At 69.7% G+C, this 47591-nt stretch carries 48 protein-coding genes; 26 read left to right on the top strand and 22 right to left on the bottom strand.

What is annotated here, in order from left to right; all coding sequences use genetic code 11:
* Positions 1-1008, bottom strand: a 1008-nt coding sequence (locus VMR86_02725; protein ID HTO05945.1) for a PQQ-binding-like beta-propeller repeat protein, incomplete at its 3' end; no start/stop codon positions are given.
* 102 nt (positions 1009-1110) lie between these two features.
* Between VMR86_02725 and VMR86_02720 the strand changes: the two genes are divergently transcribed.
* Together VMR86_02720 and VMR86_02715 are read left to right on the top strand one after the other, a co-directional pair.
* Positions 1111-1824: a DUF72 domain-containing protein gene (locus tag VMR86_02720; protein ID HTO05944.1), complete on the top strand. Its 714-nt coding sequence runs from the start codon at positions 1111-1113 to the stop codon at positions 1822-1824.
* Between the two features lie 81 nt (positions 1825-1905).
* Positions 1906-2604 (top strand): hypothetical protein, encoded by a 699-nt coding sequence (locus VMR86_02715; protein ID HTO05943.1) that lies wholly within the window; start codon positions 1906-1908, stop codon positions 2602-2604.
* Here VMR86_02715 and VMR86_02710 read toward each other — a convergent pair.
* Entirely contained in the window at positions 2507-3217 is a 711-nt protein-coding gene (locus tag VMR86_02710) for an alpha/beta family hydrolase (protein ID HTO05942.1), read from the bottom strand. The genes VMR86_02715 and VMR86_02710 overlap by 98 nt on opposite strands.
* Positions 3218-3266: 49 nt before the next feature.
* Here VMR86_02710 and VMR86_02705 point away from each other — a divergent pair, with 49 nt between their 5' ends.
* Together VMR86_02705 and VMR86_02700 are read left to right on the top strand one after the other, a co-directional pair.
* Positions 3267-3611, top strand: coding sequence for a P-II family nitrogen regulator (locus VMR86_02705; GenBank protein ID HTO05941.1), 345 nt, complete (start codon positions 3267-3269; stop codon positions 3609-3611).
* Positions 3612-3677: 66 nt separating this feature from the next.
* Positions 3678-4268, top strand: coding sequence for a hypothetical protein (locus tag VMR86_02700; protein ID HTO05940.1), 591 nt, complete (start codon positions 3678-3680; stop codon positions 4266-4268).
* On the opposite strand, the gene VMR86_02695 is transcribed toward VMR86_02700, so the two are convergent.
* Positions 4240-5235, bottom strand: coding sequence for a class I SAM-dependent methyltransferase (locus tag VMR86_02695; GenBank protein HTO05939.1), 996 nt, complete (start codon positions 5233-5235; stop codon positions 4240-4242). The two genes, VMR86_02700 and VMR86_02695, sit on opposite strands and share 29 nt — an antisense overlap.
* 62 nt (positions 5236-5297) lie before the next feature.
* Between VMR86_02695 and VMR86_02690 the strand changes: the two genes are divergently transcribed.
* The 5 genes from VMR86_02690 (at position 5298) to VMR86_02670 (ending at position 9901) form a co-directional block, all read left to right on the top strand.
* A complete protein-coding gene (locus VMR86_02690; protein ID HTO05938.1) occupies positions 5298-6068 on the top strand; it encodes a fumarylacetoacetate hydrolase family protein in 771 nt (256 codons plus the stop codon).
* Positions 6065-7060 (top strand): D-2-hydroxyacid dehydrogenase, encoded by a 996-nt coding sequence (locus tag VMR86_02685; GenBank protein HTO05937.1) that lies wholly within the window; start codon positions 6065-6067, stop codon positions 7058-7060. The genes VMR86_02690 and VMR86_02685 overlap by 4 nt, the downstream gene beginning before the upstream one ends.
* Positions 7061-7072: 12 nt before the next feature.
* On the top strand, positions 7073-8206 hold the full coding sequence (locus tag VMR86_02680; protein HTO05936.1) for an amidohydrolase family protein: 1134 nt from the start codon (positions 7073-7075) through the stop codon (positions 8204-8206).
* Between the two features lie 281 nt (positions 8207-8487).
* The gene (locus tag VMR86_02675; GenBank protein HTO05935.1) at positions 8488-8922 is read left to right on the top strand and encodes a hypothetical protein; all 435 of its coding nucleotides are present in this window, start codon (positions 8488-8490) and stop codon (positions 8920-8922) included.
* A 37-nt stretch (positions 8923-8959) separates the two neighbouring features.
* Entirely contained in the window at positions 8960-9901 is a 942-nt protein-coding gene (locus VMR86_02670; protein HTO05934.1) for a creatininase family protein, read from the top strand.
* Here VMR86_02670 and VMR86_02665 read toward each other — a convergent pair.
* The 4 genes from VMR86_02665 to VMR86_02650 all read right to left on the bottom strand — a co-directional run bounded on the left by VMR86_02665 (position 9898) and on the right by VMR86_02650 (position 16907).
* The gene (locus tag VMR86_02665; GenBank protein ID HTO05933.1) at positions 9898-11532 is read right to left on the bottom strand and encodes a SulP family inorganic anion transporter; all 1635 of its coding nucleotides are present in this window, start codon (positions 11530-11532) and stop codon (positions 9898-9900) included. The genes VMR86_02670 and VMR86_02665 overlap by 4 nt on opposite strands.
* Positions 11533-11557: 25 nt before the next feature.
* Entirely contained in the window at positions 11558-15103 is a 3546-nt protein-coding gene (locus VMR86_02660) for an FG-GAP-like repeat-containing protein (GenBank protein HTO05932.1), read from the bottom strand.
* A 100-nt stretch (positions 15104-15203) separates the two neighbouring features.
* Positions 15204-16391 carry a vWA domain-containing protein gene (locus VMR86_02655; GenBank protein HTO05931.1) on the bottom strand — a complete coding sequence of 396 codons (1188 nt, stop codon included), beginning with the start codon at positions 16389-16391 and terminating at the stop codon, positions 15204-15206.
* Positions 16392-16430: 39 nt separating this feature from the next.
* Positions 16431-16907 carry a hypothetical protein gene (locus VMR86_02650; protein ID HTO05930.1) on the bottom strand — a complete coding sequence of 159 codons (477 nt, stop codon included), beginning with the start codon at positions 16905-16907 and terminating at the stop codon, positions 16431-16433.
* A gap of 46 nt (positions 16908-16953) precedes the next feature.
* Between VMR86_02650 and VMR86_02645 the strand changes: the two genes are divergently transcribed.
* Positions 16954-18243 (top strand): carbohydrate porin, encoded by a 1290-nt coding sequence (locus VMR86_02645; protein HTO05929.1) that lies wholly within the window; start codon positions 16954-16956, stop codon positions 18241-18243.
* Between the two features lie 94 nt (positions 18244-18337).
* Here the strand turns inward: VMR86_02645 and VMR86_02640 are convergent, their stop codons facing one another.
* The gene (locus VMR86_02640; protein ID HTO05928.1) at positions 18338-19192 is read right to left on the bottom strand and encodes a class I SAM-dependent methyltransferase; all 855 of its coding nucleotides are present in this window, start codon (positions 19190-19192) and stop codon (positions 18338-18340) included.
* Between the two features lie 80 nt (positions 19193-19272).
* On the opposite strand from VMR86_02640, the gene VMR86_02635 reads away from it, so the two are divergent.
* On the top strand, positions 19273-21192 hold the full coding sequence (locus tag VMR86_02635; protein HTO05927.1) for a transcriptional regulator: 1920 nt from the start codon (positions 19273-19275) through the stop codon (positions 21190-21192).
* Position 21193: 1 nt separating this feature from the next.
* Here the strand turns inward: VMR86_02635 and VMR86_02630 are convergent, their stop codons facing one another.
* A complete protein-coding gene (locus VMR86_02630; GenBank protein HTO05926.1) occupies positions 21194-21688 on the bottom strand; it encodes a hypothetical protein in 495 nt (164 codons plus the stop codon).
* 70 nt (positions 21689-21758) lie between these two features.
* On the opposite strand from VMR86_02630, the gene VMR86_02625 reads away from it, so the two are divergent.
* Positions 21759-22079, top strand: a complete 321-nt coding sequence (locus VMR86_02625) for a hypothetical protein (protein HTO05925.1) — start codon at positions 21759-21761, stop codon at positions 22077-22079.
* Here the strand turns inward: VMR86_02625 and VMR86_02620 are convergent, their stop codons facing one another.
* Genes VMR86_02620 through VMR86_02605 form a run of 4 tightly spaced genes read right to left on the bottom strand, consistent with a single transcriptional unit; the run spans position 22080 to position 25204 of the window.
* On the bottom strand, positions 22080-22856 hold the full coding sequence (locus VMR86_02620) for an SDR family oxidoreductase (GenBank protein HTO05924.1): 777 nt from the start codon (positions 22854-22856) through the stop codon (positions 22080-22082).
* Positions 22853-23242, bottom strand: coding sequence for a DUF4345 family protein (locus VMR86_02615; GenBank protein ID HTO05923.1), 390 nt, complete (start codon positions 23240-23242; stop codon positions 22853-22855). Before VMR86_02615 ends, VMR86_02620 begins: the two co-directional genes overlap by 4 nt.
* 25 nt (positions 23243-23267) lie before the next feature.
* Positions 23268-23597 (bottom strand): DUF4180 domain-containing protein, encoded by a 330-nt coding sequence (locus tag VMR86_02610; GenBank protein HTO05922.1) that lies wholly within the window; start codon positions 23595-23597, stop codon positions 23268-23270.
* 2 nt (positions 23598-23599) lie between these two features.
* Positions 23600-25204, bottom strand: a complete 1605-nt coding sequence (locus tag VMR86_02605; GenBank protein HTO05921.1) for an MDR family MFS transporter — start codon at positions 25202-25204, stop codon at positions 23600-23602.
* A gap of 40 nt (positions 25205-25244) precedes the next feature.
* Here VMR86_02605 and VMR86_02600 point away from each other — a divergent pair, with 40 nt between their 5' ends.
* Together VMR86_02600 and VMR86_02595 are read left to right on the top strand one after the other, a co-directional pair.
* On the top strand, positions 25245-25874 hold the full coding sequence (locus VMR86_02600) for a TetR/AcrR family transcriptional regulator (GenBank protein HTO05920.1): 630 nt from the start codon (positions 25245-25247) through the stop codon (positions 25872-25874).
* A 47-nt stretch (positions 25875-25921) separates the two neighbouring features.
* A complete protein-coding gene (locus VMR86_02595) occupies positions 25922-26983 on the top strand; it encodes an HlyD family secretion protein (protein ID HTO05919.1) in 1062 nt (353 codons plus the stop codon).
* Between the two features lie 13 nt (positions 26984-26996).
* On the opposite strand, the gene VMR86_02590 is transcribed toward VMR86_02595, so the two are convergent.
* Both VMR86_02590 and VMR86_02585 read right to left on the bottom strand, forming a co-directional pair.
* A complete protein-coding gene (locus VMR86_02590) occupies positions 26997-28406 on the bottom strand; it encodes a M48 family metalloprotease (protein ID HTO05918.1) in 1410 nt (469 codons plus the stop codon).
* 38 nt (positions 28407-28444) lie between these two features.
* Positions 28445-28864 carry a hypothetical protein gene (locus VMR86_02585; protein HTO05917.1) on the bottom strand — a complete coding sequence of 140 codons (420 nt, stop codon included), beginning with the start codon at positions 28862-28864 and terminating at the stop codon, positions 28445-28447.
* A gap of 135 nt (positions 28865-28999) precedes the next feature.
* Between VMR86_02585 and VMR86_02580 the strand changes: the two genes are divergently transcribed.
* Complete coding sequence (locus VMR86_02580; protein HTO05916.1) at positions 29000-30163, top strand: hypothetical protein; 1164 nt, start codon at positions 29000-29002, stop codon at positions 30161-30163.
* Here VMR86_02580 and VMR86_02575 read toward each other — a convergent pair.
* Positions 30145-31710: a DHA2 family efflux MFS transporter permease subunit gene (locus tag VMR86_02575; protein HTO05915.1), complete on the bottom strand. Its 1566-nt coding sequence runs from the start codon at positions 31708-31710 to the stop codon at positions 30145-30147. The two genes, VMR86_02580 and VMR86_02575, sit on opposite strands and share 19 nt — an antisense overlap.
* The gene (locus VMR86_02570) at positions 31707-33074 is read right to left on the bottom strand and encodes an HlyD family secretion protein (GenBank protein HTO05914.1); all 1368 of its coding nucleotides are present in this window, start codon (positions 33072-33074) and stop codon (positions 31707-31709) included. Before VMR86_02570 ends, VMR86_02575 begins: the two co-directional genes overlap by 4 nt.
* Positions 33075-33228: 154 nt before the next feature.
* Between VMR86_02570 and VMR86_02565 the strand changes: the two genes are divergently transcribed.
* From VMR86_02565 to VMR86_02555, 3 genes are all read left to right on the top strand, one after another.
* Positions 33229-34608, top strand: coding sequence for an FAD-binding oxidoreductase (locus VMR86_02565; protein ID HTO05913.1), 1380 nt, complete (start codon positions 33229-33231; stop codon positions 34606-34608).
* A gap of 17 nt (positions 34609-34625) precedes the next feature.
* Positions 34626-35069 carry a DUF2721 domain-containing protein gene (locus tag VMR86_02560; protein ID HTO05912.1) on the top strand — a complete coding sequence of 148 codons (444 nt, stop codon included), beginning with the start codon at positions 34626-34628 and terminating at the stop codon, positions 35067-35069.
* A 96-nt stretch (positions 35070-35165) separates the two neighbouring features.
* A complete protein-coding gene (locus VMR86_02555; protein ID HTO05911.1) occupies positions 35166-36461 on the top strand; it encodes an acyl-CoA dehydrogenase family protein in 1296 nt (431 codons plus the stop codon).
* A gap of 2 nt (positions 36462-36463) precedes the next feature.
* On the opposite strand, the gene VMR86_02550 is transcribed toward VMR86_02555, so the two are convergent.
* From VMR86_02550 to VMR86_02540, 3 genes are read right to left on the bottom strand one after another with little or no spacing between them, the layout of a single operon-like run.
* A complete protein-coding gene (locus tag VMR86_02550; GenBank protein ID HTO05910.1) occupies positions 36464-37225 on the bottom strand; it encodes a hypothetical protein in 762 nt (253 codons plus the stop codon).
* A 40-nt stretch (positions 37226-37265) separates the two neighbouring features.
* Positions 37266-38009, bottom strand: coding sequence for a phytanoyl-CoA dioxygenase family protein (locus tag VMR86_02545; GenBank protein HTO05909.1), 744 nt, complete (start codon positions 38007-38009; stop codon positions 37266-37268).
* Positions 38006-39337 carry a DUF1329 domain-containing protein gene (locus tag VMR86_02540; GenBank protein ID HTO05908.1) on the bottom strand — a complete coding sequence of 444 codons (1332 nt, stop codon included), beginning with the start codon at positions 39335-39337 and terminating at the stop codon, positions 38006-38008. The genes VMR86_02545 and VMR86_02540 overlap by 4 nt, the downstream gene beginning before the upstream one ends.
* 80 nt (positions 39338-39417) lie before the next feature.
* Between VMR86_02540 and VMR86_02535 the strand changes: the two genes are divergently transcribed.
* Complete coding sequence (locus tag VMR86_02535) at positions 39418-40407, top strand: catalase family peroxidase (GenBank protein HTO05907.1); 990 nt, start codon at positions 39418-39420, stop codon at positions 40405-40407.
* A 25-nt stretch (positions 40408-40432) separates the two neighbouring features.
* Here the strand turns inward: VMR86_02535 and VMR86_02530 are convergent, their stop codons facing one another.
* Positions 40433-40570 (bottom strand): hypothetical protein, encoded by a 138-nt coding sequence (locus VMR86_02530; GenBank protein ID HTO05906.1) that lies wholly within the window; start codon positions 40568-40570, stop codon positions 40433-40435.
* Positions 40571-40779: 209 nt separating this feature from the next.
* Between VMR86_02530 and VMR86_02525 the strand changes: the two genes are divergently transcribed.
* Genes VMR86_02525 through VMR86_02500 form a run of 6 tightly spaced genes read left to right on the top strand, consistent with a single transcriptional unit; the run spans position 40780 to position 45644 of the window.
* On the top strand, positions 40780-41403 hold the full coding sequence (locus VMR86_02525; GenBank protein HTO05905.1) for a hypothetical protein: 624 nt from the start codon (positions 40780-40782) through the stop codon (positions 41401-41403).
* A complete protein-coding gene (locus tag VMR86_02520) occupies positions 41400-41627 on the top strand; it encodes a hypothetical protein (protein HTO05904.1) in 228 nt (75 codons plus the stop codon). Before VMR86_02525 ends, VMR86_02520 begins: the two co-directional genes overlap by 4 nt.
* 22 nt (positions 41628-41649) lie before the next feature.
* A complete protein-coding gene (locus tag VMR86_02515; GenBank protein HTO05903.1) occupies positions 41650-42717 on the top strand; it encodes a pYEATS domain-containing protein in 1068 nt (355 codons plus the stop codon).
* Entirely contained in the window at positions 42710-43651 is a 942-nt protein-coding gene (locus VMR86_02510) for a hypothetical protein (GenBank protein HTO05902.1), read from the top strand. Before VMR86_02515 ends, VMR86_02510 begins: the two co-directional genes overlap by 8 nt.
* Positions 43648-44271 (top strand): hypothetical protein, encoded by a 624-nt coding sequence (locus tag VMR86_02505; protein ID HTO05901.1) that lies wholly within the window; start codon positions 43648-43650, stop codon positions 44269-44271. Before VMR86_02510 ends, VMR86_02505 begins: the two co-directional genes overlap by 4 nt.
* 5 nt (positions 44272-44276) lie before the next feature.
* On the top strand, positions 44277-45644 hold the full coding sequence (locus tag VMR86_02500) for an alkaline phosphatase family protein (GenBank protein ID HTO05900.1): 1368 nt from the start codon (positions 44277-44279) through the stop codon (positions 45642-45644).
* Here VMR86_02500 and VMR86_02495 read toward each other — a convergent pair.
* Positions 45641-47101: an alpha-L-fucosidase gene (locus VMR86_02495; protein HTO05899.1), complete on the bottom strand. Its 1461-nt coding sequence runs from the start codon at positions 47099-47101 to the stop codon at positions 45641-45643. The genes VMR86_02500 and VMR86_02495 overlap by 4 nt on opposite strands.
* Before the next feature lie 68 nt (positions 47102-47169).
* Here VMR86_02495 and VMR86_02490 point away from each other — a divergent pair.
* Positions 47170-47591, top strand: a 422-nt coding sequence (locus tag VMR86_02490) for a 2,4'-dihydroxyacetophenone dioxygenase family protein (protein HTO05898.1), incomplete at its 3' end; no start/stop codon positions are given.

The raw sequence follows: 47591 nt of genomic DNA, 5'->3' as shown, positions 1-47591 counted from the left end.
CTGGGTGTTTCCGTCGTAGTCCCACACGTCGTGCGGGGTGAACTGGAAGTACCACTTCGTGTTGCCCGTCTTCGGGTCGAGCGCCAGCACGGAGTCGGAGTACAGGTTGTCGCCCTTGCGGCCGTCGCCGTCCCAGTCGGGCGCGGGATTGCCGGTGGTCCAGTAGAGTGTGTCGCTCTCGGGATCGTAGGCGCCGTAAGTCCAGGCCGGCGCGCCGCCGCGCTCGTACGAGTCACCCGCCCAGCTGTCTGCGCCGGGCTCACCCTTGCCGGGCACCGTGTACTTGCGCCACACGGCCTTGCCCGTCTTCGCGTCGTAGGCGTCGAAGAAGCCGCGCACGCCGTACTCACCGCCCGCCACGCCGATGATCGCGAGGTCGTGCACGATCAACGGCGCCGACGTCAGGCTGAAGCCGGCCTTGTAGTCGGCGACCGTGATGTCCCAGGCGATCTCGCCGGTCTTGCGGTTGAACGCGATCAGGTGCGCGTCGAGCGTGCCCATGATCACCAGGTCGCCCGCGATGCCCACGCCGCGGTTCGGCGGGCCGCAGCACAGGCGCAGGTTCTCGCCGTTCTTGTGGTCGTAGCGCCAGAGCAGCTCGCCGGTCTTCGCGTCGAGCGCAAACAGCCGGTTGTAAGAGGAAGTCACGTACATGACTCCGCCGTACACCACGGGCGACGCCTCGAACTGACCCGTGGTGCCCGTGGGGAAGGCCCAGGCGACCGAGAGCTTCTTGGCGCTCTCGGGCGTCAGCGCCTTGATCGGCGAGTGGCGGAAGTTGCGGTAGTTCCCGCCGTACTGGATCCAGCGATCCGGCGGAGTCACCGCCACGTTCAGCATGTCCTGAGTCACCGGGCCGGCCGCGCCGCCCACCGGCTTCTCGGCCTTCCAGTGAGTCGGCACCGGCGGCAGCTGGATCTCCGCCGGCTGCTCCCCTTCCGCCGCCGCCGCGACCTGGCCGCAGGCGAACACGAGCGCGAGCCCCCAAATCCATGAGCGCTTGGTCACGACCGAACCCCCTCCCCTTGCATGGGCGAAACACGCCCGCGGGCGCATCGTACAACGCTGCGGCGCGCGCCGCTCCCGTGTGGTGTAGCCTGGACCGAGCGGATGAAGAGGCTGTTCACCGGCACCAGCGGCTTCGCCTACAAGGAATGGAAAGGGTCCTTCTACCCCGAGGACCTGCCCGACGCGAAGATGCTGCACTTCTACGGCGAGCACTTCGGGTCGGTGGAGATCAACAACACCTTCTACCGCATGCCCAGCGAGAAGGTGCTGCGCGACTGGGCCGCGCAGGTGCCCGGTGACTTCCGCTTCGTGCTCAAGGCCTCGCGCCAGATCACGCACATGACCCGGCTGAAGGAGCCACAGCCCGTCGAGTATCTGCAGAAGCAGTCCGAGTCCCTGGGCGAGCGGCGCGGGCCGATCCTGTTCCAGCTGCCGCCGAACATGAAGAAGGACGTAGAGCGGCTGAAGACCTTCCTGGCCCGCGTGCGCCCCGACGTGCGACCCGCGCTCGAGTTCCGCCACGCGAGCTGGTTCGACGAAGACGTGTTCGGGGCGCTGCGCGAGCGCAACGCGGCGCTGTGCATCGCGCACACCGAGGAAGAGGAAGGGGCGGTGCAGACACCCTTCGTGGCGACCGCCGACTGGAGCTACCTGCGCCTGCGCAAGGTGAGCTACGGGCCGGGTGAGCTCGAAAAGTGGGCCGCGCGCATCGCCGAGCCGGCGTGGGGCGACGTGTTCGTGTTCTTCAAGCACGAGGACGAGGGCACGGGTCCGAAGCTCGCGAAGAAATTCGAGTCTCTGTTTCCGACTTTGTAGATCCGTCCAGGCACGCCGCCGCGCGCGGGGCGCTGCGGCGCCCGCAGTGCCCGGGCACACGCCGTGCAATGCGCCCGAGTCATGAGAGAGCTCTTCGTCTCGGGTCTGTTCGTGTGTGCCGTGGTCTGGGCTTCGGGCGCGGCTCACGCCGCCGCGGTGACCGGCGGCGACACCACCTTCACCCTCACGGTCGACAGCAGCGCGCTGGGCGTCGACGTCTCGCCCGTCGGTGACACCACCCCGCTCGGCGGCGGCGCGTTCGTCGTGCCGATCACGGGCGGGGCAGTCACCCAGGACCTCGCGACCGGCTCGATCGAGCACCAGGGCTCGGGCTTCGACTTCGACTTCGGCGGAGTCACCCTGCGCATGACCAACCTGCGCTTCGATCTCTCCGAGATGCAGGTCGACGCCGACCTGTCCGCAGGACCGTTCGCGCTCTCGTTCCAGGTGTTCAACCTGAAGAACTGCGTCGCTGCGGCCGGCGCCGAAGTCCCCTGTACGGGTGCCAGCGGCGCCAGCAACGAGTTCGGGCTGTTCCTGCGCCCCCAGGCCGCGGACCTGCTCGAGAACGACGTGTTCGGCGACCGCGTGTTCGACGACGACGACCAGATCTTCCTGGCTGCCGTCCGCCCGGCCGTGGCGCCCGAGCCCGCCGGAGCGCTGGTCGCGTGCGCGACCGCGGTCAGCCTGGCGCTCCTGATCGTTCGCGCAGCCACCCGGCCACGACGACCGCGAGTGACTTGCGGACCGCCTCGCTCGTCTTCCCGCTCGCCTTCGTGACCTCGAAGGAATGATTCGCGCCCTCGAACTCCCGCAGCGTGACGCGCGGCCCGAGCTTCACGCACAGCGCGCGCACCAGCCCGATCTGGGCCAAGTCGTCACGCGTGCCCTGCAGGAACAGCATGGGCGCGGTCACCGACGCCAGGTGATCGCCGCGCGCGCTCGCGGGCTGCTTCGGCGGGTGCAGGGGGAAGCCCAGAAACACCAGCCCGCGCACGCCCTCGAGGGGCTCTTTCGCGAACGCGTTCGAGGTCATGCGCCCGCCCATGGACTTCCCGCCCGCGAACAGCGGCAGCCCGGGCGCGAGCGCGCGGGCCTCGGCGCACACCGAGCGCACGTAGGCCTCGAGCACGGGCTGCGGGTCGGGCGCCCGCCTACGCAGTTCTGTGTAGGGAAAGTTGAAGCGCAGGGTCGCCACGCCCTGCCCCGCCAGGTCGTCGGCCACGGCGGCGAGGAAGCGGTGGCGCATGTCGGCGCCCGCCCCGTGCGCCAGCACGAGCAGCGCGAACGAGTCGTCGGACCAGTGCAGGATGCCACTCACCGGGCCCTTGCTCCGGTCGCTGGCCAGCCGTATTTCGGGCATCTTCACCGGCTCCCACACCGCTTCGGTCAAGTATTTTGCCGGCTGCCGATGAGATGAAAAGCAAGGTCAGGAGGGCCGCATGCAGAAGATCGTGGCCATGGTGCCGCTGGACGAGCTGGATGAGGTGATGCGGGCGGTGCTCGCACTGCGCGTGCGCTGCCAGATGAGCGCTACCGGCGTGCGCTACGCCGACGGTACAGTCACACACCGGCAGGAGTACCGGGGGGTGTCCTACGAGACTCCCTGGGAGACACGGGCGCGGCTCGAGATCGTGGTCTCGAGCAAGGAGACCGAGAGCGTGCTGGGCACGCTCGCTGGGCTGCTCGACCGCGACCGGAAGAAGGACGAGGCCATCCTGGTGAGCGAGGTCGACGACGCGCTGCGTGTCCGAACGGCGCGCCGCGGCGAGATCGCGTTCTACTAGCCGCCCGCTCAATCCCCGGGGATCGCCCACCGATACGGCCGGGCAACCGTTGTCCGGAGTGTCCTCTTGCGTACCATCCCGTCGGTAAAGGCTGCGTTCTTCCAGCTCGCGGCAGACGAGGTGGCGCGGCTGCTCGAGTCGGGCCGCCTCGCGCGCGCCGCGCTCGACGAGTACCTGCAGCCGCAGGACTGGCAGTACCTCGGCAAGCGTCATGCGCTCACGAGCTGGATCCCGGTTGCGACCCAGGCGCGGCTGATCGAGGTCCTGGTGGCGCTCGAGGGCGGCGGCAATCCGCAGGAGTACCTGCGCTGCCTGGGCGCCTGCGCGGCCGTGGACCTGCGCAAGGCGGGCGTCTACCAGCAGTTCGAGGCCAAGTCCGCGAAGTGGGGCTCGGGCGTCGGGCGCATCTTCGCGACCTTCGGCGCCGTGGCGTACAACTTCTCGCGCTGGTCTTACGAAGAGGGCTCGGCGGAAGCGCACGGCCGGATCCTGGTCGACGAGGCGCGCGACTTCCCCGAGTGCCTGCGCTTCACCAGCGAAGGCTTCATCACCTACCTGTGGCAGAACGCGCTCGACCGCAAGGGCGTGGCGATCCGCAGCGAGCGAGTCACCCGCGACCGGATCGTATTCACGCTGCTCGAGCTCGACGCCGGCTGACGAGCTCCACGTCGAGCCACGGTGCCGCGCCGGGGTCGTGCGCGAAGCGCGCGCGCAGGGCGGCCTTCACGGCCCGTTCCTCGACGCGCGCCCAGGGCGCGTAGAGCCGGTCGGCCACGCCGCCCAGCACGTCGCCGGCGAGGGCGGTGCGGGTCAGCCCGAACTCGCGGGCCAGTGAGTCGAGCGACGCGAGGCCGAAGCCGTGCAGGTACGGGAAGCCGAGCAGGTTGTTCCAGGCCAGGGCGCGCACCGGCAGCGGGCGCCGGCGCAGCCAGCGCGCGAAGCACGCGCCGTGCGGGAAGCGCAGCAAGAGCCGCCCGCCGGGACGCAGCACGCGCAGCGCCGCCGCCAGAGACTCGCGCGGGCGCGGCAGCTGGTCGAAGGTGTTCCAGATCGCGACCGCGTCGAAGTCGGCGAGCGCCGGCTCGTTCTCGAGCGTGCCGCGCACGAGCGGGAGCCCGAGTCGCCGGCAGATCTCGACCGCCTGCTCACCCGGATCGATGCCGATCGCCTCGAGCCCGGCAGCGCGCGCCTCGGCCAGGAAGCCGCCCACGAAGGAGCCGACCTCGAGCACGCGCGCCCCGCGGCCCAGCTGGGCCGCGAGTGCGCGCGCCTTGGGCCGGAAGAGCGCGCGCTGCGAGGCGATCATCTGCGGCAGGCGCTCCGCCGGGTAGCGGTCGGACTCGTAGGCGCGCAGCACCGCGCCGGCGGCCGGCCGGGGCGAGCGGTACAGGAGCCCGCACGCGCGGCACGCCAGGAGCCGGGTCGGGTAGTCCTGGGTGAAGCTCGCGCGCTCCTCCAGCGCGGCGCGGGAGCGACGAGTGAGCCGCGCGCGGTGGAAGCGCCGGGCGAGCTCGGCCTGCGCAGCGAGCGTCTCGGGGCTCGCGACCTCGTCGGCGGCGAGCTCTCCACAAACCGCGCACGCGACGTCGACCTCGGGCGTGAGCGCAACGGCGGAATCGGCCATTCGCTCCCGGTTCGAGCACGCGCCGTGCCAGTCGCTCGTCCGCCCGCAGTACACTCTGCGCCGTGGCTTCGCCGGACCGCACCGCCCTCGCCGACCGGCTCTTCGAGTCGCGCGCGCGCGGCGACGTCTCCCCCGCCTGGCTCGCCGGGCTCTCGCTCGACGAGGCGCTCGACGTGCAGCTCGCGCTGCTCGAGCGCAAGCTCGCGGCCGGCGAGAAGCTCGCGGGCTGGAAGGTCGGCCTGACCTCGAACCGCGCGCGCACGGCGTTGGGCGTCGACGCGCGGCCGTTCGGGCACGTGCTGGCGAGTCACCTGTTCGCGAGCGGCGCGCGCGTGCCCGCGGCGTCGATCGCCAAGCCGTCGATCGAGCCCGAGCTGTGCTTCGAGATCGGCCGGCGTCTCGCGGGTCCAGGCCTGTCGCGCGACCAGGTGCGGGCGGGGCTTGCGCGCGTGTGCGCGGGCTTCGAGCTGAACGAGCGGCGCGCGGGCTCGACCCGGCCCGACTTCGGCGCCTTCGTCACCGACGGCCTGACCCAGTGGGGCGTGGTGCGCGGCAGCGGGGTGACTCTGGCCGAGGCCGGTGACTTGAACGCCGTGCACTGCGCGCTGCTGCGCGACGGCGAGAAGGTCTACGAAGGCGTGAGCCGCGACGAGCTCGACGACCACCTCGAGTCACTCTCGCGCCTGGCCGCGGTATTGGGCGCGCACGGGCGCGCGCTCGAGCCCGGGCAGGTCGTGATCACGGGCGCCTTCGCGCGCTTCGACGCGGCGGCCGGCCAGCGCTGGCGCGCCGAGTATGGCGGCGTGGGCGAGGTGGAGGTGGGCTTCACGTGACCGAGCTCGCGCTGCGCGGACCGATCGACGTGCTGGTGGTGCTGGGACTCACCCTGCCCGAGATCGCCGAGGGCGAGCTCGACGCGATCCGCGCCGCGGCCCCGCCCGGCTCCACGGTGCGCGTGGCGCCGCGCATGCGCGAGGCGCTCGAGCTGGCCGCGGCGACCGAGGTCATCCTGGGCTTCATCCCCGAGCCGCTGTTCCAGGCGGCGCCCAGGCTGCGTTGGGTGCACGCCATCGCCTCGGGCATGGACGCTTTCCTCTACCCGGCCATGCGTGACTCGGCCGTGGTGCTGACCGGCGAGAAGGGCCTCGTGGGCGGGCACCTGGCCGACACGGGCTTCGGGCTGCTTCTGGCACTCACTCGCCAGATCGCGACCGCGATCCGCATGGGCCCCGAAGGCTGGAACCACCGCGAGAAGATGCGCCGCTCCGAGCTCGAGCTCGAAGGACTCACCATGGGGATCGTGGGCTTCGGCGGCACCGGCCGCGCGTTCGCCCGCCGCGCCGTGGCCTTCGGCATGCGCGTGCTCGCGGTCGACGCCTGGCCCGTGCCCGCCTCCGACGGCGCGAGCGAGGTCTGGGGCCTCGACCGGCTGGACGAGCTCCTGGCCGCGTCGGACGTGGTCGCGATCGGCGCGCCGCTCACGGCCGAGACGCGCGGGCTGTTCGGCGAGAAGGCGTTCGCGAAGCTGAAGCGCGGCGCCTATCTCGTGAACGTGACCCGCGGCGAGATCGTCGATGGCGACGCGCTCGTGGCCGCGCTGCGCGACGGGCGGCTCGGCGGCGCGGCGCTCGACGTGGCGCCGAAGGAGCCGCTGCCCGCCGACCACCCGCTCTGGACGCTGCCCAACGTGGTCATGACGCCGCACACGGCCGGCGCGAGTCAGCTGCGCGCTCCGCGCAATGTGGCCCGCTTCTGCGAGAACCTGCGCCGCGCGCAGCGCGGCGAGCCGCTGGTGGGCGTGGTCGACAAACGCCTGGGCTACTAGGAAGGAGACACGGTGCGCTACTACTCGTGCGACTCTCACCTGGTCGAGGCGCGCGAGGTCTTCACGGGCCTCGAGCCGCGCTTCGGCACGCGCGCCCCCCAAGTGATTCGAGACTGGAAGGGGAACCGCGGCGACTGGCTGCTGCTTCCCGGGGTGCCGCCGATTCCGATCGGGCGGCTGGGCATCGCGGGTCACCGGCTCGACGACCCCGCCACCGACGAGCTGATCGCGCGCGGCTACGACGGCCTGAACCCGGGCGTGCGCGACCCCGCCAAGCGTCTCGACGAGCAGGCGCGCGACGGCATCTGCGGCGAGGTCATGTACCCCAGCCTCAACATGTTCACCTACGCGTCGCCCGAGCAGGACGTGGCGCGCGCCGTGTTCGAGCGCCACAACGACTGGGTGACCGACTACTGCGCGGTGGCGCCCGAACGGCTGATCGGGATCGGGTGTCTCCCGATCCCCGACGTCGACGCGTCGCTCGCGGAGATGGAGCGCGCGGCGCGCCGGGGCGTGCGCGGCTTCATGATCCCCGCCCACGTGTCTCCCGACCGGCCCTACTGTCACCCCGACTACGACCGCTTCTGGGCCGCCGCACAGGCCATGGACCTGCCGCTCACCATGCACATCTTCGTGGGCACCTCGTGGGACGGTGGCATGCCGGCGCACTGGGGCACGCCGGCGGGCACGATCAAGGGCTACACGCTCGCCTTCACCACCGCGGTGAACACCATGATCGACCTGATCTGCGGCGGCGTGGTCGAGCGCTTCCCGCGGCTCAAGCTCGTGATCTCCGAGTTCGAGACCGGCTGGGTCGCGCACGTGGTCCACCGACTCGACCACGCGACCTACCGCACGCCGCGCTTCGCCGTGGACTATCTCACCATGAAGCCGAGTGAGTACTTCCACCGCAACTTCCACGTGACCTTCGAAGACGACGAGATCGGCGTGCGCACGCGCCACGAGATCGGCCTGCGCAACCTGGTCTGGGGCAACGACTACCCGCATCACGACGCGATCTGGCCCAACTCCATGCACGTGCTCGAGCGCGTGATGGCCGGCGTGCCGAAAGCCGAGATCGAGCAGATGTGCTTCAAGACCGCGACCGAGCTGTACCGGGTCGATCTGTCGAAGCTGCCGGCGTGAGGCGCGCGATCTCGGGCTCAGTCACTCGCGCCCGCGCGAGTCACTCGAGGCCTGGGAGAGATTCGCCTCGGCGAAGCGCGTGGCCGGGCCCTGCCCCTACCGTCGGGTCAGTCGCGGCCGAGCCGGGGGGACCCGCCCCTGCCCGGGTCGGATCTCCAGCAGTCACCCCTGGTTGGGCCGCGACTTGCCGGTCGAGGCGACTACACCCGCAATCCAATCCGTCCACCCGGTCGTACAGATTGTGATTGGCATCACGCGTGAGAATGGGTATGTTTCGCCCGATGAAGCGAGCTCGAATTCTTAGATACGGCGCCGTCTTCGCCGTGACCTCCTGCCTGCTGGCCGGCGGCGTGCATGCCGGATCGATCTCGCCCGGTCAGGGCGTCGACCTGAAGATCACCCAGGACCTGCAGGGTTCGGACTCGTTGCGGCTCGTCCTGCAGGCACAGCTCAGCTCTGCGCTCGGCGGAAACCCCCAGACGAATGGGACGATCCAGGGGATTCTCGACCAGCTGAAGTCGAGCCGCCCCGTGCACCTCCCCGCCAATCCCGGTGGCTTCTTCGCCGGCCTGATCGGCGGCGGCAAGCCCGGCCCCATCACGATCGGCCTTCCGGGCGTGAACCCGATTCCGGAGCCCCGCACCTGGGTGCTCTACGCGCTGGCGGCCGTGCTCGGCGCCTGGGTGGTTCGCAAGGAGCTGCGCACCACGCGCTAGCTCCCCTCGCCCCTCGGCGTCGCGCTAGGCTCTGCGCATGAGCCCGAGCCCGCGCAGCGTCCGCTGGGAGACCCTCACCAAGAGGCAGTTCGACGCGATCGACCGCGCGCAGGCCGTGGTGGTCGTGACCTGCTCGCCGATGGAGGTGCACGGTCCGCACCTGCCGCTCGGCGCCGACTGTCTCGAAGGCGCGGGCCTGGCCGAGCGCGCGCTCGCCTTCCTGCCCGAGCGCCACCGCGGGCGCAGCTTCCTGCGCCTGCCGTTCGTGTGGGCCGCGTGCGACGCCGTGCCGCAGCCGGGCACGGTGTCGTTCCGGCCCTCGACCACGATCGCGTTCCTGCGCGACATGGGCGAGTCACTCGCGCGCCAGGGCTTCCAGAACGTGCTGGTCTCGAACTTCCACGGCAGCCCGCGCCACTTCCTGGCCATCGAAACGGCGTGCCACCGGGTGTCGCGCGCGCGCGGGATCCGCATGGTGTCGATCTTCTCGCTCATGCTGACCCGGCTGGGCGTGCGCGGCTCGGAGCTCGGCGACGTGCTCGGACACCTGGAGGGCGTGGTGAAGGCGGACCTGGCCGGAGACACCCACGCCGGCTTCGTCGAGACTTCGCAGCTCCTGGCGCTCCATCCCGAGTGGGTCGACCCCGAGTACAAGTCGCTTCCGCGGCGCACGGCGGAGATCTGGCTGGGCGAGCGCGGGCGAGCGCCGGCCGGTGGCGTGCTGGGCGGGCTGCGCACCGGGATCGAGTATTTCCGCGAGGAGACTTACTCGGGCGCGCCCGCCGGGGCATCGGCCGAGGTCGGCGAGCGCATCCTCGACACCTTGGCCGGCCGCGCGGCCGAGGCCGTCGCCGAGCTCCTCGACGGCACGCTGCCGGCCGAGAAATGGCATTCGCCGTTCTGGCGCCTGCGCCACCTGTTCGTGAACCGCGCCGCCGTGCGCCTGGCCGACTGGGCGCTGGGCGTGTCGCGCGCCTAGTGAGTCGGCCGGAGCGTCTTCTCGAACTGCGAGACCGCCAGCTCCAGGTTGAACACCAGGCCGTGCCGGCCGAGTGAGTCCCCGAGCGGCGAGCGCTTCACCACCGCCAGCACCTCGGGGTTCAGCGCGGCCAGCCACAGCTCGACTCCCGCCTTGCGCGCCTTGGGCTCGGCCTCGACCAGCATCTTCATCGCCGTGTACTCGATGTCGACGAGCGCGCTGCAATCGAGCACCACCACCGACGGATGCTGCGCCTCGATCAGCGCCAGGATCTTGTCGGCCACGCGCTGCGCGTTGGCGAAGAACAGCCGTCCCTCGAGCCGCAGCAGGAGCAGCCCCGGGAACGTTTCGTCGTCGGGATGCTCGGAAGTGAGTGGCCGGAACACGTCGGTGCCGCGCTTGCGGCCGACCACGTACACGGGCGGGTCCCAGGTCTGGTGCGCGAGCGAGAGCAGCGAGGCGATCACCGCCACCACGATCCCCTGCAGAGTGCCCAAGAGCGCCACACCGGCGAACGCGATCAGCGCCCACCAGAACTCGGTTCTGCGCACGCGCGCGATCGCGCGGAACTCGGCCGGCTTGATCAGAGTCACCGAGTACACCACGACCACCGCCGCCAGCACCGCATTGGGCATCTGCGCGATCACCGGCGCCAGCAAGAGCAGCGCGCCCAGGGCGGTCGCGGCAGTCACCAGCTCGGCGACCTGCGTGCGCGCGCCGGCCAGGCGATTCACCGCGGTCTGGGTCGTGCCGCCGCCCGCGGGCATGCCGCCGAACAGACCGCCCGCCGCGTTCGCCAGCCCCAGCGCGAGCAGCTCGCGATTGGGCTGCGGCCGCGGCTCGTCGGGATGCGCGAAGGCGCGCGCGGCGGCGATGCTCTCGGTGAAGCTCATGAGCGCAATGCCGATCGCGCCCGGCCACATGCGCAGCGCGAGCTCGGGGTGCGGCAGCGTCAGCACGGGCAGGTCGCGCGGAACGTCACCCACGGTCGAGACACTCAAGCCCAGCCAATGCGAGGCCGCGATCCCGACCGCGATCGCGATCAGCGGCACCGGCGAGCGCGGCGCGAAGCGCTCGAGCGCGAACATCAGCGCGAGCACCGCCAGCGAGAGCCCCAGCGTGGGCGTCGAGATCTGAGACAGCTGCTGCGCGACCGACCACAGGTCGCGCAGGAACGCCGTCTTCTCGATGTGGATCCCGAGCAGCTTGGGCAGCTGATCGGCCACGATCACGAGCCCGACACCCGACTTGAAGCCCGCGAGCACGGGATCGGAGATGAAGTTCGCCACGAACCCCAGCCGCAAGAGCCCCGCGCCGAAGAGCATCGCGCCCACCAGGACCGCGAGCGTGGTCGTGGCCTGCGCGAGCTGCGCCGCGTCGCCGCCCGGCACCACGGCGCGCAGGCCGGCGAACACCAGGATCGCGATCGTGGTCGTGGTCGACACGCTGAGCGGGCGCGAAGTGCCGAGCGCCGCGTAGACCAGCGGCGGCAGGAGCACCGTGTAGAGCCCGACCGCGACCGGCAGACCGGCGATGGTGGCGAAGGCCATCGCCTTGGGAATCACGACGGCGGCGGCGACCACGCCCGCGGTGAGGTCCGCCGCGAGCCATTCCCTGCGGTAACCGGGCATGTCGCCAGCATACGCCGACCGTGACCTACTGGAACGGACACATCCCCTGCGCCCCCGCCTCGCATGGGAGCGGGCAGCTCGCGCACTTGGGGCCAGCGGGCCGGCCGGCCAAGAGCTTGAAGCGGGCGGTATCCGCGGCGTTGATGTTGTTCACGCCGTCCGTGTTCTGGCCGAGGTTCAGGTCGAAGACGGCGCAGGGCACCGTGTGACTCGTGCCGCAGGTGTCCGTCGTGCGGTCGCGGCCTGCCGAGGCCTTGTACTGCGCCGTGTCGGCGGCGTTCAGGTTCCCGCCCTGGCTCGTGCCCGGGAAGTCCCCGTCGCACGGGTTGCCGAAGCCGTCGCCGTCGTCGTCGCGCTGGCCGCCGGTGAGCGTGGCCCAAGGGTTGCTGGCGAGGAACGTCGCCGGGACCCTCGGGTTGGCGACGAGCGTGCAGTTGTCGCAGGCATCGCCCACGCCGTCGCCGTCGCTGTCGGCTTGGATCGGGCCGGGGTTCGAGACGGTCGGGCAGTTGTCCAATGCGTCGATCACGCCGTCGCCGTCGGTGTCACCGCCTGCGCGAACATCCATTTCGCCGGGTGAGTTGCCCGGCGGCGAGTACCAGGGGGTGGTGGGGAACAGCGGGTGATGAGTGAGGATCCGCCAGCGCCAGTGACACACGCCGCCCAACGGACAGCTCGACGGGGTCGTCAGGTCGAAGCCGCCGACTCCGGTCGAGCTCGCGCCGGAGGTGACCAGACCGGTGCCGTCGAAGGGCGTCGCGAGCGGCTTCGTCTCGAGCTGCAGTCGCACGAGCGCACGCCCCGCTGCGCTGCGCAGGTGGCTCTGCACGTCGAACTCCATCCCGTCGACCTCGGGGTGAGTCGTGCCCAGGAAGGCGATCGGCGTCGACGAGAGCGCGCGGCGCATGCGCTGCGGCCTGGGTGAGCCGAGCGCTCCACCTCCGAAGTGGACGAACACGCTCCCGTGGGGGTTCACCAGCTGGTCGAGCTGATACGAGCTGACGATCGCGTCTGCAAGACCGTCGCCGTTCACGTCGAGGTTCAGGGCCACGCCCAGACCGTAGTGATCCCCTGCCGACGCGATCGCCGGCAGCTCGGCCGCGAAGTTGCCAGCGAGTCCGCTCGGGCCGCCGAGATACACTCGGGCAATGCCCTGGTTGCTCGCCGCTCCGTCCGCGCCGACGATCAGATCGCCGTACCCGTCCCCGTTCACGTCTCCGCCGCCGCCGATCGCGGTGCCGAAGCGGGCGCCGCTCGCCGGGCCGTCGATCTCCGTCGCTGCGCTCGTGCTCACGCCTCCGGGCTGGCCCAGGAACACCCGCATCACTCCCTGCGAAGCCCCGAGCGGGCCGGTCCACTGCGGCTCGCCGAACGCCACGTCGGCATAGCCGTCGCCATTCACGTCGCCCGCGGAGGCGACGGCGAAGCCGCTGCCGTGCGCAAAGCCGGTCAGTATGGCTGCGGGCGTGGCCGCGAGCCCGCCGGCCTGGCCGAGATACACCTTGGCCTGCACCACTGTACCGGTCACGGCGTCCGCCTCACCCACGATGACGTCGCTGCGGCCGTCGCGGTTGACATCGCCAGCGCCCGCGACGCGAATCCCCAAGAGCTGGTGCGCGTCGGTGCCCGACTGAGTCCAAGCGGGAGTCGGCACGACACCGACCGGTGTCGCCGCGCCCAGGAACAGATAGACCTTGCCGAGGAACGGGACCCCGCCGACGGAGGCGTTGGGTGCGCCCACGATGAAATCTCCGAGGCCGTCGCCGTTCACGTCCCCGGCTGCCCCGACCGAGGTCCCGAGCTGATCGCCCGCGGCTTCGCCCAGGAAGGTGAAGCTCGGCGTCGCCGCGAGACCCGCCGGTCCCCCGAGATACACCTGGATGCGTCCCACGTCCGAGACCGTGGCGCCCTGTACGGTGCTGTCCCAGCCTGAGGCACTCACCACCACGTCGTCGTAGCCGTCGCCGTTCAGGTCGTTCACGCCGGTGACTTGCGAGCCCTGGAAAGCCGCCTGCTGACCGCTCTGCCACGAAGCGGGCTCGCTCGGCTGCGGCCCGCAGGCAGGACCGCACGCGCCGCCATACACGACGTGAAAGCGCCCGCCATTGCTGGCCAGCGATTCGCCGATCAGATAGTCGCTGTAGCCGTCGCCGTTGATGTCGCCGCCCGACCCGATGCTGGCCCCGTACGCGGTGCCGGCGGCCGAGCTGAAATACCCTGCGGATCGACCATTCGGGTAGCTCCCCCCGAGATAGACGCTGACCGTTGCGCCGCTGGCGGTGGACGTCGAGACCGTTGCAATGTCGCCGAAGCCGTCGCCGTTCAGGTCGCCCGCCCCAGTGGCCCAGGTCTTGAGCAAGCCGAGGGAGCCCGGGCGCGATTCGTCGGCTGTTGGAGGTACCACCGGCCCGGTTCCTGCGCGGCCGAAGGAGACCGACACCACCAAGCCCGATCCCGAGCCATAGACCAGGTCCGCGACTCCGTCTCCGTTCACGTCGACCGCGGAGACGGGATCGGAAGAGACCGTGCCCGGAGCGCTGGTGTCGAACGCCCAGATCTCCGCGGGCCCTGGTGGCGATGCGCCGCCCGCGAGCAGCCGGAAGTGACCGCCTCCGGTCGCGATCAGGTCGGCGTATCCGTCGGCGTTGGTATCTCCCGCTGCACTGACCGCTTGACCGAGCTGCGAGGCCCCGGAAGCGCTGCCGAGCCACTGGTAGTCCGCGTTGGCGAGGGTTCCCGGCGCGCGGGCTTGGAATGCCGCCTGGCCGAAGTACACCAGAACGGCGCCGCCAGTCGGGACGGAGGGAGCGCCGACGGCGAGGTCGTCGAAGCCATCGCCATTGATGTCTCCAGCCCCCGCCACGGACCAGCCCAACGTCGGGCCACTCGCCGTCCAAGCCGCGCCCGCTTCACTGCCGCCGCTCGACGCCGCGAAGGTCGGCCCACCGAGCCAGACCCAGGCGTGGCCTCCTGTGCCACTCAGGAGGCCCGGATCTCCGACGACGAAGTCACCGTAGCCGTCATGATTGAGATCTCCCGCGGGAGAGACCGAGTACGCCACGTTGACGTTACCCCCGACCGTACCGCTCAGGTGGGCAACCCAATCGGGCAGCAAGGCGGGCGCCATGAGCCCGCCGTCCGGCGCCGTGCCGAGATCGGTTCGCCCGAACCAGACGTAGATGCTGCCGGGCGCGCTCGACCCCGACGGAAGATCGCCCCCGCTCTCCACCACGATCAGGTCGTCGATGCCATCGCCGTTCAGGTCACCGGCGCAGGTTGCCCCCGAGCCGAACAACGCGGCCGCTGACCCCAAGGCCTCCCAGTCCGGGACGGCCGCCACCCCGCCCGGCCCGCCGAGATACACGCGCACGTCCCCCAGGACAGCGACGACGAGATCGCTGTAGCCATCGCCGTTCAGATCGCCCCCGGCGGAGACTTGAGTGACCTGGGTGGGCTCCGCCAGGGTCGCGCTCGGGGTCGGCGCCAGCCCGGCGTGGGCTTGGAGCGAAGCGAATGACAGCGTGATTCCGGCCCACCACGAGACCGTGGACCGGCCCGTGAAAGACGTCACGCCTGGATCCTACTCCCGGGGCTCCTTCCGAGTCACGAACTTCCCGGGCCCCACCGGCCGGGCGCTCTTCGTGTGATTCGTGTCTCTCGAGCCTTGGGGCTCAGGGTTTCGCCGACTCTGGCTGCACGGTCAGCTCTTTGCCCGGCTTCTGGTGCGCCTTCGCCTTGTCCTCGGTCTCGACCTCGAGCTGCATCAGGCGGTCGCGCTTGGCCTTCTGGTCGGCGTCGAGGGCGACGTTGCCGAAGGTGAGCTCGCGCTCGATGCGCTGCTCGCGGCCGTCGCTCGCCACCGCGATGACCTCGATCTGGTTGGGCCCCGAGATGAAGGGAACGAGCGCCGACCAGGCGCCGTGCTCGTCGCGGTTGAGCTCGAGCGCGGGAGCGCCCGTGGTCTTGTTCGCGACGCGCAGCTCCTTGAGCGAGCGGAACTCGATCTGCTTCAGCAGCGGGGCGAGGTTCTTCACGTCCTTCACGGCGTGATACTCGCCGTGAGTCACCGTGGCCACGGGCTCGATCTCGCGGCCTTCGTCCTCGGCGGCGGAGCCGATCGCGAAGATGTGCACGCGAATGTCGTGGTTCGCGAGCGAGCGCGCGGCGCGGCGGGCCGCCGGCACGGCGCGGTACGCGGGCAGGGTCGGCAGGCCGTCCGTCAACACCACGGCGTGCTTGGTCGCGTGCGCGCGCGGCTTGCTGTCGGCGCTCTTCGTGCCGAGCAGCTCGATCGCCGCGCGCAGCAGCCCTGCGGCCAGGTCGGTCCCGCCTTCGGGCGCGACCAGCATCCGCTCCGCGAGCGCGTCGCGGATCTCCTGGTAGTCCGAGGTGAGTGGCGCATCGGTCGAGGCGTGCGACGAGTAGGGGCTCTCGTCGCCGGCGAAGCTCACGATGCCGACGCGCGTGGTGCGCGGGTCGAAGCCGTCGAGCAGTGACTCGACCGACGCGACCTCGGCGCCCAGGATGCTGTCGGCGCGCGAGACCCTCATGCCGGGCAGGTGCGCGATCCAGCTCGAGCGGCCGCCCAGGCCCGAGGGCTCCGCCGTGCTGCCCGACGTGTCGAGCACGAAGATCACGTCGAACAGCTCGAGCTCGCCCTGGAAGGCGAACGCGGTGCCCGACAGGAACCCGACGCCCGGCTGTCCCGACGGGCGACGCACCACGTCGACGGTGTCGAGCGTGAGCTTGATCTCGGGGCCCGCGGCGTTGGCGGGAGCGGGAGCGTCGGCGTTGGCCGCGGAGCAGATCGCTGCCACGAGCAGCAGCGGCGCAGCCAGCGCCCCGGGGGTGAAGCGCATGCCGACAGTGTATCGCCGCGGCGGCGAAAGCGCGCGCCTTCACTTCACGAGCGCGAGCTTAACCTTGCCCTCACCCAGGGTCAGAGTGACTCCCTGCGTGTCGGAAACGAGCCGGACCTCGACGCCCTTCGCGTTGGTCATGGCGACGCCCGCTCCGCCTTCACCGAGCGTGCGCCCGCCCTTCACGGCCCAGTAGTCGCCCTCGAAGTCGTCGAGGCTCGCCAGGTGGTAGATCCCCCCTTTGGCGGTCACGGAGTTGAAGCCCAGCGCGATGATCGACAAGCCGTCCATCGTGACGCCGTAGGTCTTGCCCTGATACTCGAGCGAGCCGCGGCCCCACGAGTAGCCCACGCCCGCGGCGAGTGACTTCGCCGAGATCTCCAGGGTGGCGTCGGGCTGCGGCGCGGGAGTTCCGGGCCCTTCAGGCAGCGGCGGAACGACCGGCGAGGGCACCGCACAGGAGATTGCGCTCGCGAGCACGAGGCCGAGCGCGAGCGCCGAGAGGGTGGAGCGCATGCCGAGAGTGTACGCTCCGCAGGTCTTGCGGCCATTCGCGCCACTCATGCTCGCGCTCGCCTGCGCCCTGCCCGTCCGCGCCGAAGACGCCGCCGAGTCGCCGTGGTGGAGCTTGCACGCGCAGCTCACCAACGTGACCCAGCTCCAGCCGGCGTTCCACTCACCCTATGAAGGCGCGAACAGCCTCGACCCCGACACGCACGCGAAAGAGACGGTCGATGCGACGCTGTTCGCGGGCCTGCGCCTGTGGCGCGGCGCGGCCGTGTATGCGAACCCCGAGATCGACCAGGGCTTCGGCCTGTCCGACACACTCGGCGTGGCGGGCTTCCCAAGCGGCGAGGCGTACAAGGTCGGGCAGAACGCGCCCTACTTCCGGCTGCCCCGCGCCTTCTTCCGGCAGGTGATCGACCTGGGCGGCGAAGCCGAGGAAGTCCCGCCCGGCCCCAACGAAGTCGGCGGGACTCACACTCGAGACCATCTCACGCTCACCGCCGGCAAGCTCAGCGCGGTCGACCTGTTCGACACCAACCGCTACGCGCACGACCCGCACGCCGACTTCCTGAACTGGGCGATCATCGACTCCGGCGCGTTCGACTACGCGGCCGACGCCTGGGGCTACACGTACGGCATGGCGGCGGAGTGGACCCAGTCGTGGTGGACGTTCCGCGGCGGCGTGTTCGACATGTCCGAGGTCCCGAACAGCAAGCACCTCGACCGCGGCTTCTCGCAGGTCGAGTTCCTGCTCGAGCTCGAAGAGCGTCACACGCTGTTCGGCCACGCGGGCGAGCTGAAGCTGCTCGGCTTCCTGAACCGCGCGCGCATGGCCAGCTACCGCGACGCGGTGGCGCTCGGCGCCGCGACCGCCTCCACGCCCGACGTCGCGCTGGTGCGCCAGCGCCAGGAGCGCCTGGGGATCGCGCTGAACGTGGAGCAGGAAGTCACCGCCGGTCTGGGCGTGTTTCTCCGGCTCAGCTCCGACGACGGGCGCAAGGAGGCCTTCGAGTTCACCGAGATCAACCGCTCGGCGGCCGCGGGGCTGTCACTCAGCGGGAGTCTCTGGGGCCGCCCCGACGACACGTTCGGCCTGGCCGCCGTAGTGAACGGCATCTCGGGCGGCGCGCGCGACTACTTCGCGGCGGGGGGCCTGGGCATCCTGATCGGCGACGGCCGCCTCCCGCACTACGGGGCGGAGAGCATCGTCGAGACCTGGTACTCGTTCCGCGTGGCGAGCTGGCTGTCGCTCGGGCTCGACTACCAGCTGATCCAGAACCCGGCCTACAACCGCGACCGCGGCCCGGTGTCGGTGATCGGGCTGCGGGTCCACCTGGAACGCTGAGTCACTGGACCATCAACAGCCTCTGCGCCTCCTTCTCCAGGTCCAGGTAGAGACAGGGCCGATCCTACCCGGGATCCGCGCTCACGGATGCACGTCATTTCCGCTGGACTACGACCTCGAGATACTCGCTCGGCACCACCATCGTGCCGTCGTCGGCGCGGTTGAAGCGCGACACCAGGGCCAGGATGTCGTCGCGCAACGCCGTCTGACCTTGGGGCGAGAGCGCGGCGAAGGCCTTGAGCGTGGGGCCGTAGAAGGTCTTGAACACGTCGAGGAAGTGCTCGGGCGAGCGGTAGCGGAACGCGAACCAGCGCGAGGTCGCGTCGATCGCGCGCGCCGCCGGGCCGAACATCTCCTGGAGCCGGGGGCGCGTGCCCCAGAGCGCGGGTGACTTCGCTCCCGCCGGGGGCGGCACGTGCTTGCCGATGGTCTTGAAGAGCTGGCCGATGAAGCCTTCGGGCGTCCAGTTCGCGAGCCCGATCTGGCCGCCGGGCCGACACACGCGCGCCAGCTCGGCCGCGGCCTTGTCCTGGTCGGGCGTGAACATGACTCCGAAGGTCGAGAGCACCACGTCGAAGCTGGCGTCGGCGAATGGCAGCGCCTCGGCGTCGGCTTCGCGGAACTCGATCGGCAGGTGCTCGGCGGCGGCGCGCTCGCGTCCGCGCTCGAGCAGCGCCGGTACGTAGTCGGTCGAAGTCACCTCGCAGAAGCGGCGCGCGGCGGCGAGCGACGCGTTGCCGTTGCCGGCCGCGACGTCGAGCACGCGCAGGCCCGCACGCAGGTCGAGCGCCTCGCACAGCGATTCGCCCACGATCTGCAGCGTGGTGCCCACGATCGCGTAGTCGCCGGACGACCACGCGCCGTGCTGGCGCGTCTTCACGGCCGCGAGGTCCAGGGGAGCGGGCGCGGATGCCGGCACTTGGCCGACCTGGGAAGTGGATGTCACCATGATCGAAGCCTCCTGTTCAGGTGCAGGAAACATCGACCCCGCGCGTGGTTGCGCGCGTGGGAGCCGGCGTGGAAAAGCCAGTGGAAATCGAAGTGCGGCTGCTCGGACCGTTCGCGATCACGCGCGGCGGCGTTGCGCTCGAGCTGCCGGCCTCGCGCAAGGTGCGCGCGCTGTTCGCGTACCTGGCGCTCGCGCCCCGCGCGCAGACGCGCGGGCAGCTGTGCGACCTGTTGTGGGACGTGCCCAACGACCCGCGCGGGGAGCTGCGCTGGTGTCTGTCGAAGATCCGCAAGCTCGTCGACGATCCGGGGCGGCGGCGCGTGGATGCCGAGGACGACGCGATCCGGCTGGACCTGTCGGACTGCGGGGTCGACGCGCTCGACGTGGCGGACGCGGTGCAGGAAGGGCTCGAGTCACTGCCGGTGGAGCGACTGCGCGCGCTCGCCGCGCAGGTGGAGGGTGAGTTTCTCGAGGGGCTCGAGCTGGACGGAAGCCCCGCGTTCGCCGCCTGGCTCGCCGGGCAGCGCCGGCGCTTCCGCGGCTGTCACACGGCGCTGCTCGAGCATCTGGTGCGCGCCGCGCCCGGCGACGACCCCTTCCCCGAGCTCGAGAAGTGGCTCGAGCTGGCGCCGTTCGACCGCCGCGCCCACGAGGCGCTGCTCGCGGCGCTGGTGAAGGAGGGCCGGGCCGGCGAGGCCGAGGAGCACCTGGCGGCGACCGCGCGCCGCTTCGAGGCCGAGGGCTTCGACCCGGCGCCGCTGCGCGACGCGTGGCGGGCGGCACGGGTGCGGGTGCGAGCGGACGCAGCCACGCCGGAGACGCCGCCGAGCGCCGCACGCCGCGCCTCGGTCGCGGTGCTGGCCTTCTCGGAAGACGGCAGCCCCGGCGGCGCCGCCGACGGCCTGACTCACGACGTGATCACGCGGCTCGCCAAGCTGCGCAGCCTGTTCGTGATTGCCGAAGGCTCGGTTTTCGCGCTGCGCGACCGGCGCGTGGCGCCGGAAGAGGCCGCACGCATGCTCGACGTGGACTACGCGGTGAGCGGCTCGCTGCGCCGGCTGGGCCGGCGCTTCCGAGTCACTGCCGAGCTCAGCGAGACGCGCAGCGCGCGCGTGGTCTGGGCCGAGGAGTTCGACCTCGCGGGCGACGAGGCCTTCGCGGTGATCGACGAGATCGGGAACCGCATCGTCGCATCGGTCGCGAGCGAGATCGAGAGCGCCGAGCGCAACCGCGCGATCCTGCGCCCCCCCAGCTCACTCGACGCCTGGGAGGCGCACCACCGCGGCCTCTGGCACATGTACCGCTTCAACCGCGACGACAACGCCCGCGCGCGCAGCTTCTTCGAGACCGCGATCCGGCTCGATCCCACGTTCTCGCGCGCGCACGCCGCGCTCTCGTTCACGCACTTCCAGAACGTCTTCCAGGGCTGGTCCGAGCGCGCGCCCGAGATCGAGCGCGCCTACGCCGCCGCCGGCCAGAGCCTGCTGGCCGACGACCGCGACCCGGCCGCGCACTGCGCCATGGGCCGCGCGCTCTGGCTGCGCGGGAGTCATGGCCACGCCATCGCCGAGCTCGAGGCCTCGATCGAGCTCAGCCCGAACTTCGCGACCGGTCACTACGCGCTGGCCTTCGTGCACTCGCAGTCGGGCGATGCGAAGGCCGCGATCGAGCTCTCGGACCACTCGCGCCTGCTCTCGCCGTTCGACCCGCTGCTCTTCGCCATGCTGGGCGCGCGCGCGATGGCGCTCGCGCGCCTGGGCCGCGCGGAAGAGGCCGCGGAGTGGGCCACGCGCGCCAGCATGCGGCCGAACGCGCACGAGCACATCTTCGGGATCGCGGCCTACTGTCTCGCGCTGGCGGGCCGGCTCGACGAGGCGCGCGCGCAGCTCGCGCTGATTCGCCGCACGCGCCCCGGCTACGGCATCGAGGACTTTCTGTCCGCGATGCACTTCTCGGCCGAAGGCGCCGCGCTGTTCCGCGGTGCCGCCGGGCGGCTGTGACTCACTTCGCCGCCGGCGCGGCCTTCTGCTCGATGACCGGGATCTTCTCCGCCAGCTCGTAGCGCAGCAGCGCGTCGATCTTGTTCTCGAGCTGGTAGAAGCGGGCCACGGTGCGCCCGGAGACCACCTTCGAGAACTCCGGGATGTAGCTCTGGCGCACCTTGTTGCGCTCGGCCTCCGCGGCGAGATACTCCTTCATCAGCTCGACCGCGCGCTCGTCCTTGAGCTCGGCGTAGTGCGAGGTGTACTCCGCGACCAGCGCGACCACCTTGTCGGAGATCGGGTTCAGCTCGCCCTGGTACTTGTCGTAGATCGGCCAGAAGCCCTTGGCCTCTTCGGCGCTCAGGTCCAGGTTCACGGCCACGAACGCCTTGCGGTTCGCGCGGATGGTCTCGAGCAGGATCGACTGCTGACTCTGCGTGGTGTCGGCGGCGAAGGCCGCGCCCGACAGCGAGAGTGACAGGATTGCCGCCAGCCAGAGACGCGATTGAGTCATGTTCGTCCTCGTTTTTCGAGCTTGGTGAACCCTATCATGAACCAACGACGAACCCACAAGGAGCTCAGGCATGAATCTTCGGAGTGGAGCGAGCGGCTTGCTCGTGCTCGTGGCCGCTCTCCTCGGTCCGGCAGCGCGGGCGCAATCACCCGGTCCCGACGAGGTCCGCGTCACGGGCTGCGTCTCGAAGGGAACCGAGGTCAACTGCTGGGTGCTGACCGACGAACGCGGCATCAGCTACAGCTTCACGGGCACTCCCGCGCAAGCGAACCAGTGTGTCGAGGTGACCGGCACGCGGGCGCAGGGCTTCTGCATGCAGGGAACTCAGCTCGCGCTGAAGAAGCTCGTGCCGAGTGACCGCGACTGCTGCAAGATCGCGCCGAAGAAGTAGTCAGCTCCCCGCCTCGAGCGTCTTCTGCAGTCTGCGCATGCCCTCGAGCCAGCGCTCGAGGTCGTTGGTCTTGTTGTTCATCCACTTCTGCGCGATCGGATCGGTGAGGATCAGGAAGCGCTCGGCGTCGACGGCCTCGACGACCATCTCCGCGACCTCCTCCGGCTCCTTGATCGGCCCGGCCGCATTGCGCGCGAAGGCGGAGTCCACGTCGCCGAGCATGGGCGTGCGCACGCCGAGCGGAGCCAGGAGCGACACGCGGATGCCTTTGTCGTGGTAGGTGATCGAGAGCCACTCGGCGAGCCCCACCACGGCGTGCTTGGTGACTGCGTAGGTCAGGTTGCCCTGACTCGTGAGGATGCCCGCCATCGAAGCGGTGTGGACGAGATAGCCCGAGCGGCGCGCGAGCATGCCGGGCAGGACGGCGCGCAGCGCGTAGACGTGGCTCATCACGTTGATCTGCCACTGTGAATCCCAGACCGAGATCGGCGTCTTCAGCGGGTCGCCGCCCGTGGCGACGCCGGCGTTGTTGAACAGGAGGTCGATCGGTCCGAGCGACTTCTCGGCCTGCGCGATCATCGCGGTCACCTCGGCCTCGCGCCCGAGGTCGCACGGGAGCGCGAGACCGCCGATCTCCTTGGCCACGGCCCGGGCGCCGTCGGCGTTCACGTCGACGACGGCCACGCGCGCGCCGCGCTTCGCGAACGCCCGCGCGCTGGCCGCGCCGATGCCGCTCGCGGCGCCAGTGATCACGGTGACCTTGTTCTCGAGCTTCATGACGCAACGCTCCTCATCTGGCGGGCGGTGGCGAGCGCCGCGACCGCGGTCACCGCCTCGACCGCCATGGCGACACCGATCTGTGGCAGGAAGCCGTCGAGCGCGATCCCGAGCAGTCGGCCGCCGATGATGCCGAGCATGATCAGCGCCACCGCCTCGAGATAGCCGGGCTCCCGCCGCCACAGGCCGAGCAGCAACAGCAAGCCGACCGCGAAGAACGCACCGCCGGTGTCTCCGCGCATGTGACTGAACGCGGCCGGGCTTCCGAGCGAGATCCCGGACTCGGCGCTCATCGGAACGGGCGTGAACACCCAGCGCAGCGCGAACGGAAACGCGAGCACGACGCCCAGGAGGCCGGTCAACCAGCGGGGAATTCTCTCTGCCATGGACACAGGCTACCGCAACGAGGACTCAGCCTGCCGAGAGCCACGCCTCCGCCTCGCCCCGTTCCGCGAACACCCGGAACGCCGGATGGCGCCGGAGCTCGAGCACGAACTCCGCGAAGCGCGCTCCCCGGTCCACGTCGGGCGCGACCACGGCCGCGACACGGAGCTGGTAGTTCACGAGCTTCTGCACGAACTCACCCGCGAAGCGCGTGCGCAGGTCGAAGAACTCCGCCGGCAGCAAACGCTCGCCGATCAGGAAGGCCTGCGTGTCCCACTCGTAGCCCGCCTCGACCAGGCGCAGCGCGTCCTCGACCCGCACGATCGGCTCCGACCACTCGACGAAGTGACCGGTCACGCTCAGTGCCCCGCCGCTCCCGCCCCGTTCCCGGGCCGGCGCAGCAGCAGGAACGTGGGCAGGAACGCTGCGGCCAGGAAGGCGAGCAGGCGGTAGATGTCGTTGTAGGCCATGAGCGCCGCCTGCTGCTGGATCATGTGGTAGACCATGCCGAAGCCCTCGAGCTGGTGAGTCACCATGCCGCCGAGCAAGTCCCAGTGCGGCGCGCCCGGCAGCAGCCGGCCGGGGTGCGACATCTGCCAGGCGTCCCAGCCGGTGAAGTGCTGGCCGAGATAGGCTTGGTGGACCTGCGAGCGACTCACCAAGAGGTTGCTCACCACCGAGATGCCGATCGCGGAGCCCGTGTTGCGCATCATGTTGTAGAGACTCGCCGCGTAGCCCATGCGCTCACGCTCCACGCAGGCCAGCGTGCTCGCCGACAGCGTGGGGAAGATGAGGCCGCCCGCGAGGCCCGAGAAGAAGATCGGCACCATGACCTCGCGCGAGCTCACGCCCAACGTCCACTCACTCATCGCCCAGAGCGAGGCGGCGAACAGCCCGAAGCCCACGCCCACGAGCCAGCGCGTGTCGAAACGCAGGCGCGCGAGCTGGCCGATGAACAGCATGCCGAGGAACGTGCCCACGCCGCGCGGCACGAGCGCCAGCCCCGCGCGCCAGGCGGAATAGCCCAGCAGGTCCTGAAAGAACAGCGGGTTCAGCAGGTTCGCGCCGTAGACCACCAGCACCATCACGCTGATGATCGCGACCGACACGTTGAAGGTGGGAATGCGCAGGATCGTGAGGTCGAGGATCGGATCCGAGAAGCGCAGCTCGTGCACCACCAGCACCACGAGCGCGACCACCGCGATGGCCGTGAACGCGCATACCCAGGGCGCCGCGAACCATTCGGCGCGCTGGCCGCGGTCGAGCACGATCTGCAGCAGACCGAGCCCGAGCACGAGACACACGATGCCCAGCACGTCGACGCGGCGCGGGGAGCTGCGCGTCTTGCGCAGATACTCGGGGTCTTCGACGAACATCATCACCATCACCGCCGCGAGCGCGCCGGTCGGGAGGTTGATGTAGAAGTTCCAGCGCCAGCTCCAGTTGTCGGTGATCCAGCCGCCGAGCGTCGGGCCGAGCATGGGCGCCACCATCAGCCCCACGCCCCACATGGCCATGGCCACCCCCTGCTCCTCGGGCGGGAAGGTCTCCATCAGGATCGCCTGAGACGAGGGAATCATCGCCGCGCCCGCCACGCCCTGCAGCACGCGGAACGCCACGATCTGGCCGAGTGACTGCGCGGCGCCGCACAGAGCCGACGCGATCACGAACACCACGACCGAAGTCACGAAGTAGCGCTTGCGGCCGAAGCGCGCCGAGATCCAGCCGGTGAGCGGGATCATCACGCCGTTGGCCACGATGTAGCTCGTGAGCACCCAGGTGATCTCGTCGGTGCTCGCCGAGAAGCTGCCCTGCAGGTGAGGCAGGGCCACGTTCACGATCGAGGTGTCGAGGATCTCGAGCGTGGCGCCGAGCATGACCGCGATCGTCACCAGCCACTTGCGGCTGGCGGCCGGGTCGCGGCCCTCGACCGCCCCCGTGGCGGCTGCCGGTCCTGCCTGCATGAGGCTTGAAAATAACTGACGCGTCAGTTATCAACAAGGCATGCCCAGAGTCGCCGCAAGCAAACGCGAGGAGTACGCCGAGGCCCGCCGCGAGCAGATCCTCGAGGCCGCCCTCAAGGTGTTCTCGAGCGGCGGCTTCGCCGAGACCAAGATGGACGCGGTGGCCGACACGGTCGGCGTCTCGAAAGCCTGTCTCTACACGTACTTCCCCACCAAAGATGCGCTCCTCCAGGAGCTGGTCCAGCGCTTCAGCTTGCTGCCCGAGCTGTCGGAGCTGATCGACGGGGTGCGCGCGCTGCCTGCCGAGCGCGGCATCCCTACCCTGGTGGGGGCGATCTGGCCGCGCATCCGCGAGCGGCGCGAGCTGGCGCGGGTCTTGGTGCGCGAGGTCCAGAGCGTGCCCGAGCGCGCCCGGCTCTACGCCCAGCGTGTGCGGATGCCGGCCTACCAGGCGCTCGCCGACTACCTCGAGTCGCGCATGGCGCGCGGTGAGCTTTCGACCGCCGACCCGTGGGCCAGCGCGCAGTGCCTGTTCGGAATGCTCTGGTCGTTCCTGCTCTCGCAGGAGCTCATGGGCGAGCGCGAGCTGCACCCCATGTCGGACGATGACGTGGTGTCGGTGATCTCGAACTTGTTTCTGCGCGGCGCGCTCGCGCGAGGGCGGTCATGACCCTGGAGCGATTCACTCCGAAGTCGCTGCGCGGCCTTTCGCGCCGAATGAGGATCGTGGTCCTGGTGGCGCTCGTCGCCCTGCCCCTCGCCCTCTCGTTCGGCGTCCGCTGGCTGGCGTTCGCGCGCGCGCATGCGTCCACCGACGACGCCTACGTGGACGGCGGCACCGCCACGGTGACTCCGCGCATCGAGGGCACGGTGATCTCGGTCGGGGTCGGCAGCAACTGGTCGGTCGAGCCGGGCCAGCCCCTGGTGCAGCTCGACCCGCGCGACTTCCAAGTGAAGCTCGACGAGGCGCAGGCGCGGCTCGAGCGCGCGCGCCAGACCGTCGACCAGCTCCACGCCGAGTACGGGGCTGCCGTGTCTGCCCTCGCGCTCTCGGACGAAAAGCTCCACCAGGCCGAGCTCGACTTCGCGCGCGCCGAGAAGCTCACGAAGGCGGGCGTGAACTCGCGCGAGAGCTACGACCACGCGAGCACCGCGCTGCGCGTCGCGCGCGCGGACCGCGACCTGTCCGAGCACCGCGTGCAGCAGGCCTCCGCAGCGCTCGGCGCCGCGCCCGACGCCGCCGATCCCTACGACACGCCGCTCGTGCACGAGGCCGAGGCCGCGGTCGCGGCCGCCAAGCTCGACCTGTCGTACACCGAGATCCGCGCGCCGCTCGCCGGCACCGTGATCAACAAGCACGTCGAGGTGGGCGACCGCGTGCAGTCCGGGCAGCCGCTCATGAACCTGGTGCCGCCGCCGTCGGAGCTGTACGTGACTGCCAACTTCAAGGAGACCCAGCTCGAAGACCTGCGCGTGGGCCAGGCCGCCGAGGTCCGAGCCGACATCTACCCCGGCACGGTCTTCCACGCCCACGTCGACTCACTCGCCATGGGCACCGGCGCCGCCTTCGCGCTGCTGCCGCCCGAGAACGCCACGGGCAACTGGGTGAAGGTGGTGCAGCGCGTGCCGGTGAAGCTCGTGCTCGACACACCGCGCCCCGCCGACAAGCCGCTGCGCATGGGACTCTCGGTCGAGGCCGTGGTCGACGTGCGCGACACCCACGGTCCGCTGCTCGCCTCGCAGGGCCAGGAAGAGCTCCGGCAGCAGACCCGGGAGTGACTCCCGCCGCGGCTCAGCGGCCGCGCGGCGCGTAGGCCTGCGGCAAGGCCAGCTTCACCGGCCAGCCCGCCTGGAAGGCGTCGGTCGCGGCGACGCCGTTCGCCACCGCCACGCGGTCGGCGTCCCAGGTCGAGCTCGTGCGCTTGGCGATCGCGGCCGGTGTCTCGCCTGCGCGCGCCGGCCGCACTCGCAGCCGTGACTCGCGGATCGACTGGCGCTCCTTCGCGGACAGCGCGCGGAAGCTGCCTGCCGTGCTGCGGAACACGCGGCCGTACTGCTTGGCGGTCGAGTCCGCACTCTGGCCCACCACGCCATAGACGGTCTTCTGGAGCTCGATCAGCGTGATCACGTTGACCTGGCCCCGCCCCGAGAGCGTGGTGCGCGCCGCGGGCAGGCCATTCACCCGGATGCGCTCGAAGCTCAAGTCGCTCTGCTTCTCGGTCAGCTCCTTCAACACCTGATCGAGGCTCGAGTCCTGCGCGGCCAGGTGGAGCACGACCGCCGCGTCTTTCGACGGGCTGATCGCGCCCACGGACTCGTTCGTGTTCTGCGTGGTCCAGCCGGCCGGGAAGTCGAGCGCGAAGCCGAGGTCGGGGTGCAGGAAGCGCTCGTTCTGGAACACGCCCTGGGCCGGGTCCTCACCGACCACGAGCCCGTCGAGCCGAGTCACGAACGCGCTCCGGCCCGCCGCGATCGGACTCGACGCGGCGCGAGTCAGCGTGGGCGCGCGCTCCTCGAGCCGCGCCACGCGATCCGGAGTGAGCGGGTGACTGTCGAGGAAGTGGAAGGTCCGCTTCTCGCCCGGTTGCAGCGCGAAGTCGCGGTCGAGCGTGTGCAGGAAGCGCGCGAGCGCGGCGGGGTCGTAGCCCGCCTTGGCCGCGAGTGCCTGACCGATCTCGTCGGCATCGTGCTCCTGCTCGCGGCTGTACGGCGCGATCACGAGCCCGTTCGTGATCATCTCCCCCGTGCCCGCCACGGCGCTGCCGAGCATGGGGCTCACGATGCCGACCGCGAAGCCCGCGAGACCGGTCGCGATCGTCACGGGCGCGGTCGCGACCGCCGCCCCGATGCGCTTCACCGAGTGGCGCGCGGTCACGTGCGCCATCTCGTGCCCGATCACGCCCGCGAGCTCGTCCTCCGAGTTCGTCAGCACGAGCAGCCCGCGCGTCACGTACACGTGCCCGCCCGGCAGCGCGAACGCGTTGGGCTCGCGCGTGTCGACCACCTCGAACGTCCAGGGGCCCTCGGGCCGCTCCGACACGGCCACGAGCTTCGCGCCGAGCGCGCGCACGTAGGCCACGAGCGCGGGATCGCGCACGAAGCCCATCTGCTCCTCGACCTTCTTGGCCTCCTCGTCGCCGAGCTGCTGTTCGCCGGACTGCGTGATGCAGCCCGCCAGCGCCAGGGCCAACGCCGCGCTCACGATGGCGCGCCGGATGCTCACTCGATTGCCCGCGCACATCAAGGCAACACGACCGTCCTGCACTCGATGCCCGAGAACTCCACGGCGTTGAGACCGACGTCGGGAAAGAAGTCCCCGTCCGAATCGTACTTGCCCGTGCCCTTGAACTCCGAAGGGTCGCCGACCCAGACGGCCGTCAAATCATTCGCGTTGCCGAGCATCGAGTGGACGAAGACCCCGATCTCGAGCATGCCGTCGGATTTCCTGCGGTAGATCGATCCGCTGAACGGCGCAGACGGCCCGCTCCCGCTCAGATAGACCCCGGCGACCGAGTGCGCTTTGCCCTTGGGCGGCACGCTGACGCCCGAGAACACGAAGCGGTTGGGGTTCTTGAGATCGTCCGTCACGCACACGTCGCGGCCGAACGCGGGCGCAGCCCAGAGGGCCATCAGCGCCAGGGCTGTGGCGATTCGAGACATGACTCCCTCCCTCGATTCGAGCCTGAGCATGATATATTGCCGGTGCCAGTACGAGGTGCGCTGATGATGAGCACGGAAAGAACTCGCAGCTAGAGACTGCCCCGTTCCCTTTCCTCTCACTCGAAGGCGGCTCCCATGGCATTCCTGCGCAACCGCGCGGTCAATTGGCTCAACTTCCACGCGGGCATCCGCTCCCTGGCCGAAGGCATGGGCGGACTGTTCGTGCTGATCTATCTGCTGCGTGCGGGCTTCTCGATCCCCGCGAGTCTGTGCGCGATGGCGCTCATCGTCGCCGGCCGGTTCGCGATCCGGCCGGCGGTCCTGCCCTTCGCGCGCGGACTCGGGCTGCGGCCCGCGATCATCGCGGGCAACCTGGTGATGGCGATCGAGTATCCACTGCTGGCGCGGGTGCACGGCGTCGACGAGTCACTGCTGGTCTACTGTCTGGTGGCCGCGCTCGGCGGCACCTTCTACTGGACCTCGCAGCACGCCTACTACGCGGCGGTGGGGGACAGCGAGCACCGCGGCCACCAGATCAGCGCGGGCATGGCGCTGGGCACGGTGGTGGGCATCGTCGCGCCGCTGGCCGGCGCCTGGCTGCTCACCGCGTTCGGCCCCACGGTGGCGTTCGGCACGGTGGGAGCGGTGCAGGCGCTGGCGGCCCTGCCCTTGTTCGCGCTGCCGCAAGTCACCATCCCCGAGCGCGCGCCCGGCGCACTCCGGGAGTCACTGCCCGGCTTGTGGCTGTTCATGAGCGACGGCTGGTTCGCGGTCTCCTTCCAGATGCTGTGGCAGATCGCGCTCTTCCTGTCGCTCGGCTCCAACCTCGCCGCCTACGGCGGCGCGATGGCGCTGGCCGCGCTCGTGGGGGCGGTGAGCGGCTTGTTCCTCGGCCGGCACATCGACGCGGGTCACTGGCGTCACGGCGTGTCGATCGCGTTCACGGTGGTCTCGGCGACTCTGCTCACGCGCGCGGTGAGCCTCACCACGCCGTGGCTCGCCGTGTCGGCCAACGCGCTGGGCGCGGTGGCTCTGTGCCTGCTCGTGCCGGTGCAGATGGTGCCGGTCTACAACCTGGCCAAGCTCTCGCCGTGCACGCTGCGCTTCCACATCGCCGCCGAAGGCGGCTGGGACGTGGGCTGCTGCGCGGGCTGTCTCACCGCGGCGGGGCTGGTCGGGCTGGGCGCGCCGCTCGGCGCGGTCATGCTGCTCGGGTTCGTGGGCGTGACGGCGATGGTGCTCCTGCTGGGCCGCTACTACGCGCGGCTGTCCGCGGAGGGTCACTCGGCCGCGACGTGAGCCCCTTTGTCGGCGACCGAGCGGCGCATCAAGAGCAGGAGCGGCACCAGCACGACCGAGACGACCGCCAGGATCACGAACACGTCGAAGAACGCGAGTGACAGCGCCTGCCGCTGGCGCAGGCGGGCCAGCGCCTCGAGCGCGAGCTGGCTCGAGAGCGGCGCGTCGCCGGTCTGCTGCATGAAGAACTCCTGCGCGCGCCGTAGCCAGTCGGCGAGCGCCGGGTTCAGCGCGTCGAGACCATCGCCCAGCCGCAGCGTGTGGAACTGCTCGCGGCGCTGCTGGATGATCTGCGCGAGCGACGTCCCGACGCTGCCGCCCTCGTTGCGCAAGAGCGCAAGCAGCCCCACCGCCGCGCCCCGCGTCTCCTTGGGCAGATAGAGGAAGGCCGCCACGTTCAACGGCGGGAAGCACATGGACAGACCGGCAACCACGACCAGCCGCCGCCACACCACGTGCCACGGGCCGACGTCGAGCGTGAGCTGTCCCAGCCAGAAGTTGCCCACGGCCAGCAGGATCACGCCCGCGCTCATCAGGTAGCGCGCGTCGACTCCGCGCTGCAGGAGCGTGCCCGAGACCACCAGCATGACGACGGCCGCGAGCCCGGCCGGCGACAGCACCAGCCCCGAGGTGGTGGCGTCGTAGCCGAAGAGTGACTGCAGCAGCGCCGGGAGCGTCACCGTGTTGGCGTAGAGCACGCCGAACAGCACGAAGATGATCATGCAGCAGGAGCGGAAGTTCCGGTCGGCGAGCGTCCGCAGGTTCACCAGCGGGTTCGCGACGCGCAGCTCGCGCCAGACCAGCCCGCCCAGCCCGAGCACGAACAACGCCAGCAGCGTCTGGATCCGGAGGAAGGGATCTCCCAGCCAGTCCCACTCCTGCCCCTTGCTGAGCAGGATCTCCCAGGAAATCATCGTCACGGCCAGCAGCACGAGCCCCGGCGTGTCGAACGGCCGGCGCTGGCTGCGGCTGCGCTCGCGCTCCGCCACGAGATACTCGGGGTCCCGGACCAGCCTGCGGCAGGTCAGGAACGCGAACAGACCCACCGGCACGTTCAGGTAGAAGATCCACTCCCAGCCGTAGTTGTCGGTGATGTATCCGCCCAGCGTCGGTCCGAACACCGGCGCCAGCAGCGCGGCCACGCCGAACACGGTCTGCGCGGCGCCCTGCTTCTCGACCGGGAAGGCGTCGAGCAGGATCGCCTGACTCGAGGGCTGGAGCCCGCCGCCGGCCAGGCCCTGCAATACGCGCGCGCCGATCAGGAAGCCCAGGCTCGGGGCCATGCCGCACAGCGCCGACGCGATCGTGAACACCGCGATCGACGTCAGGAAGTAGTTGCGCCGGCCCAGGCGCGCGGCCAGCCAGCCCGAGATGGGCAGCACGATCGCGTTGGCGGCGAGGTAGCTCGTGATCACCCACTCACTGTCCGTGGCCGGCGACGAGAGCCCTCCGGAGATGTAGCGCAGCGCCACGTTGGCGATGGTCGTGTCCAGCACCTCCATGAAGGTGGGCACGACGACGGCCGCCGCGACGAGCCAGGGGTTCACTGTCCGGTCTTTGCAGCCTCGGGGGCGGCGAGATAGGGCTGCAGCACCTGCCCCGCGTGGGGTCCGGTCGGTGTCTCGTGCACGTGCACGCGCGGCGTGACCGAGAGACCCACGAAGAGCGGCGTCTGATTGGGGTCGTAGTCGACCAGGTCGATGCGCACCGGCAGCCGCTGCACCACCTTCACGAAGTTGCCCGTGGCGTTCTCGGGCGGGAGCAGCGCCAGCGTCGCGCCCGTGCCGTTGGCGAAGCCGCTGATGCGGCCCTGGAAGCGCTTCGCGCTGCCGTACATGTCGACGTCGAGGTCCACCGGCTGGCCGATGCGCAGCGAGGCGAGCTGGGTCTCCTTGAAGTTGGCATCGACCCAGATCTCGGAGAGCGAGCGCAGCGCCATGAGTGACTGACCTTCGACGATGTTGTTGCCCGGGTTCACGCTGCGGCGCGTGACCACGCCGTCGATCTCCGCCACCACGTCGCAGTAGCGCAGGCGCAGCTGCGCCTCGTCGAGGTTGCGCTGCGCCTCCCCCACCTTGGCCTCGGCCTGCTTCACGGCGGGGGCGCTGCGGACCAGCGCTTCGAGAATGCGGTCGACGTTGCCGTCGGGGTCGCGGCGGTAGAACTCGGCGAGCATCTCCTCGGGAGTGACGTTGAAGGGCTGCACCACGCCCAGCCGCGACGCGACCTGCATCAGCTTGCCCTGCGCCTCCTTCACCTTCGAGTAGGTCTGCTGCAAGTCACGCGGAACCGAAGCCAGGTCCTCACCCGGCGGCGGCTGCGGCGAGAGGCCCAGGCCCACGCGCACCTGGTACACCTCCTGCTGCGCGCGCTCGACCTCGGCCTGCGCCACGCGGCGCGCCTCGTTCGCGTTGTCGAACTGCTGGCGGCTGGCGGCGTCGGCCTTCACCAGAGCCTCCGCGCGCTTGTAGTCGACCTCCACGCGCGCCAGGGTGGCCTTCTTCGACTCGAGCGTGGCGATCTTGGCGTGGAGCAGCGCGACCTGGTCGTTCACGTTCTCGCCGGCACGCTGCAGCGTGTAACGCAGGCTGCGCGCGTCAGCGGCCAGGCCTCGTGTCTGCGCCAGCATGGCGTCGAAGTTGGCCTGCGCCGAGGTCACGGCCGCTTGCGCGATCGAGACCCGCACCTCGTACGGCTCCTTGTCGAGCGCCACCAAGAGGTCGCCCTTGTGCACGCGGTTGTTGTCGTCGACCAGCACCCGGGCCACCTGACCCGGCACGCGCGCCGCCACGTAGGTCACGTGGCCACTCACGTAGGCGTCGTCGGTCGAGACCGTGGTGAAGGCGCGGTAGAGGCGCGGCACGAGCAGGAAGAGCGCCACCAGGGCAGCGAGCGCCGAGCCGGCGAGCACGCCCGGACGACGGGAGAGCGCTCTCGCGGGCGGGGGCGCCGGGTGGGGGTCGGTTTTGGGGGCCGTTTCCTCGCTCGCGGGCATGGTCGATCACCTCTCCGAAGTCCGGTTTTACCCCTCCGGCGAGGTTCATTGCCACAGCTAGAATCGCAGCATGCGCACGCCCGACTACCGCGAAGTCTCGCTCTGGTTCGACACACTGCCCGAAGGCGCGGTCCAGCCGCGCGCGCCGCTCGAGGGCGACGCGGACTTCGACGTGGCGATCGTGGGCGCGGGCTACTCGGGGCTGTGGACCGCGTACTACCTGAAGCGCCTGCGCCCCGAGCTGCGCATCGGGATCGTCGAGTCCGAGGTCGCCGGATACGGCGCCTCGGGTCGCAACGGCGGCTGGTGCGTCGGTCTCCTGGCCGGGGTCGAGGGCCTGATGCACCGGCCGGAGCGTCGCGCCGACGGGCTCGCGCTGCAGCGCGAGATGTACGCCACGGTCGACGAGGTCGGCCGCGTGGCGGCGGCGGAAGGCATCGACTGCCACTTTCGCAAGGGCGGCTCGGCGCGAGTCGCAGTGACCCGGGCCGAAGAGCGCGACCTGCGCAAGCTCAGCGACTCACTCGCGGACTGGTTCGGGAGCGAGAACTTCCGCTGGCTCGAGCCGGACGAGGCCGCGACTCACGTGCGGCTCGCCGGGGGCCGCGGCGGCATGTACACGCCGCACTGCGCGGCGCTCCACCCCGCCCGGCTGGCGCGCGGTCTCGCCGAGTGTGTCGAGCGCCTGGGCGTGCGCATCTTCGAGGGGTCTCCGGTGCTCCGGCTCGAGCCCGGCTTCGCGCAGACCGCGCGCGGCACCGTGCGCGCGCCGCTCGTGGTGCGCGCCACCGAGGGCTACACCCCCGAGCTGCCCGGTCACCACCGCGCGCTCCTGCCGATGCATTCGTGGATGCTCGCGACCGAGCCGCTGCCCGACTCGGTGTGGAAGGAGATCGGGCTGCCGAACGCCGAAACCTTCGGCGACGGCCGGCGCGTGACGACCTACGGCCAGCGCACGGCCGACGGCCGGCTCGCGTTCGGCGGCTGCGGGACCTACCGCTACGGCTCGCGCATCCTGCGCGACTTCCCGGTGACTCACGAGAACTTCGCCGAGCTCGAGCGCATCGTGCGCGCGCTCCTGCCTCCGCTCGGCGACGCGCGCATCACGCATCGTTGGGCGGGAACGCTGGGCGTCCCGCGCAACCTGCAGACGCGCGTGGGGCTCGACCGCGCGCGCGGGCTGGGCTGGATCGGCGGCTACTTCGGCGAGGGCGTCGCAGCCTCGAACCTGGCCGGCCACACGCTCGCCGAGCTGATCGCGGGTGCAGACACCGAACGCACGAAGCTCGCGCTGGTCGGCGCGCCCTCGCGCGCGTGGGAGCCGGAGCCGCTGCGCTGGCTCGCGGTGCGCGGCGCGCTGGGCGCGGCAGCGGCCGCCGACCGCGCCTCCTCGGCCGGGCACGCCGCCCGCTTCGCGGACCGCTGGCTCGCCAAGCTCGCAGTCCGCTAGCGACTCAGTCACCAGCCATGCCCTACCCCGACGCGATCAACGACCTGCCCCGGGCGATCCAGCTCGCGCTCGCGCCCGTGTTCCTGCTGACCGGCATCGCCGGCATGCTGAACGTGATGACCGGCCGGCTCTCGCGGATCGTCGACCGCGGCCGCGCACTCACCGAGGGCCGCCCGGGCGTGGCGCCGACGGCCGACGTCGAGCGCGAGCTGGTCGACTTGGAGCGGCGCAGACGCTGCGTGGGCATCGCCATCACCGCGTGCACGGTGGCCGCCCTGTTGCTGTGCACGGTGATCGCGTCGCTGTTTCTCGAGTACATGATCGGGGCGCCGCTCCACTGGCTCGTGGGCGGGCTGTTCACCGGCTCGACCCTGGCGCTCGTCGTCGGCCTGGCGTTCTTCCTGCGCGAGGTGCACCTGGCGACGCGTCGCACCCGGCTCTGGACCGCGCCGAAGAACTAGTCGCGCGGCTCTAGTATCCTTGTGCCTGCGATCCAGCAGACGAAGGAGACCCCCGTGGCCGGACTCGAGAACCCCGACGAGCTGTTCGACCTGCGCATGTCCGAGGGCGCGAAGCCGCTGCTCGCGCGCGTCAAGGAATTCGTGAAGAAGGAGGTCGAGCCGATCACCTACGAGTTCTTCCGGCTGGGCGCGAACCGCGCCGAGCGCTGGTCGTGGGCGCCGGGTCAGCTGGAGCTGCTCGACTCAGTCAAGGCCAAGGCCAAGAAGCAGGGCCTGTGGAACTTCTTCCTGCCCGACGCCGACACCGGCGAGGGCCTGAAGAACCTGGACTACGCGTACATCGCCTCCGAGCTGGGCAAGAACCCCCTGGCGTCGGAGTGTCTCAACTGCTCGGCGCCCGACACGGGCAACATGGAGGTGCTCGAGCGCGTGGGCACGCCCGAGCAGAAGAAGCGCTGGCTCGAGCCGCTGCTGCAGGGCGAGATTCGCTCCGCGTACGCCATGACCGAGCCCGACCTGGCCTCTTCCGACGCGAAGAACATCTCGTGTCAGGCCGTGCTCGAGGGCAATCAGTGGGTGATCAACGGCGAGAAGTACTACATCTCGGGCGTCGGTGACCCGCGCTGCAAGATCATGATCGTGATGGTGCAGACCAGCCCCGACGCGCCGCCGCATCTGCGCCAGTCACAGATCCTGGTCCCGACCGACGCGCCGGGCTTCGAGATCCTGGGCCCCATGCACGTGTTCGGCAAAGACGACGCGCCGCACGGTCACATGCACATCCGCTTCACCGACTGCCGCGTACCGAAAGAGAACATGCTGCTCGGCGAAGGCCGCGGCTTCGAGATCTCGCAGGTGCGCCTGGGCCCGGGCCGCATCCACCACTGCATGCGCTCGATCGGCGCCGCCGAGCGCGCGATCGAGCTCATGGCCAAACGCGGACTCACTCGGCAGGCGTTCGGCAAGCGCCTGTCCGACCTGGGCAAGAACACCGAGGTGATCGCGCGCGCCCGCGTCGAGATCGAGGCCATGCGCATGATGGTGCTGAAGGCCGCGAAGGCCATGGACGTGCTCGGCAACCAGGCGGCGCGCGTGTGGGTGAGCGCGATCAAGGCCATGGTGCCCGAGCGCGTGTGCAAGATCATCGACGAGGCGATCCAGATCCACGGCGCGACCGGTGTCTCGCAGTGGACGCCGCTCGCCGACATGTACGCGAGTCAGCGCACGCTGCGCCTGGCGGACGGCCCCGACGAGGTGCACTGGTTCGTCGTCGGCCGCGCCGAGCTGGCGCGCTGGGTCGAGCAAGGCGCGAGTCAGTACGACCCGAAGACCGCCTACATGTCGCTGCCGAAGGATGGCAACCCCTCGGGCAAGGTGTTCAGCGGACCGTAGGCCTACTGCGCGAGGTGCGCGATCGCGTAGCGCAGGGGCTCCGGTGAGATCCGGATCAGGCCCGTGAGGGGCTGTTCGAGCTCGAGGATCAGGAACACTGCGGCCGCGACCGAGAGCGCGCACAGGAACAGGATGGTCAGCACCGTCCCGTTGGGCGGCGCGAACATGCCGAAGCTCACGAACGTGATCGACAGCCAGAAGACCACGATCACGAGCAAGGCGTGCGGCACCGAACCGTGCGTGTCACCGAAGGCGAGCCAGCGCGACGCCAACAGTGACTCGGCGGTCTCCTCGGCGCGGCCCTGGAGCCAGCGCTGGTCATCGGTCTTGGGAGTCAGGCCGTGCAGGGCCGCGACCAGCTGCTCGAGCTCGGCCCCGCCCTGGACCGGGTCGAAATCGGCGACCGCATCGCCACTCGGGGGCCAGACCCGCTCGACCCGTGCCGCGAGTGCGTCGTGCAGGGCCTTGCGCACGGGAGCCGTCTCCGGCCCGTAGCGCGCCAGGATCCGATCGAGCGACAGAACCTCGGCCGAGATCCGCCGCACGTCCTGATCCGACGCGTCGAAGGTGGACTTGGCCGATGCGGTCACGAGGCCGAGGATCAGCGCGGTCATGGTCGCGATCAGCGCGATGCCCACGTTCACGGTGCTCTTCGACGCCTCGTTCAGGTGATGGGCCGGCAAGGCCGCGCCCAGCAGCATGCCCGCGAGCGCACCCCCGAAGGTGCACGCCCAGACCCCCCCAGCCGCCGCAAGCGGACTCACGGCGACGCAGTCTACCTCCAGCGCCATGCGCGTGCGTGGCTCACATACCGGAGAGATCGAACGGCCGCTCCGACCACGGCTCGTCGACCACGCGCCCGTCGCGCGCGACCCAGAGCCGGTCGTCGAAGAGCGGGCCGCCCTCGCCTTTGCGCGCATGCGCGGGAATGAACTGGATCACCCACGAGCGGCGCGGGCCGCTGCTCGGGTTCGCGCCCGCGCGGTGCATGGTGAGTGACGAGAACACACCGACCTCGCCCGCGCCCAGCACCAGGGGCTCGCCCCGCTCGTCGCCGTCGTAGCCGATCTGGAAGAAGCCGCCCGTGTCGCGATGCGGCCGGGGTCCGGCGTGGTGACTGCCGGGCTGGATCCAGAGACAGCCGTTCTCGAGCGTCATCGCGTCGAGCGCGAGCGTCGTGGTGACATACTCGGCGGGCACGACCTCGCCGTAGCCGTTGTCCTGGTGCCAGGGTGTCTCCGAGCCGGTGCCCGGCGGCTTCGACACCGCCTGGTCCCAGTACAGCCGCACGTCGGGGCCGAGCAGGTCGACTAGCGGCTCGACCAGTGCGCGCGAGCTCGCGTAGCGGCGCAGCACGGGATCGCGCAGCTGGAGCAGCGGGCCGTACTCGAACTTCGACTTGCCGAGCTCCCCGATGCGCATGGGGCTCGCGAGCGCCGCGTCGTAGGCGGCGCCGATCTCCGCCAGCTCGCTGTCGCTCCACACGCGGCCGAGCTTGAAGTAGCCCTGCTCGCGGAATGCCGCCTTCTGCGCGTGGCTGAGCTTCAACGCCCTTCCGTCTTGAGCCGCGTGGTGTCGAAGTACTTCAGCGACTCCGCCGCGCCGAAGGTCTGCGCGTTCGCGCTGTAGAACAGGAACAGGTTCGAGAGCTGGTCGCGAACGTTCACGACCATCGAGGCCGCCATGTGATTCACGCGCTTGCCCCGGTCGCCCGCGATGCCGGTGTGCTCGCTCCAGCGGCCGACGTACCAGGTGAGTCGGAACGGCTTGCCCTCGCGGTCCCACGAGAGACCCATCAGCGGCGAGAAGGTCTCCTTGTCGTACCAGAGGATGCGCCGGCTGTAGGGGTGCGAGGGGCTCTTGGGCACCTGCTCGAGCTTCACGGCCACGCGCTTCTGCCAGGTCTCGCCCACGAACGGCAGCGCCCGGTAGGGGCCCCACTTGCAGGCCAGGAACTGCGCGTCGTTGCCGAGCTGGGCGATCTCGTTGGCGTTCCAGCCCGAGACGTTCAGCGGGAAGCACTTGCGCTGCGAGTCCATGGCCGCCAGCACCGTCTGGTCGCCCTGGTACTTCCAGTCGTGCTCCCAGATGTGACCCGAGAACAGATACAGGTCCTCGAACGTGAAGTCCGTGCCGAAGAGTGAGTCGGCGCGCTCGGTGGCCGAGATCCGCCGCACTCGGCGCAGCTGCGGAATGTAGGCCCAGGCGTCGTCGTCGCGCTCGAGCGCGTTCTTGTAGCGGTACACGAGGAAGCGCTGCCCGCGAATGTCGAAGGGCGCCGCGGTCTCGTTGTACTCGGCGTACTCGAGGTCGGTATTGGGCACGAGGTCGGTGGTCTGCGGCAGGAGATCGGCGCGGTGACTGAAGTAGGTCCGGCGGTACTGGCCCTGCGCGATCTTCCAGGTGTTGTCGCCCTTCCCGCGCCAGTAGCTCTGCCCGGTGTGCGGCATGTGAGTCCCGCCCGCCTGCCAGCGGTAGTTGAAATCCCAGGCCAGCTTGAGCGCGACCTGCGGGTCGTCGGCGCTGAGGTCGCACTTGTGCTCGGTCGCCGCCTTGGCCCACTCCGAGAACGGGAAGGGCTGGCCGGCGGTGTAGTTCAAGAGCTCCCCGCGCGGCCCGATCTTCGCCTGGCAGGCGTAGCGGACGGTCGCGTCGACGTACTTCACGTCGGGCGTGAAGGACTCCGTGGCCACGATCTTCATCTCGAGCTCGGGGAAGTTCTGGATCGTGTACTGGACCAGCTCGTCGGGAATCAGCCCGTGCACCGCGCTCGCGTTCGCGGCGGTGATCACGTCCCCCGCCTTCACCTCGGCGTGGCTCACCCGCGCGATCGCGAGCAGCGCCAGTCCGAGCAGCAAGAGCGACGTGATCCGCATGAATCTCCCCCCTCGTTTCATTGTAGCGGGGTCACGAGCGCCGCGCGGCCTGCTAAGCTCGGCCGATCATGTCTACACCTATGAGAATTCTGCGAGCGACGACGCTGGCCGCTGCGATCCTGACGACCGCTGTCACGGGCCGCGCAGATGACTCGCTCGCGGTGCAGATCGTCGACGCCATGAACAAGGTCTACGGTGTGCACCCCGGCTTCCGGGCCAACCACGCGAAGGGCATCGTGGCAGAGGGAAGCTTCGAGCCTGCGCCCGAAGCCTCGAAGCTCAGTGTCTCGCCGCTGTTCTCGAGCGGGAAGGTCCCGGTCACCGTCCGTTTCTCCGACGCGGGTGGCGTCCCGACCGTACCGGACCTCTCCCCCGGGGCCAACCCGCACGGACTGGCCGTCAAGTTCCATCTCGCGGGCGGAGACACCGACATGGTCACGAACTCGCTCAAGACCTTTCCGGTGGCGACCGGCGAAGAGTTCCGCGATCTGCACCTGGCGATTGCCGCGAGCCCGCCCGACGCGCCCAAGCCCACCCCGCTCGACACCTTCATCGCGAGTCACCCGAGCGTGCCCAAGGCGCTGGGCAGCGTGGGCATTCCCGGAAGCTTCGCCGACGAGGAGTACCACGGCGTGAACGCCTTCGTGTTCAGCAACGCGGCGGGTCAGAAGCAGGCGGTGCGCTACGTGATCTCCCCCGAGAAGCTGGTGCACCTGAGTGCCGAGGATGCGGCGAAGCTACCCCCGGACTATCTCGCCGACGAGCTGCAGAAACGGCTCGCGAAAGGGCCGGTGACTTTTCAGCTGAAGGCGCAGCTCGCAGCGCCCTCCGATCCGACCCGGGATGCGACACAGGCCTGGCCCGACGACCGCCCGATCGCGCCGCTCGGCGTGCTCACCCTCACCAAGGCGGACCCCGACAGCGCCGAAGCGCAGAAGAAGCTGCTCTTCCTGCCCACCCTGCTCACGGACGGGATCGCGCCTTCGGACGACCCGCTGATCCTCTTGCGCACCCAGGCCTACATCATCTCGTTCGCGCGGCGCAGCGCTCCGCCTGCCCCGCATCCTTAGAAGGATGCGGCGTGGTCTGCGAAAGCTAGCGCGCCGCCGGCTGCTCGGTCTGAACGGTCACGCCGGGCGTCGAGGGTGACAGGTCGTCGGCGCGCACCGTGAGCGCCAGCCAGGCGAGCGCTGCGGAGAGCAACACCGATGCGGCGAGCAGATCTCGTCTCATCCTCTTCCCTCCATGCCCGCGCGGCTCGACGCCGCCACGAGCGAGAACAGAAGAGTCAGTCCCAGACACGCCCTGGCCAGACACGCCCTGGCCAGACACGCCCCTGACCCGCAAGCGCTCTTGCACCCGGAGCGTCGAGAGAGGCAGTATCCTGCGTCGCGATGTTCCAGCTACGCTCGCCACTCCTACTCCTACTCCTCGCAACCTCCTTGCTGTCGAGCGCTTGCGCCTTCTCGAACATCGACCTCACGCTGCCCACGCGTGGGCTCGAGCATCCCGTGACCGGTGGCAACGGCCGGCAGGTCGTCGTAGTGAGTCCGTTCGCAGACGAGCGCGAGACCAAGTGGCGCTGCGGCATGCAGACCAACGGCTACGACATGGATACCGCAGACGCGGTCTGCCAGGGCGATCCCAACGTGTGGCTCGCGCAGATCCTGGCCAACGAGCTCCGCACGACCGGCTTCACCGTGCTCACGCCCGACGCGCCGCACAAGCCTGGCGCGCTGCGAGTCGAGGGCTCCCTCGCCAAGCTCTTCGTCGAGCCCATCCACGGCTTCTGGACGGGAAGTCTCGAGGCCGACCTGTTCGTGCGCCTGCGCGTGTCGAGCGACACCGGCCTCGAGGCCGACCGCGGCTTCTTCGTGAAAGGCTGGCGAGGTGGTCAGATCGCCTCCGTGACCGGCCCCTACAACATCGCCCTGGACCGCGCGACCCAGCAGACACTCGAGGAGATGGTTCGAGCGATCGTCGAGCTGATGGACAAGTATCCGCAGCTCGGCGACGCGGGCGGCTCGAGCTTCGATCTCACGAATTCGGAGGCCGCGGCGCGATGAAGTCGCTCGTCGTGGCTTGGGTCTGGGTCCTGGCTTCGCTCGGGCTCTCCGCCTGCGCGCACCACCAAGCGGTCCCGCGTGACTTCGGCCGGATCGACAGCGACAAAGGGATCTCGACCAACACCGATCTCGAGTGGACGATCCGGCACGAGCCGAGCAAGGACGCGGCTTCGGAACCTGGCGACAACTTGGGATCTCGAGCGAATCACTTGTTGACGCCCTGAGGTCAGTGATTGAATCGCCGGCGTGGCAGCAGACACGACGGATGCATCCGAAGAGACCTCACTCCAGCTGGCCTGGATCCTCCTTGCAACCTGGGGAGCCAGTACCTTCCTCGTCGTGCTCTTCGCCCTGCAGCTCGGGTGGCGCCCAGCGTTCGCCGGCGCGCTGTGGAGCCTGGCACTCACTGCCGTAGGTGCCGTTCCCGGCTTCCTCTTCGGACTGCCGCGTGTCCACGAGAATGGCGCGGACATCTCTGCGGATGCCGGGAGCTCGGACGCCAAGGCGCCGATCTATCGCCCCCTGGTGAACGACAGCCTGGCGCAGATCTCCGACTGGCTCACGAAGGCGCTGGTCGGGATCTCGCTCGTCGAGCTGGGCACGATCAAGAGCCTCGGCTTGGAGTTGGCCGAGTCGGTCCGCGGCTCGCTCGGCGAGTGCGCTGGGGCGGCCTGTACCGGAGAGGGCGCGAAGGCCGCGGCGGTGGCTCTGGTCATCTTCTATCCGGTCTTTGGATTTCTCGGCATCTACCTGGCCACGCGGCTGTATCTCGGACCGGCGCTCGCATACGCCGAGTCGGGCGTACTGGGGCGGCTGCAGAAGATGTTCGAGAAGAAGCTCGCCGACGTATCGCAGACCGCGGCCGTGGTAGCCGCGGCGGCGCGCAATCCAGTGACTGCGCCCGCACGCGAAGGCTACAAGAACGCCCAGGAGATGTGGGAGTCCGATCCCCATGCCGGCTACGCCAACGGACAGAGCGCGGCCAATGGCTACACGTTGTCCGCAGCCATCCAGCCAGCGCCACAGATCGACAACAGAGCGAATTGGATCGATCTACGAGTCACTAGCTCGACTACCGTCCCGTCTCGCACGGGCTCGGTGCGTTTCTTGCTTCACCCTACATTCGCTCGCAACGTCGAGACCGTCCAACTCGTAGACGGCGCTGCACGGCTTCAAATCGTGGCCTGGGGCTACTTCACGGTGGGAGCCCAGGTTCTCGCCCCGGACGGGAGGGAGCTTGCGCGCCTCGAGCTGAACCTGCACGAGATTCCGGGTGGCGTCGCGGCCTTCTACGAGGACTCGGGAGTTGCTTAGCTTTGCCGCAACGGTCGCCTTCCTCGCGCTCTCCGCAAACGCGCTCGCCGATGAAGCGACCGTCCCCGCGGACCCGAACGACTGCGATCGCGAAGTGCGCAGCATTTCGGACTCGGCCGAGGCTGACTCGGACGACTCCGGAACACTGATCCGGTTCGCGCTCGACAACTCACGGGAGGTGTCTCGACTCGAGAGTCTGCGCGCGACACCCCTGGCCTACCCGCCCCAGATCGCCGATCCCGCCCGCTCGCGACTGGATCTCGGGTTCAAAGTGCTGAAGGAAACGCCGCCGAACTGCGGCACTCAAGACGGCTTGGAGGCCTTCTCACAGCGCATCGACAGCATCAAGGCCGACGTCCAGCTCATGTCGAGACTTCAGTTCGAGCAGCCCAAGGAAGCCGCCGGCAAGCTCGACGATCTGCTCGAGCGCTTCAAGGATCGCGCCCGCCTGTGCAGAGACTTCGCCGCTCCTGCGACGGGTCCGCGCGACGAGCTCATCAATGCCGTCTACGACTACTGGGGTTACTCCGACCAGCTCGCTATCGATCAGTTCAAGGAGCACGAGGCCCAGCAGAAGTGCGCGGTGAGACTGATCGATGCCAGAGCAAAACGCGCGCACGCCAATGAAGCGACGCTCTCGGAGCTCGTCTCGCGCGGGCGCTTCATCACGAGCTTCCCCTGGATGATGGCGCTGTTCTTCGGCGGAGTCTCGACCCTCGTCCTGCTGATCCGGCGCTTCGAAACCGAGATTCAGGCAGAGTGGGTCCGTTCGGGCCAGGTGGTGCAGTTCGCGTCGGCTACGCTGCTGATCATCGTGGTCTTCGCGCTTGCGCTGTCGGGCCGAATCGAATCGCAGTCGATCGGCACTCTCCTGGGCGCGCTCTCCGGGTACATTCTGTCTCAGGGAGTGGGAGGCAAGAAGGACACGAAGTGAGGACTCATCGCTTCTGGGTCTGCTGGCTGGCAATCGGCCTCAGTGTCGGCTGCGCCTCCATCAGCGAATTCCGGGTCGATCCTCTGGAGGTCTGCGCAGGCGAGGCGGTTTCCATCCACTGGGACGTGTTCGGCCGGGCGACGCTCAAGAGCTCTCCGGAGCTGCCGGGGACCGGCCCTCAGCCATCCGAGGGAACGCGCTCCTTTCAGGTTCCCCACTCGACCCGCTTCACGTTGAAGGTTTGGAACGTGTTGCGCGACACATCGGCAGACGCCGACGTGAACGTCGAGCCTTTGCAGCCCCTGAGCTACGGCGCCATCGCAAGCTGTGACGCGAACACACGTGTCATTGCTGCCCGCCTCGACCTCGACCAGCAGGTTGGCTCGGGGCTGCGTGTCGGCTCCGTTGCAAATCCTCTGGACCGGGCGCTCGAGATCGAGAAGGATGCGCGCCGCGTTTCACTCGCGCCTGGGGCCAAGAGTGATGCACTGAACGGCCTCGCAGCGCGAGGCGCCTGGCAGCTGGACTCGCGCCTCGCGCAGGGCGAGTCTTGTGACTCGGCGCTTCGCTCATTGAGGCAGCGGCTCGAGTTCACGTTCTACAGACTCTGCACGAGATAGGTCAGATGGCGACGATCAACGACATCGACACCATCGTGATCGTGATGATGGAGAACCGTTCCTTCGACAACGTGCTCGGTCACCTGCATCACCCCGCCTATGGCAATCGCCCAGAGATCCAAGGTCTCGCAGACCCCGCTTCGACCAATCACTACGACAACTTCTATCTGGAAAGGGCGTACAAGCCGTTTGCGGCTCCCGACGGGCCTCTGCCTCATGACTTCCCACACGAGCGCGCGAGCATCGCGACTCAGATCGCCGTCCAGAACGGTCAGGCCACCATGTCTGGCTTCGTCGAGGCCTACGTCGAGGCAACCCACAGCGTGGTCCAAGATCCACCTCCCCTTGGCTTTCTCACGCCGAAGGACGTTCGCATGTCCGGGTTCCTTGCCTCGGAGTATCTGGTCTGCAACTACTGGTATTCGCCGCTCCCCGCAGGGACTCAGCCCAATCGCGCCGTGGCCTTCAGCGGCAACTCGCTCATCGAGGACAACGTCATCGGGATCATTCCCCACGACGAGCTCGTGCTCGACTGGCTCGAACGACACCACGTCTCCTGGCGCGTCTACCACAGCGGTCTGTCGTTCTTCCTGCTCTTCGGCACTGATCACGCGCTCGGCAAGAACTTTCGCAGTGTGCGCGATCTCCCGGCGGATCTTCAGAAGAAGACCGTCCCTCAGGTCATCTTCGTTGAGCCCGAATACGTGGACTCACCGGTGCACATGGGATTCACGCCCAACGACAACCACCCGCCGCTCGCGATCGGCCCCGGAGAGGCCTTCTTGCACATGATCTACTCGGCGCTTGCCAACGTTCCCAAACGCTGGCTACGAACTCTGCTCGTCGTGACTTACGACGAGCACGGCGGCTTTTTCGACCACGTCGAGCCCCACCCGGTCCGGATGGATCCACCGAACGGCGCTCACTACAAGGACGCCTTCACGACGACCGGCGTGCGGGTTCCTACCTTCGTGGCCTCGCCATGGGTGCCTCGTGGGGGCGTGAGCGATCTTGTCTTCGACCACACTTCGATTCTGCAGCTCATCGGCGAGAAGTTCGCGGGTGGAGCCGACAAGTACTCGGACGAAGTCACTCGCCGCAAGCAACAGGGAATTGCGAGTCTCTCGTCGGTGCTCACTCTCTCCCAAGCGCGGGCAGACCTCCCGCCCGCGCCGGCTGACCCGATCTTGGCCACGACGCTCTTTAGCGGCAGTCCAAAGAAGGTACTCACGGAGCACCAGCAAGCCTTCGCCACAGCGGCCCGGCTCGCGCTGGCGAAGAATCGAAGAAGCGCCCTGAAGAGGTTCCCGGAGCTGGCGTTGCTGCCGCGAGTTCCGCCGCCAGTTTCGGTTCCCCAGGATGGAGGAGGCTAGAGCGCGCTCACCCCGCGCAGCGCGATGGCGTGGGCCGGCTCGTCGGGAAGCTCGGGGAGCAGGAAACGTGTCCCGCGGCCGGTGCGCTCGAGCGCGAGCGCAGGCCCGCCCGCGAGCTGCGCCGAGTCGGCGCGCAGGCCGAGGAGCTCGATCGTCGACTGTGCCCGGGGCGCGCCGAGCAGCCAGGCATAGAGTGTCTCGCCGCGGGCGGTGAAGCGCACCTTCCAGCCTTCGGCCGTCTCCCCTTCCGCCCGCTGCCACGGGTGCGTGCCGTAGAGCGCCTCGCCGTAGCGCCGCGTGAAGCTGCCCAGCCAGCGCAGCCGCTCGAGCTGGGGATCCGGGATCTGCGCGTCCTCGCCGCGCGGCCCGACGTTCAGCAAGAGGTTTCCGTTCTTCGACGCGATGTCCACCAGTGAGTGGATCAGCGCCTCGCGCGAGAGGAAGTCACCGGGCAGCGACGCGCGGTTGAAGCCGAAGCTCTTGTCCATGCCGCGCACACACTCCCACTTCTCGGCGCGGATCTCGGCGAAGGTCGCGTACTCGGGCGTGCGCGTGTCGGAGTGAAGCGCGGGCGGCGGAGTCAGTGCGCCGCCGTGCTTCAGCACCGCCGCTTTGACCCGCCGGTTGAACAAGTTGCGCAGGAACGCCACGCGCAGCAGCCGGCCGAGCGGGTACACGGGCGTCCAGCGATCGTTCACCAGGCCGTCCGGGTTCCCGTTGTAGTAGTCGGCGAACAGCCGCAAGAGGGAGCCCCGGTCACCGGCCCACGAGATGTCGTTCCACAGCACGTCGGGGCGGTAGCGCTCCAAGAGCTCGCGAAAATGCGCGTCCGCGTAGCGCGGATAGGCGCCGCCGGGCGCGGCCGCGATCAAGTCACCAATGTTCGCAATCGGCCGCGCGTCGAAGGTCCAGTCGAGCCCGCCCGAGTAGTAGACACCGAAGCGAATGCCGCGCGCACGCACGGCGCGCGCCAGCTCGCCGACCACGTCGCGCCGCAGGTTGAACCCGGGCCGCTTCGGGTTCGGCACGCGCGTAGGCCAGAGGCAGAAGCCGTCGTGGTGCTTGGTCACGAGCACCACGTAGCGCGCTCCCGCCGCCGCAAACGCGTCGGCCCACGCCTCGGGATCCCAGTGTTTGTCGATCGCGGCGGCGAAGTCGGCCGCGAATTCGTGCATGGGCTTCGAGCCGAAGTGCTCGCGGTGGTACTTCGCGACGCTCGAGCCCGGGAAGCGCAGTGAGTTCTCGTACCACTCGGTGTACGGCACCTCGACCTGCATGTCGTCGTAGCGCTCGACGAGCAGCTCGTTGATCTCCTTCTCGCGCGGCGCAAAGCCGATCACCGAGGCCGGGGTCCAGTGGACGAAGATCCCGAGCTTGGCCTCGTCGTACCAAGGCGGCGCCGTATGCCGCTTCAGGCTCGCGAGGGTGGGCTCGTACGCAGGCTTGGGCGCGACCATCGGCCCAGCATAGACGGCCGACCCGTCCGCCGCGCTACGATGTCCGCCCCGAATCGAGGAGGCCCGTCATGGTGCGCCCGCAGTCCGAGGAGTACGTCTCGACCCGCTCGCTGCCCTGGTCCGTGCTGGTCCCCGGCATCCGCATGAAGGTGTGTCGTCTCTCTGCCGAGAGCGGGACCTGGACGGTGCTGTTCCAGGCCGACGCCGGCGCCTCGTTCCCCCGCCACCGCCATCTGGGCGCCGGCGAGTACTTCATGATCCGCGGCAAGATGGAAGTCCGCGGCGGCGTGCAGAACGGCGGCACCACCGCGCTGGCCGGTGACTACGGCTGGGAGCCCGTGAGTGTGATTCACGATCACACCTACTTCCCCGAGGAATCGGAGTTCCTGTTCACCAACCACGGCGCCGTGCAGTTCATCGACGAGCAGGGAAACACGACGAGCGTCCTGGACTGGGAAGTGATTCAGTCGGTGGCGCAGGCCGCGAGCGC

Source organism: Myxococcota bacterium (genome assembly GCA_035498015.1).
Lineage (GTDB): Bacteria > Myxococcota_A > UBA9160 > SZUA-336 > SZUA-336 > VGRW01.
This window is presented reverse-complemented; position numbering and strand designations above follow the sequence as displayed.

Excerpts from the sequence above, each read along its gene's own strand:
- VMR86_02720 (HTO05944.1), top strand. The coding sequence starts at position 1,111 with ATGAAGAGGCTGTTCACCGGCACCAGCGGCTTCGCCTACAAGGAATGG.
- VMR86_02715 (HTO05943.1), top strand. The coding sequence starts at position 1,906 with ATGAGAGAGCTCTTCGTCTCGGGTCTGTTCGTGTGTGCCGTGGTCTGG.
- VMR86_02705 (HTO05941.1), top strand. The coding sequence starts at position 3,267 with ATGCAGAAGATCGTGGCCATGGTGCCGCTGGACGAGCTGGATGAGGTG.
- VMR86_02695 (HTO05939.1), bottom strand. The coding sequence starts at position 5,235 with ATGGCCGATTCCGCCGTTGCGCTCACGCCCGAGGTCGACGTCGCGTGC.
- VMR86_02675 (HTO05935.1), top strand. The coding sequence starts at position 8,488 with ATGAAGCGAGCTCGAATTCTTAGATACGGCGCCGTCTTCGCCGTGACC.
- VMR86_02670 (HTO05934.1), top strand. The coding sequence starts at position 8,960 with ATGAGCCCGAGCCCGCGCAGCGTCCGCTGGGAGACCCTCACCAAGAGG.
- VMR86_02665 (HTO05933.1), bottom strand. The coding sequence starts at position 11,532 with ATGCCCGGTTACCGCAGGGAATGGCTCGCGGCGGACCTCACCGCGGGC.
- VMR86_02655 (HTO05931.1), bottom strand. The coding sequence starts at position 16,391 with ATGCGCTTCACCCCCGGGGCGCTGGCTGCGCCGCTGCTGCTCGTGGCA.
- VMR86_02650 (HTO05930.1), bottom strand. The coding sequence starts at position 16,907 with ATGCGCTCCACCCTCTCGGCGCTCGCGCTCGGCCTCGTGCTCGCGAGC.
- VMR86_02645 (HTO05929.1), top strand. The coding sequence starts at position 16,954 with ATGCTCGCGCTCGCCTGCGCCCTGCCCGTCCGCGCCGAAGACGCCGCC.
- VMR86_02640 (HTO05928.1), bottom strand. The coding sequence starts at position 19,192 with ATGGTGACATCCACTTCCCAGGTCGGCCAAGTGCCGGCATCCGCGCCC.
- VMR86_02630 (HTO05926.1), bottom strand. The coding sequence starts at position 21,688 with ATGACTCAATCGCGTCTCTGGCTGGCGGCAATCCTGTCACTCTCGCTG.
- VMR86_02625 (HTO05925.1), top strand. The coding sequence starts at position 21,759 with ATGAATCTTCGGAGTGGAGCGAGCGGCTTGCTCGTGCTCGTGGCCGCT.
- VMR86_02620 (HTO05924.1), bottom strand. The coding sequence starts at position 22,856 with ATGAAGCTCGAGAACAAGGTCACCGTGATCACTGGCGCCGCGAGCGGC.
- VMR86_02615 (HTO05923.1), bottom strand. The coding sequence starts at position 23,242 with ATGGCAGAGAGAATTCCCCGCTGGTTGACCGGCCTCCTGGGCGTCGTG.
- VMR86_02605 (HTO05921.1), bottom strand. The coding sequence starts at position 25,204 with ATGCAGGCAGGACCGGCAGCCGCCACGGGGGCGGTCGAGGGCCGCGAC.
- VMR86_02600 (HTO05920.1), top strand. The coding sequence starts at position 25,245 with ATGCCCAGAGTCGCCGCAAGCAAACGCGAGGAGTACGCCGAGGCCCGC.
- VMR86_02595 (HTO05919.1), top strand. The coding sequence starts at position 25,922 with ATGAGGATCGTGGTCCTGGTGGCGCTCGTCGCCCTGCCCCTCGCCCTC.
- VMR86_02585 (HTO05917.1), bottom strand. The coding sequence starts at position 28,864 with ATGTCTCGAATCGCCACAGCCCTGGCGCTGATGGCCCTCTGGGCTGCG.
- VMR86_02580 (HTO05916.1), top strand. The coding sequence starts at position 29,000 with ATGGCATTCCTGCGCAACCGCGCGGTCAATTGGCTCAACTTCCACGCG.
- VMR86_02565 (HTO05913.1), top strand. The coding sequence starts at position 33,229 with ATGCGCACGCCCGACTACCGCGAAGTCTCGCTCTGGTTCGACACACTG.
- VMR86_02560 (HTO05912.1), top strand. The coding sequence starts at position 34,626 with ATGCCCTACCCCGACGCGATCAACGACCTGCCCCGGGCGATCCAGCTC.
- VMR86_02555 (HTO05911.1), top strand. The coding sequence starts at position 35,166 with ATGTCCGAGGGCGCGAAGCCGCTGCTCGCGCGCGTCAAGGAATTCGTG.
- VMR86_02540 (HTO05908.1), bottom strand. The coding sequence starts at position 39,337 with ATGCGGATCACGTCGCTCTTGCTGCTCGGACTGGCGCTGCTCGCGATC.
- VMR86_02535 (HTO05907.1), top strand. The coding sequence starts at position 39,418 with ATGAGAATTCTGCGAGCGACGACGCTGGCCGCTGCGATCCTGACGACC.
- VMR86_02530 (HTO05906.1), bottom strand. The coding sequence starts at position 40,570 with ATGAGACGAGATCTGCTCGCCGCATCGGTGTTGCTCTCCGCAGCGCTC.
- VMR86_02520 (HTO05904.1), top strand. The coding sequence starts at position 41,400 with ATGAAGTCGCTCGTCGTGGCTTGGGTCTGGGTCCTGGCTTCGCTCGGG.
- VMR86_02500 (HTO05900.1), top strand. The coding sequence starts at position 44,277 with ATGGCGACGATCAACGACATCGACACCATCGTGATCGTGATGATGGAG.
- VMR86_02495 (HTO05899.1), bottom strand. The coding sequence starts at position 47,101 with ATGGTCGCGCCCAAGCCTGCGTACGAGCCCACCCTCGCGAGCCTGAAG.